45 protein-coding genes and 2 pseudogenes are annotated in these 45003 nt (G+C 70.4%); 25 read left to right on the plus strand and 22 right to left on the minus strand.

All coding sequences use genetic code 11. The annotated features are described in order from the left end of the window. Window positions 1–444: pseudogene (locus tag E2E34_RS03080) on the minus strand (alpha/beta hydrolase); the annotation flags it as partial. A 538-nt stretch (window positions 445–982) separates the two neighbouring features. Between E2E34_RS03080 and E2E34_RS03085 the strand changes: the two are divergent. Continuing rightward, entirely contained in the window at window positions 983–1360 is a 378-nt protein-coding gene (locus E2E34_RS03085) for a DUF1304 domain-containing protein (protein ID WP_138900337.1), read from the plus strand. Here E2E34_RS03085 and E2E34_RS03090 read toward each other — a convergent pair. After that, the gene (locus E2E34_RS03090; protein ID WP_138900338.1) at window positions 1312–2400 is read right to left on the minus strand and encodes a GlxA family transcriptional regulator; all 1089 of its coding nucleotides are present in this window, start codon (window positions 2398–2400) and stop codon (window positions 1312–1314) included. The two genes, E2E34_RS03085 and E2E34_RS03090, sit on opposite strands and share 49 nt — an antisense overlap. Window positions 2401–2538: 138 nt before the next feature. Here E2E34_RS03090 and E2E34_RS03095 point away from each other — a divergent pair, with 138 nt between their 5' ends. Both E2E34_RS03095 and E2E34_RS03100 read left to right on the plus strand, forming a co-directional pair. Further along, window positions 2539–3369, plus strand: coding sequence for a dienelactone hydrolase family protein (locus E2E34_RS03095; RefSeq protein WP_138900339.1), 831 nt, complete (start codon window positions 2539–2541; stop codon window positions 3367–3369). 194 nt (window positions 3370–3563) lie between these two features. Beyond that, window positions 3564–4547 carry a BtrH N-terminal domain-containing protein gene (locus E2E34_RS03100; protein WP_138900340.1) on the plus strand — a complete coding sequence of 328 codons (984 nt, stop codon included), beginning with the start codon at window positions 3564–3566 and terminating at the stop codon, window positions 4545–4547. Between the two features lie 139 nt (window positions 4548–4686). Here E2E34_RS03100 and E2E34_RS03105 read toward each other — a convergent pair whose 3' ends face one another. Next, the gene (locus tag E2E34_RS03105; RefSeq protein ID WP_138900341.1) at window positions 4687–6198 is read right to left on the minus strand and encodes a cryptochrome/photolyase family protein; all 1512 of its coding nucleotides are present in this window, start codon (window positions 6196–6198) and stop codon (window positions 4687–4689) included. 976 nt (window positions 6199–7174) lie between these two features. Between E2E34_RS03105 and E2E34_RS03110 the strand changes: the two genes are divergently transcribed. Together E2E34_RS03110 and E2E34_RS03115 are read left to right on the plus strand one after the other, a co-directional pair. Continuing rightward, window positions 7175–7795: an SMI1/KNR4 family protein gene (locus E2E34_RS03110; protein ID WP_138900342.1), complete on the plus strand. Its 621-nt coding sequence runs from the start codon at window positions 7175–7177 to the stop codon at window positions 7793–7795. 106 nt (window positions 7796–7901) lie between these two features. Next, window positions 7902–8321, plus strand: a complete 420-nt coding sequence (locus E2E34_RS03115; protein WP_138900343.1) for a hypothetical protein — start codon at window positions 7902–7904, stop codon at window positions 8319–8321. Between the two features lie 1121 nt (window positions 8322–9442). On the opposite strand, the gene E2E34_RS03120 is transcribed toward E2E34_RS03115, so the two are convergent. From E2E34_RS03120 to E2E34_RS03135, 4 genes are all read right to left on the minus strand, one after another. Further along, entirely contained in the window at window positions 9443–10222 is a 780-nt protein-coding gene (locus E2E34_RS03120) for a DUF2382 domain-containing protein (RefSeq protein WP_138900344.1), read from the minus strand. A gap of 490 nt (window positions 10223–10712) precedes the next feature. Beyond that, a complete protein-coding gene (locus E2E34_RS03125) occupies window positions 10713–10895 on the minus strand; it encodes a helix-turn-helix domain-containing protein (RefSeq protein WP_244315481.1) in 183 nt (60 codons plus the stop codon). Window positions 10896–11162: 267 nt separating this feature from the next. Further along, window positions 11163–11432, minus strand: coding sequence for a hypothetical protein (locus tag E2E34_RS03130; protein WP_138900346.1), 270 nt, complete (start codon window positions 11430–11432; stop codon window positions 11163–11165). Window positions 11433–11580: 148 nt separating this feature from the next. Then, window positions 11581–12216, minus strand: a complete 636-nt coding sequence (locus tag E2E34_RS03135) for a hypothetical protein (protein ID WP_138900347.1) — start codon at window positions 12214–12216, stop codon at window positions 11581–11583. 257 nt (window positions 12217–12473) lie between these two features. On the opposite strand from E2E34_RS03135, the gene mscL reads away from it, so the two are divergent. Further along, window positions 12474–12935, plus strand: coding sequence for a large conductance mechanosensitive channel protein MscL (gene mscL / locus E2E34_RS03140; RefSeq protein WP_138900377.1), 462 nt, complete (start codon window positions 12474–12476; stop codon window positions 12933–12935). A gap of 215 nt (window positions 12936–13150) precedes the next feature. On the opposite strand, the gene E2E34_RS03145 is transcribed toward mscL, so the two are convergent. Beyond that, window positions 13151–13756, minus strand: a complete 606-nt coding sequence (locus E2E34_RS03145) for a hypothetical protein (RefSeq protein ID WP_138900348.1) — start codon at window positions 13754–13756, stop codon at window positions 13151–13153. Window positions 13757–14314: 558 nt separating this feature from the next. On the opposite strand from E2E34_RS03145, the gene E2E34_RS03150 reads away from it, so the two are divergent. Next, window positions 14315–15406, plus strand: a complete 1092-nt coding sequence (locus E2E34_RS03150; RefSeq protein WP_244315482.1) for a PP2C family protein-serine/threonine phosphatase — start codon at window positions 14315–14317, stop codon at window positions 15404–15406. Between the two features lie 137 nt (window positions 15407–15543). On the opposite strand, the gene E2E34_RS03155 is transcribed toward E2E34_RS03150, so the two are convergent. Next, a complete protein-coding gene (locus tag E2E34_RS03155) occupies window positions 15544–15936 on the minus strand; it encodes a MerR family transcriptional regulator (RefSeq protein ID WP_208765130.1) in 393 nt (130 codons plus the stop codon). Between the two features lie 400 nt (window positions 15937–16336). On the opposite strand from E2E34_RS03155, the gene E2E34_RS03160 reads away from it, so the two are divergent. After that, window positions 16337–17839 (plus strand): SulP family inorganic anion transporter, encoded by a 1503-nt coding sequence (locus tag E2E34_RS03160; protein ID WP_138900349.1) that lies wholly within the window; start codon window positions 16337–16339, stop codon window positions 17837–17839. 188 nt (window positions 17840–18027) lie between these two features. On the opposite strand, the gene E2E34_RS03165 is transcribed toward E2E34_RS03160, so the two are convergent. Beyond that, a complete protein-coding gene (locus tag E2E34_RS03165) occupies window positions 18028–18777 on the minus strand; it encodes an SDR family oxidoreductase (RefSeq protein ID WP_138900350.1) in 750 nt (249 codons plus the stop codon). 688 nt (window positions 18778–19465) lie between these two features. Between E2E34_RS03165 and E2E34_RS03170 the strand changes: the two genes are divergently transcribed. Further along, window positions 19466–20656 carry an NAD(P)/FAD-dependent oxidoreductase gene (locus E2E34_RS03170; RefSeq protein WP_138900351.1) on the plus strand — a complete coding sequence of 397 codons (1191 nt, stop codon included), beginning with the start codon at window positions 19466–19468 and terminating at the stop codon, window positions 20654–20656. Between the two features lie 10 nt (window positions 20657–20666). Next, the gene (locus E2E34_RS03175) at window positions 20667–21605 is read left to right on the plus strand and encodes a sigma-70 family RNA polymerase sigma factor (protein ID WP_138900352.1); all 939 of its coding nucleotides are present in this window, start codon (window positions 20667–20669) and stop codon (window positions 21603–21605) included. A gap of 117 nt (window positions 21606–21722) precedes the next feature. Here E2E34_RS03175 and E2E34_RS03180 read toward each other — a convergent pair whose 3' ends face one another. The 5 genes from E2E34_RS03180 to E2E34_RS03200 form a co-directional block, all read right to left on the minus strand. Continuing rightward, window positions 21723–22145 (minus strand): DUF6924 domain-containing protein, encoded by a 423-nt coding sequence (locus E2E34_RS03180; protein WP_138900353.1) that lies wholly within the window; start codon window positions 22143–22145, stop codon window positions 21723–21725. An 87-nt stretch (window positions 22146–22232) separates the two neighbouring features. Then, a complete protein-coding gene (locus tag E2E34_RS03185) occupies window positions 22233–22586 on the minus strand; it encodes an MmcQ/YjbR family DNA-binding protein (protein ID WP_138900354.1) in 354 nt (117 codons plus the stop codon). Window positions 22587–22740: 154 nt separating this feature from the next. After that, entirely contained in the window at window positions 22741–23118 is a 378-nt protein-coding gene (locus E2E34_RS03190) for a hypothetical protein (protein WP_138900355.1), read from the minus strand. After that, window positions 23115–23702, minus strand: a complete 588-nt coding sequence (locus E2E34_RS03195) for a TetR/AcrR family transcriptional regulator (protein ID WP_138900356.1) — start codon at window positions 23700–23702, stop codon at window positions 23115–23117. The genes E2E34_RS03190 and E2E34_RS03195 overlap by 4 nt, the downstream gene beginning before the upstream one ends. 135 nt (window positions 23703–23837) lie before the next feature. Beyond that, on the minus strand, window positions 23838–24431 hold the full coding sequence (locus tag E2E34_RS03200; protein WP_138900357.1) for a hypothetical protein: 594 nt from the start codon (window positions 24429–24431) through the stop codon (window positions 23838–23840). A gap of 286 nt (window positions 24432–24717) precedes the next feature. On the opposite strand from E2E34_RS03200, the gene E2E34_RS03205 reads away from it, so the two are divergent. Both E2E34_RS03205 and E2E34_RS03210 read left to right on the plus strand, forming a co-directional pair. Then, window positions 24718–25320 carry a hypothetical protein gene (locus E2E34_RS03205; RefSeq protein WP_138900358.1) on the plus strand — a complete coding sequence of 201 codons (603 nt, stop codon included), beginning with the start codon at window positions 24718–24720 and terminating at the stop codon, window positions 25318–25320. Window positions 25321–25637: 317 nt separating this feature from the next. Next, window positions 25638–26081, plus strand: coding sequence for a hypothetical protein (locus E2E34_RS03210; RefSeq protein ID WP_244315483.1), 444 nt, complete (start codon window positions 25638–25640; stop codon window positions 26079–26081). Between the two features lie 130 nt (window positions 26082–26211). On the opposite strand, the gene E2E34_RS03215 is transcribed toward E2E34_RS03210, so the two are convergent. Continuing rightward, complete coding sequence (locus tag E2E34_RS03215; RefSeq protein ID WP_138900360.1) at window positions 26212–26439, minus strand: hypothetical protein; 228 nt, start codon at window positions 26437–26439, stop codon at window positions 26212–26214. Between the two features lie 146 nt (window positions 26440–26585). Here E2E34_RS03215 and E2E34_RS03220 point away from each other — a divergent pair, with 146 nt between their 5' ends. From E2E34_RS03220 to E2E34_RS03235, 4 genes are all read left to right on the plus strand, one after another. Continuing rightward, a complete protein-coding gene (locus E2E34_RS03220; RefSeq protein WP_138900361.1) occupies window positions 26586–29072 on the plus strand; it encodes an XRE family transcriptional regulator in 2487 nt (828 codons plus the stop codon). A 204-nt stretch (window positions 29073–29276) separates the two neighbouring features. Next, window positions 29277–30380, plus strand: coding sequence for an alpha/beta hydrolase (locus E2E34_RS03225; RefSeq protein ID WP_138900362.1), 1104 nt, complete (start codon window positions 29277–29279; stop codon window positions 30378–30380). Between the two features lie 475 nt (window positions 30381–30855). Then, complete coding sequence (locus E2E34_RS03230; protein ID WP_138900363.1) at window positions 30856–31296, plus strand: HEAT repeat domain-containing protein; 441 nt, start codon at window positions 30856–30858, stop codon at window positions 31294–31296. Window positions 31297–31460: 164 nt separating this feature from the next. After that, window positions 31461–32105, plus strand: coding sequence for a dihydrofolate reductase family protein (locus tag E2E34_RS03235; protein WP_138900364.1), 645 nt, complete (start codon window positions 31461–31463; stop codon window positions 32103–32105). A 525-nt stretch (window positions 32106–32630) separates the two neighbouring features. Here the strand turns inward: E2E34_RS03235 and E2E34_RS03245 are convergent. Next, window positions 32631–33617 carry a MerR family transcriptional regulator gene (locus E2E34_RS03245; RefSeq protein WP_138900365.1) on the minus strand — a complete coding sequence of 329 codons (987 nt, stop codon included), beginning with the start codon at window positions 33615–33617 and terminating at the stop codon, window positions 32631–32633. A 163-nt stretch (window positions 33618–33780) separates the two neighbouring features. On the opposite strand from E2E34_RS03245, the gene E2E34_RS03250 reads away from it, so the two are divergent. From E2E34_RS03250 to E2E34_RS03270, 5 genes are all read left to right on the plus strand, one after another. After that, window positions 33781–34389 carry a sigma-70 family RNA polymerase sigma factor gene (locus E2E34_RS03250; RefSeq protein ID WP_138900366.1) on the plus strand — a complete coding sequence of 203 codons (609 nt, stop codon included), beginning with the start codon at window positions 33781–33783 and terminating at the stop codon, window positions 34387–34389. A 92-nt stretch (window positions 34390–34481) separates the two neighbouring features. Next, the gene (locus E2E34_RS03255; RefSeq protein ID WP_138900367.1) at window positions 34482–35321 is read left to right on the plus strand and encodes a DUF4397 domain-containing protein; all 840 of its coding nucleotides are present in this window, start codon (window positions 34482–34484) and stop codon (window positions 35319–35321) included. A 25-nt stretch (window positions 35322–35346) separates the two neighbouring features. Further along, a complete protein-coding gene (locus tag E2E34_RS36190) occupies window positions 35347–35970 on the plus strand; it encodes a class F sortase (protein ID WP_138900380.1) in 624 nt (207 codons plus the stop codon). A 92-nt stretch (window positions 35971–36062) separates the two neighbouring features. Beyond that, window positions 36063–36458, plus strand: a complete 396-nt coding sequence (locus tag E2E34_RS03265; RefSeq protein ID WP_138900368.1) for a hypothetical protein — start codon at window positions 36063–36065, stop codon at window positions 36456–36458. Window positions 36459–36683: 225 nt separating this feature from the next. Next, a complete protein-coding gene (locus E2E34_RS03270; protein ID WP_138900369.1) occupies window positions 36684–37445 on the plus strand; it encodes a GNAT family N-acetyltransferase in 762 nt (253 codons plus the stop codon). Between the two features lie 89 nt (window positions 37446–37534). Here E2E34_RS03270 and E2E34_RS03275 read toward each other — a convergent pair whose 3' ends face one another. From E2E34_RS03275 to E2E34_RS03295, 5 genes and pseudogenes are all read right to left on the minus strand, one after another. Then, window positions 37535–37828, minus strand: coding sequence for a hypothetical protein (locus E2E34_RS03275; protein ID WP_138900370.1), 294 nt, complete (start codon window positions 37826–37828; stop codon window positions 37535–37537). A 361-nt stretch (window positions 37829–38189) separates the two neighbouring features. Then, window positions 38190–38678: a carboxymuconolactone decarboxylase family protein gene (locus E2E34_RS03280; protein WP_138900371.1), complete on the minus strand. Its 489-nt coding sequence runs from the start codon at window positions 38676–38678 to the stop codon at window positions 38190–38192. A 230-nt stretch (window positions 38679–38908) separates the two neighbouring features. Next, entirely contained in the window at window positions 38909–40147 is a 1239-nt protein-coding gene (locus tag E2E34_RS03285; RefSeq protein ID WP_244315485.1) for an outer membrane protein assembly factor BamB family protein, read from the minus strand. 196 nt (window positions 40148–40343) lie between these two features. Further along, a pseudogene (locus E2E34_RS36195) lies at window positions 40344–40637 on the minus strand (NAD(P)-dependent oxidoreductase); the annotation flags it as partial. A 315-nt stretch (window positions 40638–40952) separates the two neighbouring features. Next, on the minus strand, window positions 40953–41483 hold the full coding sequence (locus E2E34_RS03295) for a hypothetical protein (RefSeq protein ID WP_138900373.1): 531 nt from the start codon (window positions 41481–41483) through the stop codon (window positions 40953–40955). Between the two features lie 169 nt (window positions 41484–41652). On the opposite strand from E2E34_RS03295, the gene E2E34_RS03300 reads away from it, so the two are divergent. The 4 genes from E2E34_RS03300 to E2E34_RS03315 form a co-directional block, all read left to right on the plus strand. Then, window positions 41653–42903, plus strand: coding sequence for a hypothetical protein (locus tag E2E34_RS03300; RefSeq protein WP_138900374.1), 1251 nt, complete (start codon window positions 41653–41655; stop codon window positions 42901–42903). Between the two features lie 255 nt (window positions 42904–43158). Beyond that, window positions 43159–43677, plus strand: a complete 519-nt coding sequence (locus tag E2E34_RS03305) for a hypothetical protein (protein WP_138900375.1) — start codon at window positions 43159–43161, stop codon at window positions 43675–43677. 84 nt (window positions 43678–43761) lie between these two features. Continuing rightward, window positions 43762–44610: a DUF4097 family beta strand repeat-containing protein gene (locus tag E2E34_RS03310; RefSeq protein ID WP_138900376.1), complete on the plus strand. Its 849-nt coding sequence runs from the start codon at window positions 43762–43764 to the stop codon at window positions 44608–44610. A gap of 80 nt (window positions 44611–44690) precedes the next feature. Beyond that, on the plus strand, window positions 44691–45003 hold a 313-nt coding region (locus E2E34_RS03315), incomplete at its 3' end, for an ATP-binding cassette domain-containing protein (RefSeq protein ID WP_138900381.1).

The following is a 45003-nucleotide window of genomic DNA, read 5'->3' on the forward strand; positions in this document are numbered from 1 at the left end:
GCCGGGAGACAGCACCACGAGCGGAAACTTCCCGCGTACGGGCGCGGCGGGATTGCGGGCGTGGGTGCGGGTGTCGCTGAGCGTCTTGGCGGACACCGCGTCGGTCAGTTCCCGGTCGTCGATGAAGGCCTGGGCCTCGCCCTTGGTCATGTACGGGGCCGTCCGGCCACCCCCGGGCCGCGCCGGGTAGTACATCGACACCATCAACTCCCGCGCCCCGGCCTGCGGGACCCAGGGGTCGGGGCGGCTCTTGTCGACGAGGTGCAGGGTGTCCCGCCCGACTGCGAACGCACCGGTGGGGGCAGGGAGTTCGAGCCGCACGCGGGTGGTCTCGGCGGCCACGGCCACCGGCGTGGCGGGTGCGGCAGAGGCGACGCTCGTGCCGAGCAGGGCGAGGGACAGCCCGAGTAAGGCGGCGGCAGCGCCGCGAGGCAGATGATTCATACCGGTGAGGCTAGGCGGCGTGACCCGCCCCGGGCGTCACCCCACAGCCTGAACGGGGTCGCCCGCCAGACGTACGACGGCCTCCACCCAACGACCGACCTGCCCCCTAGGGAATCGGCCCCGGTCGCGGGAGGTCGATGTCTGCGACCAGGCACAGTCCACTTCGCGCCGACGTGCCGGCGTTCTGACGGTGCCGCACAGGCACCGGTCCGGCTGGAGCCGAAGCGGCAGCGCGCAAACGACCACCGCACGGGCGAGGGCGACCACGGCGGTCGCCGAAGGGCCCTGGATTGCCTGCCCTCCCAAACGATGTTCCGCCGATCCCCGTCGGATTTCGATCCGGCCCACCACGCCCCAGCCCGCTCCCGACCCCACTCCCACGCACCGCACCGCACAACAAACGGCAGGGTTCGGGCCCCGCCGTGGGCATGCGTCGTCTCGGCGGGGCCGCCCGCCATGCCGGGCGCCCCTCCTCGAACGGATGAAGAGGCCATGTCCGGGCCCGCTGTCGCGGTCCCCGAGGAGGAGCATCTGCCGCATGAATACCGTCAGCCAGGTCTTCGTCCTGATCGCCGCAGCGGTCCACGTCTTCGTATGGCCCCTGGAGAGCTTCCTCTACGGGAGGCCGTCCGTGCGCGTCCTCCTGACCGGCAGCACCGCGGACGCGCCGGAGGTACGGCTGTGGCGGTTCAACGTCGGGTTCTACAACCTGTTCCTGGCGCTCGGGCTGGTCGCCGGCTTCGTCGCGCTGCGTCTGGGGCACGTGACGACCGGGCGCTCCCTGATCGTCTACATCTGCTTCTTCATGATCGGCGGCGGGATCATGCTCTTCGTCTCCGCCCCCAAGCTGTGGCGCGGTTCCCTGGGTCAGGCGGTGCCACCGCTGGTGGTGCTCGTCGCCGACCTGGCGCACTGAAGACTGTCCGGGACGGACACCCGGGCCTCGCGGCGGAAGGCAGTCCGGTAGGCGCTCGGGCGGTGGCCGGTGTGGCGGGTGAAGAGGGCGGCAAAGGTACCGGGGTCCTGGTAACCGACGGCCGCGGCGACGGCGGCGACGGTGCGATCGGTCGTCTCCAGCAGATGGCGGGCGCGGCGGACCCGGGATGCCTGCAAGTGGGCCAGCGGGCTGCGCCCGGTCTCCTCGGCGAAGCGGCGCAGCAGCGTCCGGGTGCTGACCCCGAAGGCATCCGCGAGCGCGGAGAGGTCGTAGCGCTCGGCGAGATTCTGGTCGAGCCGCCGCATGACCCGCTGGGAGAACTCCCGGCCGGGCTGCGGAAGGAGTCGCGGGTCGACGTACGGGGTCTGGGAGGTCCGTACGTCGTCGACGAGCACCAACCGTGCGGTGGTACGGGCCACCCCGGCGCCGTCGTGTCGGCGGATCAGGTCCAGCGCGAAGTCGTACATGGCGCTGAAGGCGGCCGTGGTCGTCACCCCTGCGTCGGTGACGACCAGGTACTCGGGCCGTACGTCGGCGTCCGGGCAGCGCCTGGCCAGTTCGCCGGCGTACAGCCAGGAGGTGGTGGCCCGGCGCCGGTCGAGGAGGCCGGCCTCGGCGAGCAGGAACGCGCCGACGCAGAGCGAGACGACGGCGGTGCCGGCGGCGGCCTGCGCGCGGATCGTCGCGATCTCGGGCGCGAGCCGGGCGAGCCGCGTGTCGAGGTCCGTGTCCGGGCGCAGTTCGAATCCGGGGACCACGAGGACGTCGACCTCGCGCACAGGACGCACGTCCAGGCTCGCGCCGCCAGAGGCAGTGACCCGGCGGCGGGGCGAGATGACCGACACCCGGTAGCCGGGCGCGTCCGGTCCGGCGACATGCCCGGCCATCGTCAACAGATCCGGGACGCCGAACACTTCGGACGCGAAGCAGTCCGGGTACGCCAGGACCCCCACCCGCAGCGCACCCGGCCCGGCGCCCGGACCCGCACGTTCCGCTGCCTGCCGCGTCACCTCAGCCATCGCTCCCGTATCTCTGGTGTCCCGCCCCCGGGTCACCGGCCGCTTTCCGCTCGCGTCCCTCGCGTGTGGCGAGATTACCCCCGGCCTCGGCGATCCCGCCCCTCACCCGGCGGCCGGCTCCGGGACCAGGCTGGCCTCATGAGCGACGACGACGCGATCGCCGACTTCACCCGCCGGAGCGTGGCCGTGGAGGGGGTGGAGAAGACGGTGTACGTAGCCGGGGCCGGGCCCGCGGTCGTGGTGCTGCCGGAGATGCCGGGCATCAGTCCCGACGTCCTGCGGCTCGCGCGCTGGGTGCGGGACGCGGGCTTCACCGTCCATGTGCCCTCCCTGTTCGGGACGGACGGCGCCTTCCCCACGGTCGAGGGCGGCCGGGAGGTCGTCCGCCGCGCCTGTGTCAGCGCCGAGTTCCGCGCCTTCGCCGGGGGCGGCACCAGCCCGGTGACGGTCTGGCTGCGCGGCCTGGCACGCCAGGCCCACACCGCGTGCGGTGGGCCGGGGGCAGGTGCGATCGGCCTGTGCTTCACGGGCAACTTCGCCCTCACCATGGCCCTGGAACCGGCGGTGATCGCCCCGGTGGTCAACCACCCGTCGCTGCCGCTCGACGACCCCGGCGGACTCGAACTCGACGCGGCGGACGCGCGCGCGCTGCGCGACCGGGTCGACCGTGACGGTCTCACCGTCCTCGCCTACCGCTTCGAGGGGGACCGCTGGTGCACGGGGCAGCGCTTCGCCGCATACCGTTCACTCCTCGGTGACGCCTTCGACGGGCGTGTCCTGCCGGACAGCGCCGCCAACCCGGCCCCGCCGCCCTTCTTCGCCGATCTGGTCGGCACCCCGCACAGCGTCGTCACCGCTCATCTCGTCGACGAGGCAGGCCACCCCACGCTCCGCGCCCGCGACGAGATCCTCGCCTTCCTGTCCGACCGCCTGCACCCACAAGGGAGCCGACCGCTGCCCGCGACCTGACGGGGACGTTGGTGCTCGTGCCTCCTGGTGTGGACGTTCACGCACGCTGGTTGGGCATGGCCAGCGGGCGTGGGGGCCGGTCTAGCGATCACCGTTTTGGTGATCAAGGGGCGCTCTACCGGGTGGGGACGTACGTATTGGCGAACCCGGTCGGAGCAGTTCGGACCCGGGGAGAGGGAGGGAGAATGAGCGGCGTGACCAAGGTGAAGGACATCGATGTCCGCGGGATGCAGCATTGTGAGACGACGGCGCTGGGCGTGCTGCTGCGGCATGAAGGACTCGACTTGTCCGAGCCCATGCTGTTCGGACTTGGCTCCGGGCTGTCCTTCATCTACTGGGACAGCAAGAGCATGCGCTTCCCCTTCCTGGGAGGCCGGGTCAAGCCGTTCGAGCTCACCAGGAATCTGACCGCCGCACTCGGGCTGGAGTTGCTGGTCCAGGAGACCACCTCTGCGCGCAAGGCATGGCAGAACGTGGCGGCACCCATCGACGCCGGGCAGCCGGTCGGCCTTCAGCTCGACAGCTACCACCTGGACTACTTCAGCACCAAGGTGCACTTCGGCGGGCACATCGTGGCCATGTACGGCTACGACGAACAGGACGCCCATCTGGTGGACACCGCCCCGCAAGGCGGGGCCGTCTCGACCAGTCTCGCCAACCTGGCCAGGGCCCGTGCCGAGCGCGGCCCCATGACCGCCAAGCACCGGTCCTTCACCATCACCGCGCCCAGCAGCCTGACGTCACCGCAGGACCGGATCATCCCCGCGATCAAAGCCTGTGCCGACGCCTTCCTGAACCCGCCCATCGCGAACCTGGGCCACCGGGGCATCGAGAAGACCGCCAAGCAAGTGCCGAAGTGGCTGCAGCACAGTGCCCATCCGGACGAGGACCTGCCGCGGGCCGCCGTCCTCATGGAGAGGGCCGGCACCGGCGGCGCCTTGTTCCGCAATCTCTACCGGGACTTCCTCGCCGAGTGCGCCCAGTTGATCGACAGCAGCCACCTGCGCACTGGTCACAGCTTGTACGGCGAGGCTGCCACCCTCTGGACACAGGTAGCCGCGCTCATCGCGTCGGCAGGCGAAAGCGGCGACCCGGACCACCTCGTGCAGGCTGGCTCCATCCTCCACGACCTCTCGCGCATCGAACGCGATGCGATGCAGGCACTCAGCAGGCTCTAGCGACTCCGTCGAAGCTGCCCGCCCCGTTCTCGGGCACCGCCGCTCACCCCGGGCCGAACGGCCTGGCATCGTCGCCACAACCGGTTGCGAAGCGCCACGGCTGCCACGAGGGCGCCTGGTCGCCGCAGGCCGGAGGGCCTCAGCTGCGGCGGTCGCGCTCCTGCTCCAGTAGCTCGTCGAGGTCGGGGAGCCGGTCCAGCCCCCGTACCGCCTGCGTCATCCGCGCGTTGCGTTCGAATCGGTCTCGGTGCCGGTGCAGAAGATTCCAGTAGCCGGCGGTGTACGGGCAGGCGTCGTCGCCGACCCGCACGGACGGCTTGTAACGGCAGGGGCCGCAGAAGTCGCTCATGCGGTCGATGTACGCGCCTCCGGACGTGTAGGGCTTGGTGGTCATGCGGCCCCCGTCCGCGTACTGCGACATGCCCACCACGTTCGGGACCATGACCCAGTCGTAGCCGTCGACGAAGCTCCGGTGGAACCAGTCGGTGACAGCCCGGGGCTCCCACCCCTGTTGCAGGGCGAAACTGCCCAGAACCATCAGCCGTGGAATGTGGTGTGTCCAGCCTGTGGTTCTGACCTGCTCCAGCACGTGGCTGAGGCAGTTCGCCTCGGTCGCGTCCGGGGACAGGTCCGTGAACCAGTCGGGCAGTGGCACACGATGGCGCAGGGCATTGCTCGCCCGGTACTGCGGGCCGAAGTACCAGTAGACCTGCCAGACGTACTCGCGCCATCCGGCGATCTGTCGCACGAACCCCTCGACGCTGTTGAGTGGCGCGTCGCCGGATCGCCATCGTGCCTCCGCCTGTTCGACGCACTCCGCGGGGTCCAGCAGGCCGAGGTTCAGTGAGGAGGAGAGCAGGCTGTGGCTCATCGTCTCGTCGCCGGCGAGCATCGCGTCCTCGTGGGCACCGAACGTGGCGAGCCGGTGGTCGACGAAGCGACGAAGCGCTGTCAGTGCCTCCCGGCGTGTGGCGGGGAACCTGCGTGGTGCGTCCTCGCCGACGAACTCGACCTCCCCGGACCGCGACCAACGGTCGAGGTCGGACCGTACCTCGGCGTCGATGCCGCTCTCCTGGGGACGAAAGGGCGCCGGAACGCCCAGCTCCGTGGCACCGCGAGGTGGACGCTGCCGGTTGTCGTGGTCCAGGTTCCACCGGCCGCCGACGGGGCGGTCGCCTTCCATCAGCAGGTCGTGCGTAGTGCGGACCCATCGGTAGAAGTCCTCCTGGCGGAGGTGTTTCGTACCGCGGCCGTCCGCCCATCGCTTGAACTCGTCGTGCCCCACGAGAAAGCCGCGCGCCGACAACACACGTACGAAGGGCAGCCCTTGCACAAAGTCGCGGGCGGCATAGGAGGTGGGATGATGCACGGTCACCGGGTCGTCCCCCATGGTCTCGCGCAGACCCTGGCGATAGGTGTCCGCCTTGACGTACCGCACACGGTCGCCGAGTTCGGCGGCCCGATGGCGCATCGCGGAAAGGATCAGGTGGGCCTTGGCCCGGTGGAACCGTCGCCGTCGGAAGACGCCCTTGGACTCGATCATCAGCAGCGGCGCGTCCCGGCGCGGGCCACCGCGTGCCGGGTCGACGAAGTGAGGACCGAGCTGATCGCCGAACAACCAATGGGGCGTGCGTGGCTCTTCCTCATGCATGACGCGTACTCCGTTGACGATCCGTGCCCGGCCGACGCGCTCCACTACGCGGCGCTGTCCTGCGGCGATCAAAACGCACGACGGCGCCGGCTGTACTCAGCACACGCCGAGCGACTCGCCTCTCGCGATGCCGCCGGCCCCGGGACCCCTCGCTGACACCTTCGCCAGGTATCGGCTCCTCGCCTACGTCGCCGACGTGTGCCATCCGCCCGACCTTGTCGTACGCCTCCTACAGACAGAGGATTCAACGATGAGCCGCACGCTGTTCGTGCTCCGCTATCGAAACGGTGAGCCGGAGCTCCTCGACATGGAGCTGGTTCGGGAAGTCCTGGCGCCGTTCGCCACCGTCGGCGATGACCTTACGGACGGCGTGTTGCTCCGTACCACGGACGGCTACGAGGTGGACGTGGACGTGAATCCAGTGCGCATCGCCGTCAGCCGTTACCCGCCCGGCCAGTTCTTTCACATCCTGGCCGAGCTGGTGGACCGCCTCGGGGCGAGTGTGACCCCCGACGGATCGGCCGGTGATTCTCCGCGAGGAGAAGGACCGGGCGCACCTTCCTGCCGAAGCGGGAAGGGATGCCGCCGTCGTGGCCATGACCAGCTCGGACCTGGAGCGCTACCTCTGCGGCTCCTGACGGTAGGAGCCACGGCGCCCATCACCGGGATGCCCGCCAGCGAACGGCGGCGGCCGGTGAGCTGCCCGGCGAGGGTACGAACGCCATCTGCCAGGCGGTTCAAGGGCTCGGGGATGCCGGTGCGGACGGTCGCGTCGACGAGCAGTCGCAGCAGTTCGTGGCCGAGGGCGGCGATCGCTTCCGTTGGCGTTCAGGCCCCGTATGAGCGACTGGCCAGACCAAGTCCTCCACGGCAGGCTCCAGGGAGGCCCTGCGGGCCGGCTCGGCGTCTCCCCGCCGCCGCGCGGTGATGATCTGGCCAGCTGCCGCGCGCCTAGGCCGTCTCTTTCGGATCTTGCATGATGATCGACATGAACACGGAAACCTGCGACCCGGCCGAGCTGGCCACCCTCCGCGAGATCTTCTCGTCCCGTCCCGAGGCGGCGCCGCCGGCCGGCTGGGAGGCGGTGCGGTCCTTCGAGGAGCAGCACGGCATCGTGCTGCCAGAGCCGTACCGCACTTTCGTGGCGGAGGTCTGCGACGGCCTGCGGGCCGGGCCGCCCTACTACGGTCTGCTGCCCTTCACGCAAACGCCCTCGGACTGGGGCTCCGACCGCCCCGAGCGCCTGCTCGCCGAGCCGTTTCCCCTCACGGCGACGTGGATGTGGGAGAACAGTGAGGAGGACGAGGAGGCACTGTCGGAGCAGGAGCTCGAGGCCCGGATGGACGCCGCGTTCGACCACGGCTCGCTGTTGCTGGGCACCGACGGCTGCGGCATGTACTGGCACCTGGTCGTCACCGGCCCGCAGCGCGGTCACGTCTGGCTGATCGACGAGTACGGCGCGATGCCCTTCGGCAGCTCGTCGAGCACCTCTCCGATGCCGGGCGCCCCTGGTTTCACCGGATGGGTGACCCACTGGGCCCAGGGCCACTCCTGGTTCGCCGATGCACCGGGAGATGATCCGGAAGAAGCGGCCTAGTTCAGAGGAGAGGGCCGGCCAGACACCTCGGGAAAACTCGTCAGGCTGCGGGGCTCAGACAGCTGTGTAGCCTGGCGATCTGTTGGAACATGGTGAGGGGCCGAGGGTGGACGTCGAGCGTGAGCATGCCGCGATCCGCCTACCTGAAGGGTCCTGGTGGGACTGGGACATCGTTGCCTGGGACCAGGGGCAGCTCAGGCTCGCAGCCGGTCACGACCTTGCCTACCACCACAGCTTGGAACTGGTCTTCGGCGACCCGATGTTCGTCAGCTGCCCGTCCGCCTTTCACGATCCGATCTTCCGCGCCCCCTCGCCCGACGAGCTCCTCAGACTCACTCGTCAGTTCGGCGGGGAGCCGCCCGTCGTGGTCGCCTTCGAGGCCGACGCCGGCGGGCAGGAGCTGGTCTCTTGCCTCATCGCAGCGGAGCGGCTCGACATCGTCCGGGGAACCGTCCTGCGTTACTGGCGCGAGGATCCGGCGCCCGACCAGCGCTTCGCCCCGTGGGTCCGGCCTCCCGGCCAGTAGGCGGTCCGGCCACGATCGCGCTCCAGCCAGGGCTCGTACCCGATGTGCCGACGGCGTGCCGGTCCGCGTGGCTGTCGCGGCGGCGCCGGTAGGGGCTTTGGCGCCGGGTGATGCGGTGATAGTTGGGACACCGCGCTGACGGCACCTGCGACTCGTCCCAATGTGAGGGCGCCAAGGGGGCTCCCCACGTGGCCCGCCGCCGGTCGGTTCGGGGCGGCCCCGCCGCCCCGAACCGACCCGCTTTTGCCGACCGCGGTTACATCCTCGACGTGGACCGCTACCGGGCCCGCTCGCAGTGTCGCGCCCCAGCGGATCGGCGCGGCAACGGCCTGGGCGTCTAGACCGTCTCTTTCGGATCTTGCTTAGGCGGCATCCCACTGTGCTTGTAGCCAGCTGAGTTGCGCCTTGCTGAGCGGAGGCTCGAAGCCTTCAGGGAACATGAGCGTCAACGGCTGCGGCCACATGCTTTCGGGCCCGTGCTCTTCACAGTGCAGAGCCACGAGATGCGGACTCCACCGCCCCGCGTCCGTCGCCAAGCAGATCGGAGCGACACGCCGCGGGCGGCATGGCTTATTCGTGATCAGCGCCTCGGCGCCGTTTCGGGGGCAGGACGGCGCGTGCAAAGACGAGGCAGCTCCGCGACCTCCTGGAGCTGACAGTGACCGGTCGCTGATCCTTGCGGGGCCGCAGCGAATGTCCTCTAACCAGGCGTGACGGTCGGGTGCCGTTGCGTCGGGCCCTGCCCGCAGGAGACTCGTGATCCCCCGTGCTCCCCCGCTAGGTCGGGCACAGTCGAGGCACGGCTGCTACGAACCCAGCGTCGGCCACAGGTCCACTGTCAGAGCCTCTTGCTACTTTGCTTGTCGAAGGCCGGTCGGAGAACCCTTGAGGTCCGCGGTTAAGGGGGGTGGGCACAAAGGTCCCCGGGTTCGCCTCGGGACTGTGAGCCTAAGGCCGTGGCATCCACCCCCCTCTTCGACCCGCAGCATGGGCCCACCGATGCCACTCGGTCCCCCGTCGACCGTGCCCCACCACTGTCGTCCGGGCTCCGGCGAACGGGTCCGCCAGAGCCCAGACGAGCAAATCAAGTGGTGTCCTGGACCGCTCCGGTGCGTGGCGAGCTACCGGCCGCGGTCGTCGTCCTCCTCCGTGGCTTCGATGCGCTCCTTGCGGACCGTGCCCTTCACTGTCTCCTCCTCGGTGACCTCCTCAGCCCTCAGCCGCACCCGCTCCACCGGCTCGGCCCTGGTCTCCACCACGGGGCGCTCCGCGTGCAGGGTGACCTCGTGCTCGGCCTCGGTGATCTCCGGACCGGACAACGCCTCACCGCGATTGGCGTCGGTGACCGGCTCACGCTCCACCCGGACCTCTTCGTGGCGCACCGGGATGGTCTGCTGCTGCTCCTCGGTCACCACGTACTTGCGCAGCCTGGCCCGGCCGGCCTGGCGGCGTTCGGTCCCGACGTGCATCTCCTCCTCGGAGCGGGTCATCGCGTCGTCGGTGGAGGAGGTGTCGGCCGCTTCGGTTCGACCTCGCGCCCAGCCGCCCTCGCCGGGCTGGTTGGCCTCATGCCACGCGGCGTCCCATTCGACGCCGTAGTACTCGTAGAGGCGGTGCTCCTCCTGCTCGGAGAGATGACCGCCGGCGTCGACGTCGACATTCGGGGCGTCCTTGACCTTGCCCTTGGCGTAAGGGACCTCAAGGTGGTCCTCGACCACGCTGGCCTCGCGTATCGGCACGAACGACTCACTGGTGCCGAACAGGCCGGTCTTCACACTGACCCATTCCGGCTCGCCCGTCACGTCGTCGAAAAAGACATGCTTGGCCTCCCCGATCTTGTTCCCCTGACCGTCGTGAACGGGGTGGTCCAGCACGCTGGGAATCTGCTCTCGAGTGATCATTGCCGTCCCTCTCTCGGATCGAAGTCACGGTCCGGGTATCCACCCCCCAGGGAGCAAACCTGCAGAAAAAGAGAAAATCGGACCTTCGCGGCAGCTCGCGTCTACCGACGCTCGTGGCAGAAACCGCACGACGCCCACCCGTCCCGCCACGGCGGGGGTCGTAGAGCCCGTCGGCTTGGGTGCCGTCGTCGCCTGCCACCCCACCGTCGCGCAGGTGCAGGTCCTCACCGCGCAGACGTAGGGCTTCGGACGGACCGATGGCGAAGGCTGGGTGTGGGCGCAGGAACAGCGAGGGGACTCCGGCACACAACCGGGCCGCTCAAGCGGGCAGCGCCTCGGCCACAAGCTCCTCGTCGCAGCGAAGGCCCTGCTGACCACGGCGGCAGCGCGAAACTGCACGTCTCGCAGGCCCAGGACAAACACCAGGGCAAGGAGGAATGGGGCAGTAGCACTACGGCAACTGCCGTCGGATCCGTGTCAGGTATCCGTGTCAGGCCGGTGCTGGGACCTGGGCCGCGTGGAGGACTTCGGGCAGTGGCAGCCCGAGGGCTTCAGCGAGTTCGGCCAGTTCTTGCTCGGTGGGGTGGACCGGGCCGCCGGCCCCGTCCTCAACGAACGCCCTGATACGAGGCGTGCGGATACCGGTCCGCTCCGCCAGGGCCTGCGCAGTCACGTTATGGCGGTGCATGGACACTTGCAGCAGCTTCCCAAGGTCGGCCATTCCCCTCGTCTGCCCAGCACGGGCTTCCTCACTCCAGGGTTACCCCTGCCCGTGGTAACGGAATGAAGTCGAAAGCCCCGCGCGCCACGGCGTCCGCAGGGGAGACGCGGGGCAGGATCTGTGGCCGACCCGGTGTGGCGAAACCGGGCCGGCCACGTTCTCCGCAAGGACCCGGCGACCGGCCTGAGCCCCGCGCCAGTACCTCGCGTCCAGCGTCTCTCAGCCGCCGACGGGTGTGACGCCGAACATCAGGGCGCGGCGGCTGACGTCGTAGTGCACGGTTGGCGTCTCGGAGAGCAGGTCCTGAAGAACGTCCGCGTCGTGGGCGTCAACGGTGAGCACTTCCTCCCACGCGCCTTGGTCGAGCACCAGCTGCAGGGTGATGGTGCCGGGGGCCCCTGGGCCGCCCGCGACCCAGGTGAACTGGTAGTGGCTGAGCTGACGCACCTTGATGCTGTCGTCCGTAACAGGCTGCGAGACCTTGGCCATGAATTTCTCCTTCGGGGGCAGGGCTGGGACAGAGGAGTGCAGTACTGCTCGTGATCCTGTGGCACTCCCGACGCGACCCGCACATACCGGCCGCGAGGGCAGGCTCAGGCAGCGGGGCGGGGAGCCCCGGCGGTTCGAAGCCGGCGTTTCACGCTTCGCAGTGCCGTCCCGGCATGCCGTGCTCGCGTGCTCGCCGAACGGCGGCCAGACCGGTTCCCCCGGCCGTCACGAGGGGTGAGGCAGCCCGGCGCATCATCCCCAGACGTTGCTGTTCGGGCCGCTGCTGCTCACCGTGCAGGGCGTTGAGGACCAGTACCCCTGCGGTCAGCACGGGCACGGCCCACTGCAGCAGGGCGAGCTGGCGCTGCGCCTGTTCGAGATTGATCGGGTGTTCCGCGGCCTTCGCGGCGTCGCTCGGGTTCAGGGACGAGGCGAGCTCGACCTTCTTGCCCAGGACGCGGGTGTAGGCGGTCGCGGCCAGGGCCGCTCCCGTGACCACCAGCTTGGCCACGGTGGAGGCACCCACTCCCTGCTGGTAGGCCACCCGGGCGCTGTTCGCACCCAGCAGCCCTGCCCCTCCCACCAGATGAGCCCCGATCGCGGCCGCGTTCACCGGTGTCCAGGCCGCCCAGCCGGCGCTGGCGATACGCGCGGTGGACAGCTCGTCGTCGGCAGATCTGTTCGCCGCCCCGTTGAGACCGACGGCACCCATCAGGGAGCCGCCGAACCAGGCCGCCAGCCCAATGTCGTGCAGGCTGCGCAGGGTCGTGTTGCGTTCTGACATTCGAACCTTCCAAGACTCACGCCCCGTGATCCAGGGCACCGCAACCAGCCTCGGGGTGATCACCGGCCCCGACCACGCAGGGCGCGCATACGGACTACCAGCCCAGGTCCTGCCGCTGACGCCGGGCGAGCCCGTCACGTGCTTCGGCGGTGAGGGTGTGCCGTCGCGGAAACGGGCAAGGCGTGAGGGTGAGCGGGTCGCCGGACCGGCTGCACCGACAGTGCGGGCACGGAGGAAGGATTGAGCTGGTGAAGCAACTGCTGCAAGGATTCCGCAGCTTCGTACTGCGCGGAAACGTCGTGGACCTGGCCGTGGGCATCGTCATCGGCGCCGCGTTCACCACGGTGGTCAACGGCTTCGTGAAGGCCTTCCTGACTCCTCTTGTGGGTCTGGCCACCGGGGCGACGGGCGACTTCAGCCGCAAGACCTTCACGATCGGCCAGACGGTCTTTCCCTACGGCAATTTCATCAACGCCACGATCAGCTTCCTGCTCATCGCCTGTGCCCTCTACTTCCTCGTCGTTCTGCCGGTCAACAAGCTCCACGAGCGCTTCGCCCCGCACCAGGACGTACAGGCAGACAAGCGGGACTGCCCCGCATGCCTCAACCCCGTCCCCGTTCAGGCGTACCGGTGTGGGCACTGCACCAGCCAGTTGAAGTCACCGAACGGAGCCACCGACAGCAGCACCCTCCCGCCAGGTCCGCGCGCCCATGCCTGACAGAGGTTTCTGCCGCAATGCCGAGGTCGTCCGCGTGGAGCTCCGCTGGACCGCCGACCGGCCATCCGCCGGCGCGTCGGCGACGAGGGCCTGGCGCTCCGCGCCACAGCTCGACACAACGAAGCCCGACCACGTGCCTGACCGACGGCTGTCGAGTCGTGGATGAGTGGAGCCGGCCGCTTCGCCTACGCGAGGCGGCCGGCTCCGGGCGAGGCTCAGTAGAGCTTGTTGACAGCCGTCGCAGTGGTCGCCTTGAAGTCCGCCACCTGAGCGTGGGCGAAGGTACCCATCTGGGCCCACCGGACAAACGTCACGGTCCTGCCGTCCCGGCCCACCGAGAACAGGCTGACGTCGGAGGAGCCCCAGTCGGACACGGTGTGCAGACCGTGGACGGTGGCGCCCTCCTCGACATGGATCTTGCCGTAGCTCTTCTGGGTCGCGGTGAGGTCGGGGTTCTCCGCCATGAGCCGCTCGGCACAGTCGGCGATCTTCCGACGCAGCAGGCTCGCGAACGCCTTGGCCCGCTGCTCGTCGCGCTCGACCACGGTGACCTGCGAGCCGTTGGTGTCGTACTCGGTCCAGTACTCGCGGTGGCTGGAGATGGACGGCAGCGCCTCTCCCACGCAGACCGGCGGGTGTTCGGGCTGTCCCGCGGTGACCGGGCCGGTGTACCAGGCCGAGGTCGGGTGGGGCGGCATCTCGGCCGGCTCCAGGAACCGGGGAGAGCCGGCCGCCGTCGCGGGAGCGGCGGCCAGTGTGACCGCGGTCCCGGCGGCCAGCGCGGCCAGCACGAGTCGGGTACCGCGTGTGCGAAGGTTCATCATTCCCCCATGCGTTGCTGTCGAGACGACCGGTTGCGGAGGGCGGGACTCAGTCGAGCGGCCCCGCCGGAACGCTTCTGGTCATTACAGCTTGTACGACCCGCTACGGGGCCCTTTCGTTGCCCTGCGCCCTTGCTACAGCTACGTCAGGAATGTCACCAGAGCGCAACGCCCTGCACCGCTCGACCAATGTGGGGACCGGCGAGCGCTACGGAGGCCCCTGGCTTGGCCGATCTGTGGGGGTTCGAGGCGAAGCCTGCCGCCCTGTTGGAGGTGGGGGCGCGGGTACGGCGTTTCAGCCCCAGACGCTTGCGCGGGGCTGGCCCGTCCGGCCGGATACGCTCGCGACGTCATCGGCGAACGCTGCCCTGAGAGGTGAACGAAGCCACGCTCGGCATCGACGACGACCGCGGCGCCGGCTGCGGCGCGTGGAGCGGACACAGCCGGTGCGGGCGACGCGTCGGCATCCGGGAACGGAATGAGGAGCTCGGGCATCGCGACCTGCTGGACTCTTTCCTCAGAGCGCTTTGCCCTCGTTGCCCGGATAGTCTGTGAAATGTGATCGAGTCTGGACGGCCGCAGCTCCGTAGGCGCTCCGGTACGGGAAGCCTTGTGCGGCTGTCGCCGGTCATCCTGACCGTCGTCATCGCCAGCCTGGCATACGCCACTCCCCCGGAAATGGCCTTCAGCCGCCTCCTGCCGGCGGCGCCGGCCCTCGCCGCCGCCATGTGGCCCGTACTACCCACCGTCCTGCTCGGAACGGTCTGCCTCTTTCTGATGATCGGCCTCAGTCTCGTCTTCCCCGGCCTGGGGACGTGGTGGACGGCCGCGGGAATCATCGCGGTTACCGTGGCCGCCGCGTACGGAAGCCATGTCCGGCTCCAGCGGGAGCGCACGCTCTTCCAGGTACGGCTCGTCGCCGACGCGGCGCAGCAGGTGGTGCTGAGCCCCATGCCTCGCCGCTTCGGCAGCATCGAGATCGAGTCGCTGTATCTCGCAGCCGCGGCGGAGGCCCGCATCGGCGGTGATTTCTACGAGGTGGTCGACACGCCGTACGGGGTCAGGCTGCTCATCGGTGACGTGCGGGGCAAGGGCCTGCCGGCCGTGGGGGCGGCCGCGGCGATCGTCAACGCCTTCCGGGAGGCGGCCTACGGCGAGAGGGACATGGTCAACGTCGCACGCCGGCTGGACGTCAGCAGCACCCGCTACAACGCCGCCTTTCCCCCCGAGGGGCCGATGGAGCGCTTCGCCACCGCCCTTCTCGTCGAGATCCCGCACGAGGGCAGACGTATCGGCATCCTCAACTGCGGACACCCCCCGCCACTGCTCCTGCACCGCGGAGAACTCCGCGCCCTCGAGCCGGCCACGCCCTCCCCGCTGCTCAGCCTCGCGGAGTTGATCGGTGGCCAGTACACCGTGGACACCTTCGACTTCGCCCCCAACGACCTGCTGCTTCTCTACACCGACGGGATCGCCGAGGCCCGCGCCCGCGACGGCGAGTTCTTCCCGCTGGCAGCTTGGCTGCGCCGCCAGCCCCCGACACCGCCCCGCGAACTGCTCGCGGCTCTTCACCGCGATCTCCTCCGCTACAGCAGAGGACGCCTTGACGACGACATCGCCGCCCTGGCCGTACGCCTGTACGAGCCCTGAGGCATGTAGTCCGAGGGTGGTCCCGCTGGGACGGCGGCTGCCATGACGCGGAGGCAGGAGCGTTGCGGGGTAGCCGAAGGCGTGGTGGTCGGTCACCAGAAGCCGGCTTTCCTTCGATGAGCTCCCGCAACGGGTGCTCACCCGCGCAGGCGGGCGCCGAGCGTGGCGGCGAAGTCCTCGGCGCGGGCCAGCTGTACGCGCAACTTGTCGACCTGCTCGGTGGCGGCCTGCTCGTACGCGCGCACGCGGTCCACTAGGGCCTCGCGCTCGCGGACCTCGAGGCCGCTCCCGCTGTCCAGGCGGTCGGTGGCGTCCAGGAGGTCACGCATCTGGTCGAGGGTGAAGCCGAGCGGCTTCATGCGGCGGACGACCATGAGCCGCTGCACGTCGGTCTCGGTGTAGAGGCGGAATCCGCCCTGGGAGCGGGCTGAAGGGACGACCAACCCGGTCTCCTCGTAGTGCCGGATGGTGCGCAGGGACAGCTCCGTCCGCGCTGCGACTTCGCCGATCTGCATGCGTTTGCCGTCCACGCCGGTGTCCTGCCTTCTCGTCCTGCCGGGTCCGCGTCCCGTGCCTCCCGGCCAATCTCTACCCTAACGTTAGGGTAGAGTCACGGGATCACGGGAGCCCTTCGGCCCCCGCCATTACTGTTCCGGGGCCGATGGCGACCTCGGCGAAGACCCGATTCTTGCAGGAGAGAGCGTGCGCGAGCCCATCACGCGGATCGCCGCCGCCTGCCCGCCGTGATCCCTCATCCCCGATGTGAGCCGCTCAGTCGTGTCCGCGCGTAGGTCCCGGCTCTGTCCCTCCTTCGACTTCCGGCCCGCTTCGGCGAGCCGTCCGCGGGGCGCCGGCCCGGCTCCTCCGCGTTCTCCCGCATGCCCCTGCCTGCCCGAGGGGCCTGCCCGAGCACGACAGGTGTCTGCTTCCTTGTCCCCTTCCGTTGCGTCCCCAGCCGCGCGGCTGCGCGGGCTTCGCCCCGACTGGCTGAACAACCCGAAGGTGTGGCGTACCGAGGTGCTGGCCGGCCTGGTCGTCGCCCTCGCCCTGATCCCGGAGGCGATCTCGTTCTCGATCATCGCCGGTGTCGACCCGGCGGTCGGTCTGTTCGCCTCGTTCACCATGGCCGTGGTCGTTTCGATCGTCGGCGGCCGCAGAGCGATGATCTCGGCGGCCACCGGTGCCGTCGCGCTCGTGATCGCCCCGCTCAACCGTGAGCACGGTTTCGGCTACCTGGTCGCCGCCGTCATCCTGGCCGGTGTCATCCAGGTCTCGCTCGGCGCTCTCGGGGTGGCGAAACTGATGCGGTTCGTGCCGCGCTCGGTGATGGTCGGGTTCGTCAACGCCCTCGCCATCCTGGTCTTCATGGCCCAGGTCCCCGAGATGTACGACGTTCCCTGGGCGGTGTATCCGCTGATCGCGGCCGGTCTGGCGCTGATGGTGTTCTTCCCGAAGGTCACCACCGTGATCCCGGCGCCGCTGGTGTCCATCGTGATCCTGACCGTCATCACCGTCGCGGCCGGGATAGCGGTCCCGGCTGTCGGCGACAAGGGCGCTCTGCCCTCCTCGCTGCCGGTGCCGAGCCTTCCGGACGTGCCCTTCACTCCGGACACCCTGACGACGATCGCACCGTACGCGTTCGCGATGGCGCTGGTCGGGCTGATGGAGTCGCTGATGACCGCCAAGCTGGTCGACGACATCACCGACACCCACTCCTCCAAGACCCGCGAGTCCATCGGCCAGGGCATCGCCAACATCGTCACCGGCTTCTTCGGCGGCATGGGCGGCTGCGCCGTGATCGGCCAGACCATGATCAACGTGAAGGTCTCAGGCGCCCGCACACGCCTGTCCACCTTCCTGGCCGGCGCGTTCCTGATGGTCATGTGCATCGCGTTCGGGCCGGTCGTCTCCGACATCCCGATGGCCGCCCTGGTCGCCGTCATGGTCATGGTGTCGTTCGCGACGTTCGACTGGCACTCCATCGCCCCCAAAACTCTGAAGCGGATGCCCGCCGGGGAGATCGCCGTCATGGTCGTCACCGTGATCTGCGTGGTGGCCACCGGCAACCTCGCCGTCGGCGTCGTCGTCGGCTCCATCACCGCGATGACCATCTTCGCCAAGCGCGTCGCCCACCTCGCCAACGTCACCGCCGTCACCGACCCCGACGGCAGCACGGTGGTCTACTCCGTGACCGGCGAACTGTTCTTCGCCTCCTCCAACGACCTCGTCGGCCAGTTCAACTACGCCACCGACCCCGACAAGGTCGTCATCGACCTCTCCGCAGCCCACATCTGGGACGCCTCCTCGGTCGCCGCCCTGGACGCGATTGAGACCAAGTACGCCCAGCGCGGGAAAGCCGTGGACATCATCGGCCTGAACGATTCCAGCGCCGACCTCCACGGCAAGCTCAGCGGCGAACTCAGGAGCCACTGAACTCAGTTGTGAGCCAACTGTGCGCCCTATAAACCCTTGCCGCAGGCCGGCCGTGCATCGATGGTCCCGACCGTCGATGTGGATCAGGCATGGGGAGCCGCTCGGGCAGCCGCGCTCGACGCCAAGGGGGCTCCTCAGCTCAGGGGGGCACGCTCCTGTGCCACCCAGAACGCGCCCCCACCCATACGTCACCGTCGCACAGCAGGAAAGCGCACCGCCAGGAACTGCTCGAACGTGACCTTGCCCAGGGCCCGCTGCGGCGTCAGATGCCCACCCACCCGGAAGCCTTGGTAGGCCTTGCCGGCCAGCCGCACGTTCAGCAAGGGACGGCGCCGTCCGCTCGCGCGCAGGTAGGCCCGGGCCAGGTCGGGAAGCTCACGGACCTCGGGGCCGCCCAGGTCCGGCACCCGCCCTGCGGGCGCCCCGGCTGCGAGCTCGGCCAACCGGGCGGCCACCTCCGCCACCTCGATCGGCTGAACGGCGACACCCGCCGGGAGCGGCATGACCGGCAGCTTCGCCGAGCCCTGCACGAGTCGCAGCACCAGGTCGTGGAACTGCGTCGTGCGCAGTACGGTCCAGCCGAGCCCGGACTCCTCGATCAGCCTCTCGACAGCGAGCTTGCTTCGGTAGTAGCCGAGCGGCACCCGGTCGATGCCGACGATCGAGATGTACACCAGATGCCGCACCCCGGCCCGGCGGGCCGCTTCGATCAGATGGCGTGCCGCCTGCTCGTCGCCGCCGCGCGGGGTGGTCGCGCAGTGCACGACGGTGTCCACCCCCGCGACGGCCTCGGCCAGCCCCTTTCCCTCGCGCAGGTCGACGGCGTACGGCCGCGAGTGTCGGCTCAGCACGCGCACCTCGTGGCCGTCCGTGCGCAGCCGCTCGGTCACGAGCCGGCCGAGCGTTCCCGTGCCGCCGGTCACCAGGATCGTCGTCATCGCAGTACTCCCCTTCGGTGGGCCTGCGCTCCCCGCGAGCGCGCATGTCGTTCGATGAGAACCCATCAGCACCCAAGAATGTGACAGGCCCTCGTGTCGGCACTCACATCGGGGGTCATGCCCTCAGCAACCCCCACGGCAGAACCGTGGGCCGACGAGAGCGAGTTCGTCCTGGTCCCCACAGGTACACCGCAGCGCGTGTCACCTTCGCCGGCATCGACCGTCTGCGTGTCCGCTCCAGGCGGGGTCGCCAACGCGCTGGAGGTCGTCGTGCCGCGCCCCGTCTGGAGAAACGGAGCGGCAGCGCGGCCGCCGTCAGAAGCGGACTGGACACCCCATCGGGCAGCCGCGTGATCCGATGGAGAGGGGCCGCGAACTCCATCCCGCAACGGTCAGTCAGGGAGCGGTGAGTGGGACGGTGATGGCGAGGTGGCCGCCATGGTCGGAGCCGAGGGGTGCCGAGCGCGTTCATACGGGTGGCCAGGTGGGTGATCACGCGGCTGGTGATGAGCTGCCGGGATGTCGGCGCGCTCCTTGAGCCGGACGTGGGTGGAACGCCGTACAGCGAGAGCGCCTGCCGGGCTCAGCCGTACGCCTTGCGCAAGTGACTCACGTCACACTCGGCTCCTGTCAGCAATCGCGGCGCCGTCTCGTTCAAGGGGCACGCGAACGAGACAGGAGCAACGCCATGAAGCACCGCATCGTCGTACTCGGCGCCGGGTACGCCGGGGCTTTCGCCGCCGGAAGCCTGGCCCGCCGGCTCTCCCCCGCCGACACCGAGATCACCGTCGTCAACGCCGTGCCCGACTTCGTTGAGCGGATGCGACTGCACCAGCTCGCGATCGGCCAGGACCTCGCGTTCCGCAAGCTCACCGACATATTCGCCGGCACCGGCGTGCGGCTGCGCCTGGCGCGCGTCACCGGCGTCGACCCCGAGCGCCGGACGGTCGCCGTGACGGGAGAGGACGGCGACGGCGAGCTCGCGTACGACACCCTTCTCTACGCGCTCGGCAGTTCCGTGGCCCACCATGACGTCCCCGGCGTGGCCGAGTACGCCTTCGATGTGACGGGCCGGTCCTCGGCGCTGCGTCTGCGCGAGCGCCTGGCCGACCTGGGCGAGGGCGCCACCGTACTGGTCGTCGGTGAGGGGCTGACCGGCATAGAGACCGCCACCGAGTTCGCCGAGTCCCGGCCCGATCTCTCGGTCGCGCTCGCCGCCCGCGGCGAGCTGGGCGCCTGGCTCTCCCCGAGGGCCCGCCGTCACCTGCGCCGGTCCTTCGACCGGTTCGGCATCACCGCCCACGAGCACACCCGCATCGAGGCCGTCGAGCCGACACGGGCGATAGCCGCCGACGGTACGTCCGTCCCGGCCGACGTGACCGTGTGGTCGGCCGGGTTCGCCGTACACCCCATCGCGGCCGCCAGCGGCCTGGAGGTCGCGGAAACCGGTCAGATCGTCGTCGACCGCACCATGCGCTCCGTCTCGCACCCGGACGTGTACGCCGCCGGTGACTGCGCCTACGCGATCGGCGAGAACGGCCGGCCACTGCCGATGTCCTGCGCCTCGGCCGGCTTCACCAACATGCAGGCGACCGCTGCGATCATCGCGCGGCTGACAGGCGGCGAGGTCCCGAGCGTCGGGCTGAAGTACTACGGGAACCACATCAGCCTCGGGCGGCGAGACGCGATCTTCCAGATGGTGGATGCAGAGGTCCGGTCGAAGTCCTGGTTCCTGGGCGGCCGGACCGCTGCGCGGCTGAAGTCAGGCGTGCTCAAGGGGGCCGGGTGGAGCATCGCCCATCCGACGTTCGGCATGCCGAAGCGCAAGCGCCGCCTGGCGACCGCGCCGAGCCGGGCCGGTCTGCGGGTCGCCGCATAGATTGTTCGGCATGGACAACGCAGCCATCGATCGGTTCGAGGCCAGCCGGGGCCGGCTGGCCTCGCTCGCGTACCGTCTGCTCGGCTCGGCCGTCGACGCCGAGGACGCCGTGCAGGACACGTTCCTGCGCTGGCAGGCCGCAGACCGCGAACGCGTGGAGGTGCCGGAAGCGTGGCTGACCAAGGTCGTCACCAATCTCTGCCTCGACCGGCTCCGCTCGGCGCAGGCGCGCCACGAGCGAGCGGTTGGTGCCTGGCTGCCCGAGCCGCTCCTCGAGGGTGACCCGATGCTCGACCCGGCCGATACGTTCGAGCAACGCGAATCGGTGTCCCTGGCCGTACTGACCCTCTTGGAGCGCCTCTCGCCGGTCGAGCGGGCCGTCTATGTCCTGCGGGAGGCTTTCTCCTACAGCCACGCCGAGATCGCCGGGATCCTCGACATCACCGAGTCGGCGAGCCAGCAGCATGTCCATCGGGCCCGGATCCGGGTCACCGCCGAGCGTCGCCGTGGCGGTGAGGCCGACCCCGCGGCCGCACGCCGGGTCGTCGAGGAGTTCCTCGCCGCCGCCACGTCAGGGCGCACCGAACGGCTGGTGGCGCTGCTCACCGACGACGTGACGGCGGTCTCGGACGGCGCCGGACTGGCCAAGCGGCTGCTGCGGTACAAGACGCGCGAACGGGTCGCCTCCTATGTACGGATCGGCTTCAAGCCCACGCCGGCGAAGCGACGGCTGGCCGGCGGCGACCCCACCTTCCACAGCGCCCTGGTCAACGGCTCCCCGGCCGTCCTCGCCGTGGTCGACGACCGGGTCGTGGGCGTCGTGGTGTTCGAAGTCAGCGACGGCAAGGTCGCGTCCTTGCGCGGCATCGCCGCCGCGGCCCGGCTCGCGCGCCTCAACGAAGCCTGGCGGCAGTACGAACCCGACGCGCCGGTCATCGACGCATGGTGACCAGAGCCGGGCTCAAGGGTCATCCCGCGACGCTGACGCTGGTCGTCGGGCGGACCTTCGGCTGGTCGCCGGCGCGGCAGACAACTCGGGGCCCGGACGGGCCGCGACGAGAAGGCGTCAGGTCTTGTCGAAGCCGCGGAAGGTCCGTGATCCGTCAACAGCGTCGGCGAACTCCGCGAAGTCCATGTTGGCGATGCTGAGGTTGGCTGAGATGTCAGGGAACGACCGAGCGGGAACCCTGAACGTCCGCCCAGGCTCGTCCGAGAGGTCCACGGCCAGGAGTGGGTGCCCAGGTTCCTTCATCGTGGCTGCGTCTGCCAGAAACATGTAGATGATCTGGTCGTCTTCGTCCGCAGCAGCCTCTTCGGCCATCAGTGCCTGGACCCCCACGCCGGCAAAGCGAAGCTCGCTGACATACGTGGCATGGGGGTGCCCGCCAGCCGCGCCGAGTGCGGCTCGAACCGCGTCCCAGGCTCCCTCGTCACCGAAGTCGGTACGCAGGACCAGCGAGGTCAGATCATCGGGCTGAGGCAGAGGCATTTCCTGATCCTCTCACCCGGCCCTGGCACCGACCGTCACCAGACCGGGCGCTCACCGCAGGGGCGGAGATCCTCAAGCGATCCGCGTTTACCCGCCCGGTCGCAGGTCGGGGTTCTGCTCGGTCAGCCGATCCGGCGCTGCTTGCCTCCAGGAGTCAACGAGGATGCCGCGTAGTTCTTCCAGGTCCTCCAGCGCGGCAAGCCGTACCCGGACCCATGCCGAACTCGCCTCGTGCTGCGGCACCCAGAACTTGTCCGGCTCTGAGGCGATCAGTTCCGTACGCTCGTGCCTCGGGCAGCGCACCGCGAACGATGTCTGGTCGTCGGGGATCGTGACGTACATCTTCCCGGCAACACGGAAGGTCGGGATACTCCATGCTTCCTTCTCCACCGTCTCGGGAAAGGACAGGGCGATACGGCGGACGTCATATGCGTCGATCATGGCTACTACGGTAGCCAGCGGCACTGACAGGCCGGTTCCTCACGAGGGCGGGCATCCTGTCTTCCGCACGACGTGCAGCGGCTGACGCCCGGGCCCCCGGCCGACGACGTGCCAGCGCTGAGCCACCGGATCCGAAACGGCCGAGCCGCAGCCATCACGCTGCTCCAGCCGCCGCCAGCACCGCCACCGGCAACAGCAGCATCCATTGCGGCAGACGCAGCAGCGGCTTCGACCAACTGGCCGCCACGGACACAGCGAGAAAGATGCCCGAGTAGGCGACGAAGTGGGCGGCCAGAAGCCAGGCGATGGTGTCGCCGCCGGGGCGGTTGCCCAGGGACAGCCAGATCAGGGCAGCAGCGGCCAGAATCAGGTCGGCGGTGACCATGTGCCAGACCGCGTGCAGGACACGGCGGGGCTCGTCGGAGATGGTGCCGGCAAGCAGCGGCCGAACGACATCCCGACCGCCCGCCACGGCGTGGATGGCGGCGACCGCGCCGGCGGTTGTGCCGGCGGCGAGGAACCAGGCGTTCATCGAGACTCGATTCCGCGGCCGACGAGGGCCGCCAGTTGCGCGGCCAGCCGCGGGTTCGGCTGCTCGCCCACCAGGCCGACATGGAAGAAGATGGCGCCGGCCAGCGTGTCGAGGACCAGGTCGACCGGCAGGCCGGGGTCGGCTTCCCCACGCTGTACGGCTCGCTCGAACAGCCCCACCAGGCCGGCTTTGGCCGGGGCCAGGAACTCGGATCGGATGCGGGCCTGCAACTCCGGGCTGGCGGCGAAGTCGGCCAGCAGGCCCGGCAGGGCGGCCGCGGCGGCCGGAGCCGAGAACTCCTGAACGAGTTCCTCCAGCAGGGCGGTCAGATCGCCGGCCAGACTGCCGGTATCCGGCACTGGAGCGGCTTCGGTCTCGGTGAAGACCGCCTCGTACACGAGCTCGGCCTTGCCCGACCAACGGCGGTAGACGGTGTCCTTGCCGACGCCGGCCCGAGCCGCCACCGCACCGATGGAGGTGGCGGCGTAACCGAGTTCGGCCACCAGCTCGGCCGCGGCGGTCAGGATCGCCTGGTGGGCGCGGCTGTCTCTGGGACGCCCACGAGGGGCGCTGGGAAGCGTCACACGAATTACTATACGGGACGACCCGTTGGGTTAATAGCCGGGTGTGGGTAACCAGGAGGGGATGCACCCCTCGCGACCATTGCAGCCGGACAGCGAGATCCTGCGGCTGCCCGGGCTGCTGTCGGCGGACCAGCCTTACGTGGGGGGCGTGACAACGGAGCGCTGAAGCTCCAGGATGACCGCCGTTCCGGCCAGGGATCGGTCCTCGTGCATGGTGATGACCTGGCCGGGCAGAAGGCGTCGCCACTGGGAAGGGTCGAGAGGAGCGAGTCGTACCGAGGCTCGCCCACCGGGCTCCAGGAAGGGTGTGCGCTCCACCCAGAGCCGTGCGATGTTGAGCGCCGGCTCGCCGGTCGGGGTCCGGTTTCCTATGCTCCACATCGGGCGCAGGACGCCAGGTCCTGCAATGGGCGTCTGTCGCCGGGCATCGGCGGCCGGGCGGAGGGTGAGATCCGCTCGGATGACGCCGTTTCGAGTCTCATAGGAACGCCAATGACACCAAGCCGCACTGACCTCGAACCGCATCTGCTCGGCCGCGGTCGCCAGGGTCTCCCAGAAGCTGAGGGGAAGGGGCTGGACGTCACCGAGTTCCTCCAGCAGGCCGAGAGCCACTTCCCACTCGTCGTGCGTGAGGTACTCCCAGACATCGTTCACCGTGATGTCGTTCTCGGTCGCGATCTCCTCGGGCACCAGCAAGGAAGCGGCTTCCAGGAGCCTGGGGACGTCCATGCCCCTGATTCTGGACCTCCGCTGCCGTAACGCAGTCGCCGGGGGCCCGGTACGAGCAACCCCGTTGGTGCACTTGGCAGCCACGGCGCTGATCCCGCTGCCCGCAGCTCGCGGCCACGAACTCTGTCACGGGCCTCGTGCCTGAGTGGGCGCCGGCCGGGACCTCGCTCAGCGCGGGACTTGACTCCAGTTGGTTCGCTTGAACCAAGCCGCCTCGCGGTCGTGTTGCCGTCGCGGCTGCTCTGTCGCGGTCGCCGGTGCGGGCCGGGCCTGGCAGGGTGCTGTCATGAACTGCGAGCCCGCGCACCCCGAACCAGTCCGCCACCACGACCAGGGCCAATGGCTGGCCCAGTTCACCAGCCGGGTCCTCGTGGTGTGCCCGCGGTGCGGTGGCCGGGCGCTCGTCGTGCCCCTGCCCCGCCTCGCGGCGCGCAGGAACTTCGGTGAACTGCTCTTCCAGCCGCGCCGCCTCACCTGCGCCGGTTGCGGCGCGGTCGCCGAATGGACGGCCGCGGAGCGGGGTGCAGGCCTGGTCGGCGCGGTGCCCGGCGGCACCGAGGACCCCTTCTTCCGGCGGCCGCTGTGGCTTCAGACCCGCTGTGCGGGGCGGATCCTGTGGGCCTACGACGAGGAGCACGTCGACGCCCTCGCTGCCTACGTCGGCGCGCGGCTGCGCGAGCGTCGCGCTTCCCCGACGAGGGGGATGTTCGCCCGGCTGCCGGCCTGGATGAAGTCCGCGGGCCACCGGGACGAGGTACTGGCGGGTCTGGCGGCCCTTCGGACCCTCGCCCGGCGCTCGACCGCGACCGACCGCTCCGACGCGGCCCACGAGCGCGGCGACCGCCCGCGCCACTACGGCACCTTGCTGTTCCGTGGCGGCCCGTTCTAGGGAACTGTCCGACGAGACGGGACGGCGCACCGGTTCGTGCCGCGCCGTTGCCGTTGCCGTTGCCGTTGCCGTTGCCAGGGGGCTGGAGCCGCGTACTCGGCGTGCCGACTGGCCAACAACCAGAAAGGCAGGCGTCATGAGTCGGACTTTGGCACCGCGTTCCTCACCCTTCAGGCGGAGGCGGATCGTCCTCGGCGTTGATCCGGACTCGTTGGCTGCCAAGACACAGTGAGGGCATGACAACTCACACGGCACACATCAACACGACAGCGACAGCGCGGCCCGTCCCCCGGTGGGCTGTCGGCGCAGCCCATGCGATGCCTCTGGTCGCCCTTCCCGTCTGCCTGTGGCGTCTGCCCATCGCCTTCGGCTACGGCATGGGCGGGGAGGTCCTGCCCCCGTCACCGTGGAACATTCCCTATGTCGTCGGACTCAGCGTTCTGTCCGAGGCGTTCGCACTGCTCAGCCTCGGCCTGGTCCGCCGGTGGGGTGAGGTGGTGCCCACCTGGGTCCCCAAGCTCGGTGGCAGACGCATACCGCCCTTCGCGGTGATCCTCCCCGCGACGATCAGTGGCCTCCTGTTCACCGCGCTGATGGTCCACTGGGCGTTCGGGGCCTTGCAGCTCGGCGGTGCTGACGGGTTCCCGTACGCCGAGGGCTGGGACGTGCTCGCGATGACGGTCAGCGGTCTGTTCACGTTGTGGGGCCCCCTGTTGCTGGCCCTGACGTTCGCGTACTACCGCCGGCGTCGGCCTCGCTGAGCCCGAAAACCCTGTGCTGACAAGACTGGAGCAGGCGGCCGCCACGGTTGAACGACTCTCAGGGCGACGACTGTCACCGCGGGCCCGTCGGCATGCTGACAGCGGATCGTCTGACATCGGGAGGCCGTGCTCAGCGGCGGCAGGCGGCCACGATGGTCAGCAGGACGAGTGCGATGGCCGCCAGTTGGAGGCATCCATGGCTGCTGCCCGGTCCCCTCCTGCGGGTCTCGACATGGCCACCCGGGGAAGTGCCGGGATGCTTGCGGGCGTAGTGCTCGACCTGCCGGCGCAGTCCCTCCGGCTCCCCCAGCCAGGGCGTCTTGAAGCTGCACTCGCCGCACCAGTAGCGGTTGGCCACGTCGGCTGCCTTTCGTCGGTGTGCGCACGGGACTCCGACGGTGACCTTTGTCATGTTCGCTGAACAGGCCGGGGAACCGGCCATCCGTGACCGGTGTCCGCCGGTAGGCTCGCCGCCGTGCCACACGGCGAGCAGGGAGACGCTCGGTGACAGAGGAACTCGGCGCGTTACTGCGCCGATTACGCGACGCTGCGAATCTGACCCAGGAACAGGTCGCCGAACGGTCCGGGGTGAGCGTGCGCACCCTTCGCCGGCTGGAGAGCGGCAGCTCCACGAACCACCGCATGGGGACGGTGAACCTGCTGGCGGACGCGCTCGACCTCGGCGAGGAAGACCGCCGACGCCTGGCGGCCACCCTTGCCGGACCGCGCAGCGGGGCCGCCTCCCGGGCGCCCGCGCCCGAAGGTCCTGACGGGTACGCACCCGGGTCGGTCGCCGCCGTAGCCGGTGCTCCTGCGCCCGGCGGGGCGCTGCCCGGGCCCGCCACGTCACCGGTGCTCGGGCGGCTGCCCGTTCACGACACGCTCGCCGCCGCCGCGCGAGAACTCGCGACGGAGGTACGCCGCCGCTGGCGCCGGGAGGAGGCGCAGCGCCGGGTCCACGACCCGTACCCCCTGCCGGTCCGGTGGGAACCGGCGCCTGGCGGTCTGACCGACAGCCCGGAGAACATCCAACGTCTGTGGCCGGGGGAGACAGCGCGCGCGTTGGACCTGGAGGGTGACCTGCGCAGCGTGTCCGACGTCTACCGTAGGATCCCGTCCGGACGACTGGCCGTCCTCGGCCGGGCCGGTTCGGGGAAGTCCGTGCTCACGATCAGGTTCGTCCTGGACCTTCTGGAGTCCCCGGTCACGCACGGCCGGGTGCCGGTCATCTTCAGCATCGGCTCCTGGGACCCAAAATCCACCGCACTGCGGGACTGGATGATCGGCCGGTTGCTGCGCGACCATCCCCACCTCGCGGCGCGTGGCCCCGGTGGGGCGACCCTGGCGGGCGCGCTCGTCGACGCCGACCTGATCCTCCCCGTCCTGGACGGGTTCGACGAGATCGCCGAAGGTCTGCGACGGGAAGCCCTGGACGCGCTCAACGCCACTTCGTCACCGCTCGTCCTCACCAGCCGTCGCGACGAGTACGCCGAAGCGGTCCGGGCCGCCCACACGCCGCTCGTCTGGGCGGCGGGCATCGTGCTCACCGACCTCACCCTGGACGACCTCGCCGGCTACCTGCCCCGTACCGCGCGTACGGTCACACGTGACAGGAGCGGAGACGACGGGGCCGCCGCGACGGTGACGGCATGGGACAAGGTCCTCGAAGAACTGCGGGCGCGGGAGAGCCCGGGGAGCGCCAACCTCGTGACAGCCCTGACCACCCCGCTCATGGTCATCCTCGCCCGTACGCTGTACAGCGACACGCCCGGCCAGGATCCCGCCGAACTCCTCGACGTCACCCGTTTCCCCACGGCGAAGAGCCTGGAGGAGCACCTGCTGGCGGGCTTCGTGCCCGCCGTCTACCGGCGTCGCGCCCCCGAGCGGGACACCGCCGGCCGGCAGCCGGGGGCGCCGGGACAGGACGCCGCGAGCGCCGAGCGCTGGCTCGGCCACCTGGCCCACCACCTCGTACGCTTCGACCGCGACCGGCACGACCTCGCGTGGTGGCAGCTCAGCGACTCGCTGTCGCGCTCGACCCGCGTCTTCGCCGTCTTCCTGGCCACCGCGCTGAGCGTCGCGCTGGCCGACTGGCTGGTCGGACTGCTGCTCACCCCGATCGGGATCGGCGAACTCCTGTTGCAGGGCGGTCTCATGGGCCCTGTGGCCGGCATCGCCTTCGGATCCGTCTACGCGGTCATGGACAGGTCCGGGGGCGGAGCGGTCGTCGAACCGACCCGAGTCCGGGTCACGCTGCGCGCTCGCCACGACGGTCTCGGCCGCCGGCCCCTGCGCACCTTCGTCATCCGGTGCGGCCACGGCCTGTTCGGTGGGGCCGTCATGGGAATCGGATGCGCCTGCGCCCTCGCGCTCGAACGCGCGCTGTACTCCGGGATGCCCCTCACCGATCCGCGCGTCATCGAGGGCACCTTGATCAACATGGTGGTCCTCGGGCTGATCTTCGGCTCGGCCGCCGGCCTCGTCTTCGGGCTCATGGCCGTACTCGAAGCGCCCGTGGACGTCACCACAGCGGCGACCCCGGTCAGCTTGCTGGCCTCGAACCGTACAACCATGGTGCGGCAGTTCCTGGTACTGGCCCCGACGCTCACGCTGGCCATCGCCTTCGGCGGGTACGTGATCGTCCAGCTGCTGCAGGGCTTGATGGGACGGCTCAACTGGGGGTTGCAGGACAGCCTGTTCATCGGGGCGGTCGGCGGGCTCGGAGGCGCGGCCTCCTATGTGCTCGCGTTCACCGCCTGGGGACAATGGTTCGTGTTCTCACGCGTGTGGCTGCCCCTGACCGGCAAGCTGCCCTGGGACCCCGCCACGTTCCTGGACGACGCATACCGGCGCGGAGTCCTGCGACAGACCGGCGCTGTGTACCAGTTCCGCCATGTCCGGCTGCAACACCACCTCGGAAACGCGTTCCGCCGACAGCACGCCGACTTCGCACCGGCCACCTTCCCGCCCCCACCGGCCGACGCCTCCTGACCTCGCGGGGGGTGCTGGACCGGCCGACCGCAGGCAGGAACGGCCCGGCAGCGGCCGTGAACGGACCCACTGGGCCTCGGCTGATGGCCGGTCACAAATGGCCGATCGTGCGTCCTGTCGCCGGACGGTTCGGGAGACCAGCATCGGAGCGTCCGGCACGCGGCGCTCAGTCCGCCGCGCGCACCCCACGACGACGGGTACCCGATGACGTTTCTCCGCTTCACCACGGTCGGCGCGGCCTTCACGCTCGCGGCCTTGACGGGCACCGGCGCGGCGCACGCCGACGTACCGGCCACCACGCCCGCATCCGCGGCCTCCGCTGTCTCCACCTCCGCCGTTCCCGCCTTCACCGACGGTTACGGTCTGACCGTGGTCCCGGGGTCCACCGAGGTGCACAGCCCCACCGACTTCACGATCACGGTCACCACGAAGCAGCTCTCCGGGAAGCACAAGATCCGCATCCTCCTTCCCGCCGGATACGACGCCGACCCCGGCCGGCGCTGGCCGGTCACGTACTTCCTGCACGGCGGTGGCGGCACGGTGAACGATGTCGCGGCGGCGCCGGCACTGCACTCGGACTCGATGATCACCGTGGTGCCGGACGGCGGGCTGAAGGGCTGGTACGCCGACTGGCTGATGCAGAACACCGCCGAGGGGGCCGCGAACTGGGAGACCTTCCACCTCACGCAGGTCGTCCCTTTCATCGACGCCAACCTCCGTACCCGCGCCGACCGGGCCCACCGGGCCGTCGTCGGACTCTCCATGGGCGGCTACGGCGCTCTGCACTACGCCGAGGCCCGGCCCGACCTGTTCGGACACGTCGCCGCCCTGTCGGGAGGCATCGACTTCGGAATGCCGCAGATACGTGCGGCCGTCCTGGCCACTGAGCTGAACCTCACGGGCGCCTGGTGCGCGGTGAGCAGCTCGTCCGGCTCCGGCACGTGCGCGAGTTTCGGCCCCTACGTGGACAGCGACGCGATCTTCGGCTCGCCGTACCCGTTCTTCGACGCCGACCGCGTATGGAAGGCGGTCGATCCGGCCGCGCCGGCCAACCTCGCCAAGCTGTCCGGCACCGGCATCACCCTGTACACCGGCAACAACGACATCATCGACGTCCACACCGAGGCGGCCTCCAAGACCGTCAAGGCCCGCCTGGACCAACTGGGCATCCCCAGCCGCCTCGTCAACTACGGCGACGGCGCATCACTGGCACCGAGCTGCGACGGCGGCCACAACTACGGCTGCTGGGCCCCCGCCTTCGCCGACTACGTCCCGCGCCTCGAAGCCGCCTTCGCCGCGGCACGCTGACCGACCGACGGGGGCCCGGGCACGCCCGGCGCCCGGGCCCCGCCACGGCCACCACGCGTCGGCACCGTTCCGGCCCCCCGCCTCACGGTCGGACCCCACCCGTGCGCGCCGTACGCGGGCTGAAAGTCGTTTCCCGGCGGAGCCTGCCCGGAGAACGTCGCGGGCGTCGCCTCAGGGGCTGTGTGGGCTCTGCTCGTCCTCGAGGCCGGCCTCTGGCTCGCCTCCGCGCTACGCCGGTACCGATCGGAAACCGACAGCTACCTGACGGTGATCGATGCGGGGTTCGGTTCGGCGATGTGTCGGACGAGGAACTCACGCCAGGGCGGCACGAGGCCGACGACAGGGCGCCGTGCCCGTCCTCAGACGCCGGCCCACGGAGCGGGCGTCGGGGCCCAAGCGCCCTCTGAGCGGCACCCGCTCACATGCCGGCCCAGCCCTGCTACTTCGTCGTCAGCCAGTTCGTCCGGGGGCGTCCGTGACGGACAGTTCCTGTGCTGGGCGGGCCGAGTGCGGGGACCGCCAGGACGCCGAGCTGCTGTGGCCGCTGACCGCGCACCCGTCCGCCGCGATCCGGTCCCGTGCCGTGGCCGGCCTGCGCACCCTGGACGTCTTTGACGCCGGGCGCCTGATCCCGCTCCTGGACGACCCGTCACCTGCCGTGGCCCGCGAGACCGTCACCTCCCTCACCCCGTCAGCCCGGCTGATCCCCGTCGACCACCTTGTCGACCGGCTCGCCCCGGACCGGCCCCGGCACCAGCGGCTCGCCGCCACCCGCCTGCTCGCCGCACAGGGCGGGCTCCGGCAGCTGCGGATCCTGCACGCCCTGTCGCTGGACGAGGACGCCCAGGTCCGCCGGCGGGCAGGACAGACGGTCTCTGCGGCCGGCCATCCGTACTCTCCCGTCACACTGTCGTAGATGCCGCTCACCACTGAGCCCGGAGCGAGGCCGCCCACGCGCTGAGCTTGATCGAGAAGCCGCCCGGCCGACCGGGTGACACCGGATTCCGTCGTGGCGATGAGTCTGCGGGCGTCCGCGGGTCTATCTCTTGAGGGACACAACCGACTCGTCAGGAGCAAGCCATGGGCCTCATCCACATCGCAATGTTCGCGACCCTCGACCTCGTCGGGCAGGCGCCCGGCGGCCCCGACGAGGACCCGGCGGAGTTCCCCTTCGGCGGCTGGCAGGCGCCCCTGCTGGACGAGGTCGCCGGGGCGCAGGTCGGGGCCGCGTACGAGGGCACGGACGCCCTCCTGCTCGGCCGGCGGACGTACGACATCTTCGCCGCCTTCTGGCCTCACCAGGAGGGCGGCGAGGACGGCGAGATCGCCGCACTCTTCAACAGCGTCCCGAAGTACGTGGCCTCTCGCGGCAAGCCCGACCTCTCGTGGGCCGGGTCCACCCAGCTCGGCCCGGACCTCGCCGGCGCGGTGCGCGAGATCCGTGACCGGCACGAGCACGTGAAGGTCGTCGGGAGCCTGAACCTGGTGCAGACCCTCCTGCGCGAGAAGCTCTTCGACCGTCTCGACCTCTGGCTGCACCCGATCGTGCTCGGCGTCGGGAAGAAGGTGTTCGACGGCGGCGCGGTGCCCACCAACGTCACGCTCCTGGCGCCCCCGGCGGCCAGCCCGAGGGGCACCGTGTACCTGCGGTACGGGCTCGCCGACGGCACGCCCGCTACGGGCGACATGAGCGCGCCCGATCGCGGTGCCGGAAGCGACGCGTGACGCCACCCCGCGCCGGCTGAGTCGGTCGCTCCGGATCGGCTCGGCGTCACCGAAAGCCCTTGCGGCCGTCGAAGGGAGCGCGGACGGAACCGGTCGTGCGGTGGTCCTGGTCGACGTACCTGCCGACGATGAAGCACGTCATACCGGCCGAACGCTCCTGGCGCCCCCGGCGGCCAGCCCGAGGGGCACCGTGTACCTGCGGTACGGGCTCGCCGACGGCACGCCCGCTACGGGCGACATGAGCGCGCCCGATCGCGGTGCCGGAAGCGACGCGTGACGCCACCCCGCGCCGACTGAGTCGGTCGCTCCGGATCGGCTCGGCGTCACCGAAAGCCCTTGCGGCCGTCGAAGGGAGCGCGGACGGAACCGGTCGTGCGGTGGTCCTGGTCGACGTACCTGCCGACGATGAAGCACGTCGTACGGGCCGACGGCCATGGCGGCCCATCGCGGGCGGTGCCCCGTCGACGGTGTACACGGCGACCTGCCGTCAGCCGCTCGGGCGGTGCCGTACAGCCGCAAACCGCCTCACCCGCGCACAGCCGACTCCACAGCCGTGACGGCCTGCGCCAGCCCGGCGGGATGCGGCAGCCCCGGTACGGTCTGGCCGGCCCAGCCGGGGCCGAGCGTCAGAACGACCGGCTTCCTCCGAGCACCGCGCACACCCCACTCGATCATCGAGACGTGCTGGGCCAGCGGCCGGCTCGCCGTCGTACGGGACTGCGCCCACAGCCCCACCGCGGCCGGACCGGTCCTGCGTACAGCGGCCACGAGCGACTCGACCGGCAGCGCGCCGCCGAACATGCGCACCTGCAGGCCCCGTTCGGCCAGCGCGGCGGCGAGCACCTCCAGCGGCAACGTGTGGTTCTCCGCAGGCGTGCAGGCCAGGACCGTGCCGGCGCCAGGACGGTCGGCGGCCACGGGCGGGGCGTGGCGCCGCAGCGCGCTGGAGACGTGCCACGACAGGAAGTGCTCGACCTCGACGTACCTCTCACCCGAGCTCTCCCACTTACGGCCCACCGCCTGCAGCGTCGGCATGATCACCTCCGTCCAGGCCGCGACCAGGCCGTGCTCCTCAATCGCCGCCTTCAGCAGCTGATCGAGAGCGGCGGCGTCCAGGCGCAGGGCCGCACGAGCGACGCCCCTGCACTCCAGGCGCACGTCCCCCAGCCCGAGACCGGCGCCGCGCCGGGCCGTCGGCCGCGCGGTCCGAGCGGTGTCCACCGGCGGCGGGGACACGTCCGTGCCCGCCTCGTCGCGCGCCAGGCGGGCGGCCTCGGCAGGGGGCAGCCCGGTCGCCGTCAGGGCGCACATCCGCTCCAGCCGCGCCACGTCCGCGGCGGTCCAGCGGCGGTGGCGGCCGCCGGTGTGGACGTCGGGGCCCAGGCCGTAGCGCCGGTCCCACGAGCGGACCGTGGTGGGGGCCACCCCCAGACGCCTCGCCACCTCACCGGTGGTGAGCCCGCCGCCACGCGGTCCGTCCCCGTCGCCGCTGTCGTCTCTGTCGGTGCTCATGCTCCCACCGTACGACGCACAACCGACGCATGTTGTGTGCGTCGTTTCTCCTCACAAGACTGAACCTCGGGCGCTCGGTCACCGCGGCGCAGGCGACGACAGGACCGGCACGGCAGGCGGCCTTCCGCCCCCGAACAGGACACACGGCAGGAGGAACAAGGCCATGAGCACGCACACGCCATTCACCGGTGTCCGCTCTCCGGCCGCTGACGCAACGCTGTACGAGGACGAACTGGCTCGTGGCCTGCGTGCCGCGGACGAGGCGGCGTTCGCGGCCGTCTACCGGCGCTGGGGCGCACTCGTCCACACCATGGCCACCCGCTCGCTCGGCGACGCCCACGAGGCCGAGGACGTGACGCAGCAGGTGTTCATCGGCGCGTGGCGCGGGCGGGACGGCTACCGGCCGGAGCGCGGCCCGCTCGGCGCCTGGCTCGTCGGCATCACACGCCGCAAGATCATCGACGCTCTGGCCGCCAGGACGAGGCGTCTGACGCTGATCGCCTCGGCGGCCCACGACGCCGACGCGAGGCGCTACGACGAAGGGGCGTCGGACGACGTCCTGGACCGGGTGCTTCTGGTCGACGCGTTGTCCCGGCTGCCACGTCACCAGCGCGTGGTGCTCTGCATGGCCTTCTACGAGGACCTGAGCCAAGCCCAGATCGCCGAGCGCACCGGAATGCCCCTGGGCACCGTCAAGAGCCACGCCCGACGCGGTCTGAACCGGCTGCGCCAGGCGATGGAACAGGGCCTCGTCGACGAGACCGCCGCGTAAGTGCCGGCGTCGTGCATCCACGCCGGCGCGCGGGCGCGAAACATGGACGAGCCTCCGCAACCGGTGGAAACCTCACCGAAGGGATGATCCCCATGAACTCCCGGACCCCCCTCACCCTCGCCGCCTCGGCCGGCGCGTGCGCTCTGGCCCTCGGTGTCACCGCACCCGCCATGGCGGCCCCCGCCGCCGAGCAGGCCGACAAGGCCACGGTGTCCGTCTTCCATGGCGTTCCCGGACTTGTCGTCGACGTCTATGCCAACGGAGACGAGCTGCTCGGCGACTTCAAGCCGGGAACCGTGACCGCCCCGCGGTCCCTCGACGCCGGCACCTACGACATCCAGGTCTTCGCAGCCGGCGAAGGCCCCGGCGGCACCCCTGCCATCGAGAAGAAGATCGACGTTCCCGCTGGGGCGAACGCCACCATCGCCGCCCACCTGTCCGCCGAGGGCAAGCCCCAGCTGACGGCTTTCGTCAACGACGCCTCGAAAGTCGACGCGGGCAAGGCGCGGTTGACGGTACGTCATGTCGCCGCCGCACCGGCCGTGGATGTCCGAGCAGGCGGCCAGCCGGTCTTCAAGGACCTCGAGAACCCGAAGGAGGACACCACCGTGGTCGACGCCGGCACCGTGTCGGCCGACGTAGTGCTCGCCGGCACGAACACCGTGGCGATCGGCCCGGCCGACCTGAACCTCAAGGAGGGCACCAGCAACGTCGTCTACGCCTGGGGCAGCGCCCAGGACAAGAACCTCGCGCTGGCCACTCAGACGTTCAGCGGCATGCAGTCCGCGCCGAACGCTGTCAACGCGGGCATCGGCGGCGCCGCGGTCACCGCGAACTCCTCCGACCAGTGGCTGGCCTGGGCGGCCGTGGCCGGGACGGTGACAGTGACCGGCGTCCTGGTCGCACGCCGGACCGCGGCTCGGCGTGGGTGACACGGCACGACGCCTGACCGGCCTCATGGTGGCGACCGCCGCTCTGGTGGCGGTCGCCACCGTGAGTGTCCCGCGGACCGGACAGGTGCCCCCGCCGCCCGACTTCGGACCCACCGCCCCGGCACAGGCGGTGACGCCGGAACGACGTGCCGGCGCCACCGGGCCTCGGCCGTGGCGGGACCCTGACGTCGCACAGCAAGCGTCACTCCCCCAGCGCGTCCTGATACGCGACGTGGGCCTCGACGCCCCGGTTCGGCCGGTGGGCGTCACCGGGCAGGGCGCTATGGCCGTTGCCGCGGATCCCGCCGTCGCCGGCTGGTACCGCTTCGGACCGGCGCCCGGCGGCCCTGCGGGGTCGGCCGTACTCGTCGGGCACGTGGACAGTGACACGGGCGCCCTCGGCGAGTTCGCCGCTCACTACGACGTACGGCCGGGAGCCCGGGTCGAAGTACGGCGCGCCGGCGCCGAACCGGCGGTCCATCGCGTCGTGTCGCGTGCGACGGTCGCGAAGGACGACCTTCCGTCCTCGACGTTCCGCCGCACCGGCCCGCCGGCTCTCACGCTCATCACCTGCGCGCCTCCGTTCGTCCCCGAGGAGGGTGGCTACCTGGCCGACCCGGTCGTCACAGCGGAGCCCTCGCCGGCCTGAGACCCGGCGAGCGCCGGGCGCGTCCGCGCGCGGCATCACCCGGAACCGGTACGGCGAGACAGGCGACGGAGCCCGAGAAACAGGAGGGTACGGTGGCACACGTCGAGCCCGCGCACCTGGTGCGACTGGCACTGGGCAATGACGCTTCCAGCGACGACGCCGGCGCACTGCGGCACATCGCCGTATGCGACCGTTGCAGGGGCGAGCTGAGCCGGATGAGGCGTGTCGTGGTCGCCGCACGCACCGTAGAGGCGTCGGATCTGCCGACCGCGCCCCCGGAACGGGTGTGGCAGCACATCACACACGAGCTGTCCCACACCAGGGAACCGGCTCCGCCACCGACCGCCGGCGCACTCCACCACCACCGGGCCGAGACGGCTGACGAACACCACACCGTCCGCTCCCACCTCGTGCTGGGCCTGCTCGTCGCAGCCGCCGTGTGGTGGACGAGACGCCTCCGCTCGCGACGGTCCGGCCGGAGCGACTGACACCGCGCCGACCGGAGCCACCGGCGCGAACCGCCCGGCCGAGGGCGTGCGTTGCGCTTGTCCGGCCAGACCGTGCCGGGGAGGCCCGACGACCCCCATGGTCCAGCAGAATCGGCGAGCCACCGAAATCCGGCACGGCGCCCGCGGCCACGGTAAGGCCAGCCGTGCGCGCAGCGTCAATCAATACGCAGGCGGCCCTGGTCACGGCTGCTTAGGCTCCCTCCCATGCCAAGCTCCGAACTTCAGCGGATCAACACCTTCCTGTCCGGCTTCGCCCGTCGCCAGGCCCGGCACACCGTCGACTTACCGGGCGGGTTCGCCGTATACGACGATGCCTACGCCCATTCCCGCGCGAACAACCAGGTGGTCATCGATGCGGCCGTAGATGCCGAGGCGCTGCCCGCGCTTGCCGAGGAGGCACTGGGCCATCTGCCGCACCGACTGATCTCGGTCCTTGACCACGCAGTCGGAATGGCGTGCGTAGAGCCGCTTGTCCGGGCTGGATACACCCACTCCACCTATCTGGTCATGCTGCACGCGGGTCCGGCGCCGACCAGCAAACCCGCGGACGAGGTGGACCTCGACGCGATACGTGCCCCCCTTGCCCGGCGCTGGCGGCGCCTCCTCCCGGACGTCGACAACGAGGTCGTACGCCACCTCGTCGATCGACGCGAGGCTCGCCGGGGCGGGGCCGACATCGTTCGCTTCATCGGTGCCCGCACCGAGGAGGGAGAGGTCGCCTCATGGGCCGACCTCTACATGGACCCGGGATCCGGCTTGGCACAGATCGAGGATCTGATCACCTCGGAGGACCACCTCAGGCGTGGTTTCGCCGATGCCGTCCTGGCCACCGCTCTGCGCTTGGCTGTCGATGAGAACTGCGGCACCCGGTTCCTGACCGCGGATGCGGCGGACTGGCCGCGCCACTGGTATGAGCGTCGTGGCTTCTCCGTCATCGGACACTCGCACTGCTTCGAACGCGGCTGATCACGAGACAACCGATGGGCAGGACAAGTCCTAGGACCGCCAGGGCGGGGACCCGTATGAAAATGGCGCCAGCAGCACGGCTTCGCGTGTCACACCTGACACAGTTCGTTGCACAGGCCGTCGTCGGTGCGGGGCCACTCGCAGCAGCCGGTGGACAGACGCTCGGCCTTGTCGCGATCGAGGAACTCCGTGACGATGCGGCCGTCCTCAACTCGCCTGACCCCTACTTGCTTGCTGAAGTCGATCTTCAGTACGTCGACCTCCAGCCTCCTGCACTTCACCGCATACCTGTCGGCGGCCTCAGGATACTTGGCGAACAACTGGTCGATCTCGGCGAAGAAGTCAGGGTCGCGCTCCGGACCACAGGCGGGTTTGGTGTTCATGATTACGCTCCCGGCTTCGAGTGCTTGGAGCCCCTGAACCATGGTCCCGCAGCCCCGAACCCGGTGCCACCGAGACTCCGGCAAGTCCCCCGTTCAACCATGCCGAGGTGGGTGAGTGCGTGTTCGCGGCTCGGCCTTGAAAGCCGGGTTGCGTGGTTCAGGCGGTCAGGCGCAGCAGGGTCTCCTGGAAGGTGCGCGCGTTCCTGTGGGGTTGCCGTCGAGAACGTCCAGCAGCTGACGGCCATAGGCCGGCAGTTCGGGAGCGTCCATCGTCCCTGTGGGGGTGAGGCCCGCCCGTCAGGTGCGCCGGCGTGGGGGCGGCCAGAGGCCGACCTTCCGCTCGGGCAGGGCCGCGGGTCAGTCAGTCCCACTGTTCGTCCGCCAGGGAGCTGACGGGCTGCGGCTTGCCGATGACGGCCAGGGCGATGAAGAAACTGATCTGGCCGATCGCGATGGTGAGGGTGGCCAGCGCCTTCTCGTCGTAGTGCCTGGCAACCTCCGCGTACAGCTCGTCGCTGACCCGCTCCTTGCCGGGCGCGGCGGGCTGGAGGGTCGCTTCCACCATGGACAGGGCCGCGCGTTCGGCATCGGTGAAGTACGGGGCGTCCTGCCAGGAGGAGACAGCGGTGATGCGCTCCTCGGACTCCCCGGCCTTGCGCAGGAAACCGGTGTTCAGAACCGTCAGGTAGGTGTTGCCGACGATCTGCCCGGCACGCAGGTGCACCAGGCTCATCGTGCCGCGCGGCACCGAACGGTTGCCCGTCGCCCTGAACAGGGCGGCGCTGATGTCGTTCAGCTCGGGCACGAACTCGGCCGGGTTCGGCATCCGGGAAATCTTGGTGTCCGTCATCACTGCACTCCTTCACATCGGCCTGATCGGCGACTTCAGAACACTGACGGAACGGCACACACACATGTGACAAGACTCGGAGATGTTCTTACGCAGCTGCGGCGGTGGCTGCGCCGCCACGAGGTCGGCACGCGGCCGGTGCCCGGAAGCAGGGCGACCTGCGGAAGGAACCGCTGGATGGTTCATCCCGTAACCCCGCCCTCGTGATCGCCAGGACAATCCCTGATCCGTCACTCGCGCGCGTACACCGAGAAAGGGCGCACCCCCGCATTCTGCCGCACGGCGACGACCAGCTCCTCGTACGCGAACAGGTCCGCCAGCTCGCCCTGCGCCCCGTCCACGTTGAGACCGGTCTCGATGCTCTCCTTCTCGTCGCCGGTGGCGGCGTCGAGCACCCGCAGTTCGTCGAGGCCGTCGTGCCGGGTGCCGCGGTCGGCGAGGACGGTCACCCGGCCGCCGGTCACGTCGAGGGCACGCAGACCGCCCGCGACGGCTACGTCCTCGAGCCAGACCTGGCTGCCGCTCGTGAGGTCGAAGGCGACCACGCGATCCCGGTACGCCTCGCGCTCTCTGCTCTCGGCACCGAGATAGAGTCGCCCGTCCGCGACGGCCACGAGGGCTGGCGTGTGCGCCTGGACCGTTCCGTATCTGCCGGTGGTCTCGATCCGGCCGGTGGCCTTTCCGCCCGCGCCGAAGGTGAGGAAGGCGCCTGACTGGCCCTCCGTCGTCCCGCCGGTCTGTACGACCGCCGGCTCGGCGGACCGCAGGGTCACCTGCCCATCCGGTACGGGCGTCGTCCGGCCGCCGAGGGGCGTGATCCACCGCTGCCGGCCATCAGCCGGATCGAACGCGGCGAGCCGCAGTTCGGTGCGGGCACAAGCGAGTACGGCGACAACCTGCCGCTCCCCCGCGGCGACCTGCTCGGGCACGCAGCCCTCAGGGATGGCCGCTGTCCAGCGCGGGGCGCCGGTCCGCACATCGAAGGCGCGCAGGGCTTTCGTTCCGGAGACGGCGGGCCGAGTGTTGAGGGCCCACATGTCGTCGGCGTCTCGAAGTACGGCGATCCCGCCGCCGACGGCGACCATGTCGGTGAACGTCTCGGTCAGGTCCCCCGGAGTGCGGGGCGTGTGCCATCGCTCGCGGCCGGTTGTGAGGTCGAGCGCGGCGACGATCGAGCAGCCCGCGTCCGTCATGCTCCCTCGGGCGATCAGAACGACGGAGCCGGCCGTCTGGCGGCTGACGGCGCAGATGCGTTCCTGTCCGGGTGGGGCGTACTCCCAGCGGCCCTTCCCGGTCCCTGCGTCGAAGGCAGTGACCGCGTCATACCGGCTGCGGACGAGTGTGTCGCCGACCAGCCAGGCGCCGTTGCCGTAGTCCCTGGCGTTGCTGTCGACCGGGGCCTCCCAGACGACGCGCAACGAGCCCCCCAGGACGGAGCAGCCCGTGGCGAGGCCGGCGACGAGGAGCACGGTGAGGGCCCGCGAGGAGGGGGCGGAGCAGCCCCGTTCCCTGACGGCCCGACAGCCGCCGCTCCCGTCCCGGCCCCGTGTCGTCGGTCGTGCGCGTTGCCATGCGGATCCCCACCCCTGGCTCGAACAGGTACTTCGCGGCACCCAGGGCCTTCAAGGTCTCCTCGTGCGCGTCGAAGTGCCGCCGTTGGCCGCTGAAAAGGACGAATGCCTGCGAGGTCGCGACCGTCGAGGGAACCGCCATGATGCCGCCGTCCAGGTAGGACGCTCCCTGGCCGATCGCCCAGGTTTCCGCCTCCCGGGCCTGCGCAGGTGTTCCATTGGTGAGGTTGACCAGCGTACGGCCGCGCAGCGCGCCCGCCGCGGGCCGCAGTACCGCGTCCGACGCACCGTAGTCCAGCAGGCAGACAAGTGTCAGCGGGCTGGCGAGGACCGCCTCCTCTACCGTATCGGCGCGCCGGGCACCACGTGCCACCAACTCATCGGCCTTGGCCGGGCTGCGGTTCCATACGGTCGTGGGATGTCCCGCGGCGACAGGGCGCCGGCCAGCGCCCGCCCCATCTCGCCCAGACCGATGACGGTGACTGCAGTGGTGCCCACAGGTGACTCCTCTTCAGGTGCTGTGCGCTCGGATGCGCTCCCCTCACCTTCGGGTCGGTCCCGAGGTTCCAACAAGTACGCACTGCAAAGTGGGTGGTTACCTACGGGTGCGTACGGGAGGGGGCGTCGCGAGGCCCCTCGCCTCGAACTCGACTGGTCCGGGCCGCGAAGGCAACACCACAGGCAGTTCCTGCTGACCTGCGCGTCAGAGCTTTCCGCTGACCTTGCGGACGCGATGGCCGAGGACCCGGCCGAGTTCGGCGACGAACTCGGGCCGTAGACGCGCCGCGTTCCAGACCTCGAAGCCGAGGTGACCGCAGGCGAAGCGGTCGTCCTGCCACGTCCACTCGGGCAGCAGCTCCGAACGCCCGCACGCCGGGCACCACAGCTCGGCGGAGCCGGTCTCGTTCCATGCGGCCAGAGCATCCAGCCCGGACGTCTCGGCGGTCGGCGCGGAGCAGTGGGGGCAGACAGGAGCGCCCTCGGAGCCCAGGCTGCCCCAGAAGACAGTCCGACGTCGTACGACGGCCAGCCCGTCGGCGCCCTGGCCCGGCCACTCCATGACGTCGTCCCACCTCCGTCCCGGTGAGTGGACGGGTCTGCCGAGCATCTCGAAGGTCTGCTCCGGAAGCACGACCTGCTCGTCGACCAGCCAGTCCACCACCCTTGACGCGAGTACCTCCACATCCTCGGGCGCCGCGTCGATGTCGACGACCGTCTGGAAGTAGTCCCCCATCAACCCTCATCCCGGCGATCACTACGGCGCGTGTCCTCGGAAGCATGCTGTCAGACGCGTCCGGCCAGTACCGCGGCAGGCCGCTCGGCACTCGGCACCGGGCGGAGCAGGGGATACGCTGCCGCTCGCCGAGAACCGCTCCCAGGAGGAGCGACAAGGGAGAGCAACCATGCGCGCAGCCGCAGGAATCAGGCACAGGGGGATGGTGGCCGCCGCCGTACTGGCCTCTGTGCTCACGGCCGCGTCGTGCGGCACCGGTTCCGGTGCCAGCGGCTCCCGGCCCTCGGGCTCTGCCGACGCGGCGGACTCCGGCGGCGGGAACGCCGCGCAAAGAGCCTCCAAAAGCTCCCTCACGTGGGAGTTCGAGCACATCGCGGGCGTCGACGGCGAGCTCACCGACATCGCCGTCCTGGCCAACGATGACATCTGGGCGGTCGGGACCCGGTTCGACAGTGACCGCAACGCCGCCCACCTGCTGCACTACGACGGTACGCGGTGGAAGCGCGAGCCCCTTCCCGCGGCTCTCGGCGCCGGCCACAACCCGCCCTCGCTCGAAGAGGTGGGCGAGGAAGCGCTGTGGCTGCGGCCGCGGACCGCTGAAGACGCCACCGCCGCGAACCGCTGGGCCCAGTGGGACGGCACCCGCTGGTCCGCCGTACCGAACCCCCCGCCGGGCATCCCCGGGGACTTCGAGGCGGCGGGCCCGAACGACATCTGGGCCCAGAGCGGCGAGAGAACCGCCGAGCACTGGGACGGCAACCGCTGGACCTCGACCCGGCTGCCGTACGACACTTCCGACCTCGCGGTGGCGGGACCGGGCGACGTCTGGGCGGTGGGCCGCCGCTCGACCGGGCCGGGCACCGAGCTGGGCAAGGATGAGGGGTACAGCCAGCCCGCCTCGATGCACTGGGACGGTACGTCCTGGAAATCGGTGAAGACTCCACAGGCACGCTTCGAGGAGCCGCTCCCGCCCGAGCCCAGCGCCGGCCTGCTCCAGGTCATCACCCTCGGCAGTGGTGAGGTGCGCGCGTACGGCGTCCACACCTTCAACCACGGAGAGGTGGAGGACGAACCTGCCGACCAGTCCATCCGGCTGCGCTGGGACGGCTCGCAGTGGGTGGAGCAGGAGCCGGCTCCAGGCGGGTGCGCGTGGCGGACCCCGGTGGGCTCGGAGGACAAGGGACTGTTCCTGAACGGCAATTGGTACCTGACCGAGGGCGGCCGGTGCGTGAAGATCAAGCGTCACCGATTGCCCCTGGAGACCGGTGCCCGCAAGGGCTCGCACCAGTCGCTGTGGCTGAAGGAGATCCATCGGGTGCCCGGCACCGACGACTGGCTGGGCGCCGGACACGTCCAGGTCAACCAGTCCGGCGATCCCTTCAGCGCCCCCGTCGTCGTTCGCCTCAAGCGCGGCGGATGACTGCTCGGCAACCACCGCACGGCTCAGCGGCGCATCACTGAAGGGGCCTACCGCCTTGGTGGCATCACGTGACGCCACCCGGCACCACCCGGCGCCATACCGTGCCCCCGTACACACGCGGATACCCATGGCACCAACCGTACCCAGGTAAGCGCCAGTACGTTTCCGCAGGTCAGCGCAGCCCAGTCGACCGTCGGCGCAGACACGCGGCTCTAAAGCTTGCGCATGGAGCCATTGTGGTGCCATGATGACACCATGGACCTCACCCCCTATGTCGACAACCTCCGCCGCGAACTCGCGGTGGCCGCCGAAGCAGGCGGCGACGAAGCCCGCGAGCTGGCCGAGAGGCTCACCGCCCCACTGGAGTCCGCGACCCGTCTGACCCTGCTCAACGTGCTCTCCGCCGCGATGGACGAGATCACCCGCGAACTCGCCCCCGGTTCGGTCGACGTACGGCTGCGCGGGCTCGACCCCGACTTCGTGGTGACGCCGCCGCCCAGCGACAGGGGTGCCCCCGCGGAGCCGACCGCATCCGTCGAACCGTTCAGGGGGCAGGTGCCCGCCGACGGCGACGAGGGGGGCACCGCCCGCGTCAACCTGCGCCTGCCGGCCCACCTCAAGGCACGCGCCGAAGAGGCCGCGGGTCGCGAGGGCCTGTCGGTCAACGCGTGGCTGGTACGGGCCGTTTCGGCCGCGGTCGACGGCGGCACCCGGCCGCGCACCACGGAGAAGTCGCAGACCGTCGGACAGAGCTTCACGGGCTGGGTGCGCTAGCCGCGCCCCAGCCCTCCACCACTTCACCCACACCACGTCCCGCCAGCGGGGACACTTCCGAAGACCCAAAAGGACGGGACAGCCATGCCTTCTTTCGACACTCCCGAACCGATCTCGGTCACCGCGCACGTGGAGGCCGGTTCCATCCAGTTCACCGCGGGCGACCGCCTCGACACCGTCGTCGAGCTGCGGCCCCGCGACCCGAAGAAGGACCACGACGTACGGGCGGCCGACCAGACCGAGGTCACCTGCACGGGCGGCGTACTCAACGTCAGGACACCCAAGGGCAACCTGTTCGGCCTCGGCCGCACCGGCACCGTCGACGTGACGGTCGAACTGCCCACGGGCTCGCGCATCGACGTGACCGGCGCGTGGGCCCAGGTGCTCGGGGAGGGCCGGCTCGGGGAGGTCCGTGTGAAGACCTCGTCCGGCGACGTCCGCCTCGATACGACCGGCCCGTTGAAGCTCACCGCGTCGCACGGCTCGATCACCGTGGACCGGGTCGAGGGCATGGCCGAGATCACCACCAGCTCCGGCAGCCTGCGCGTCGGCGTCGTCAACGGCCCCGCCGTTCTGAAGAACTCCCACGGCACCACCACCGTCGGCGCCGCCACCGGCGAGCTGCGGGTGAGCGGCGCGAACGGTGACATCGAGATCCGGCGCGCCGAGGACTCGGTCACCGCCACCACCGCCCACGGAACCCTGCGCGTGAGCGAGGTGGCCCGCGGCACGGCCCAGCTGGAGACCTCCTACGGGGCCATCGAGGTCGGCGTCCGCGAGGGCACAGCCGCCTGGCTCGACGTCAGCTCCGGCTCCGGCCAGGTGCGCAACGCACTCACCGCGTCCGAGAGCCCGGAGAAGACCGAGGACACCGTCAAGGTCCGCGCCCGCACCCGGTACGGCAACATCGACATCCGCCGCGCCAGGGCCTGACTCCGGAAGCACCGGCCGCACATCGGCCACACCCCATCCACCTCAGCCTTCGAACAGGAGGGCCCATGCCTTCATCTGTCATGCCCACCTCAACAAAGGGTGGCGGTCACCCGTCGCCGCCCGCCGTCTCCACCCTCGGTCTGCGCAAGTCGTACGGCGACAAGACCGTCCTCGACGGCATCGACCTGCACATCCCGGCCGGGTCCGTGTTCGCGCTGCTCGGGCCGAACGGTGCCGGCAAGACCACCGTCGTGAAGATCCTGTCAACGCTCATCGGTGCGGACGGCGGGCAGGCCCAGGTCGCGGGCCAGGACCTGGCCGCCGACCCGCAGGCGGTACGGGCGGCGATCGGCGTGACCGGGCAGTTCTCCGCCGTGGACGGGTTGATCACCG

It is taken from the genome of Streptomyces albidochromogenes (assembly GCF_005981925.1).
GTDB classification, from domain to species: domain Bacteria; phylum Actinomycetota; class Actinomycetes; order Streptomycetales; family Streptomycetaceae; genus Streptomyces; species Streptomyces albidochromogenes.

Bases quoted from the DNA above. Each gene is read 5' to 3' on its own strand.
- E2E34_RS03090 (WP_138900338.1), bottom strand. From the start codon at position 2,400: ATGGCTGAGGTGACGCGGCAGGCAGCGGAACGTGCGGGTCCGGGCGCC.
- E2E34_RS03085 (WP_138900337.1), top strand. From the start codon at position 983: ATGAATACCGTCAGCCAGGTCTTCGTCCTGATCGCCGCAGCGGTCCAC.
- E2E34_RS03275 (WP_138900370.1), bottom strand. From the start codon at position 37,828: ATGAACACCAAACCCGCCTGTGGTCCGGAGCGCGACCCTGACTTCTTC.
- E2E34_RS03210 (WP_244315483.1), top strand. From the start codon at position 25,638: ATGCCTCTGGTCGCCCTTCCCGTCTGCCTGTGGCGTCTGCCCATCGCC.
- E2E34_RS03120 (WP_138900344.1), bottom strand. From the start codon at position 10,222: ATGATCACTCGAGAGCAGATTCCCAGCGTGCTGGACCACCCCGTTCAC.
- E2E34_RS03235 (WP_138900364.1), top strand. From the start codon at position 31,461: ATGGGCCTCATCCACATCGCAATGTTCGCGACCCTCGACCTCGTCGGG.
- E2E34_RS03255 (WP_138900367.1), top strand. From the start codon at position 34,482: ATGAACTCCCGGACCCCCCTCACCCTCGCCGCCTCGGCCGGCGCGTGC.
- E2E34_RS03175 (WP_138900352.1), top strand. From the start codon at position 20,667: ATGGACAACGCAGCCATCGATCGGTTCGAGGCCAGCCGGGGCCGGCTG.
- E2E34_RS03270 (WP_138900369.1), top strand. From the start codon at position 36,684: ATGCCAAGCTCCGAACTTCAGCGGATCAACACCTTCCTGTCCGGCTTC.
- E2E34_RS03200 (WP_138900357.1), bottom strand. From the start codon at position 24,431: ATGGACGTCCCCAGGCTCCTGGAAGCCGCTTCCTTGCTGGTGCCCGAG.
- E2E34_RS03295 (WP_138900373.1), bottom strand. From the start codon at position 41,483: ATGGGGGACTACTTCCAGACGGTCGTCGACATCGACGCGGCGCCCGAG.
- E2E34_RS36190 (WP_138900380.1), top strand. From the start codon at position 35,347: ATGGTGGCGACCGCCGCTCTGGTGGCGGTCGCCACCGTGAGTGTCCCG.
- E2E34_RS03245 (WP_138900365.1), bottom strand. From the start codon at position 33,617: ATGAGCACCGACAGAGACGACAGCGGCGACGGGGACGGACCGCGTGGC.
- E2E34_RS03310 (WP_138900376.1), top strand. From the start codon at position 43,762: ATGCCTTCTTTCGACACTCCCGAACCGATCTCGGTCACCGCGCACGTG.
- E2E34_RS03305 (WP_138900375.1), top strand. From the start codon at position 43,159: ATGGACCTCACCCCCTATGTCGACAACCTCCGCCGCGAACTCGCGGTG.
- E2E34_RS03180 (WP_138900353.1), bottom strand. From the start codon at position 22,145: ATGCCTCTGCCTCAGCCCGATGATCTGACCTCGCTGGTCCTGCGTACC.
- E2E34_RS03190 (WP_138900355.1), bottom strand. From the start codon at position 23,118: ATGAACGCCTGGTTCCTCGCCGCCGGCACAACCGCCGGCGCGGTCGCC.
- E2E34_RS03145 (WP_138900348.1), bottom strand. From the start codon at position 13,756: ATGAACCTTCGCACACGCGGTACCCGACTCGTGCTGGCCGCGCTGGCC.
- E2E34_RS03110 (WP_138900342.1), top strand. From the start codon at position 7,175: ATGATGATCGACATGAACACGGAAACCTGCGACCCGGCCGAGCTGGCC.
- E2E34_RS03225 (WP_138900362.1), top strand. From the start codon at position 29,277: ATGACGTTTCTCCGCTTCACCACGGTCGGCGCGGCCTTCACGCTCGCG.
- E2E34_RS03135 (WP_138900347.1), bottom strand. From the start codon at position 12,216: ATGTCAGAACGCAACACGACCCTGCGCAGCCTGCACGACATTGGGCTG.
- E2E34_RS03205 (WP_138900358.1), top strand. From the start codon at position 24,718: ATGAACTGCGAGCCCGCGCACCCCGAACCAGTCCGCCACCACGACCAG.
- E2E34_RS03105 (WP_138900341.1), bottom strand. From the start codon at position 6,198: ATGCATGAGGAAGAGCCACGCACGCCCCATTGGTTGTTCGGCGATCAG.
- E2E34_RS03130 (WP_138900346.1), bottom strand. From the start codon at position 11,432: ATGGCCAAGGTCTCGCAGCCTGTTACGGACGACAGCATCAAGGTGCGT.
- E2E34_RS03185 (WP_138900354.1), bottom strand. From the start codon at position 22,586: ATGATCGACGCATATGACGTCCGCCGTATCGCCCTGTCCTTTCCCGAG.
- E2E34_RS03165 (WP_138900350.1), bottom strand. From the start codon at position 18,777: ATGACGACGATCCTGGTGACCGGCGGCACGGGAACGCTCGGCCGGCTC.
- E2E34_RS03280 (WP_138900371.1), bottom strand. From the start codon at position 38,678: ATGACGGACACCAAGATTTCCCGGATGCCGAACCCGGCCGAGTTCGTG.
- E2E34_RS03250 (WP_138900366.1), top strand. From the start codon at position 33,781: ATGAGCACGCACACGCCATTCACCGGTGTCCGCTCTCCGGCCGCTGAC.
- E2E34_RS03300 (WP_138900374.1), top strand. From the start codon at position 41,653: ATGCGCGCAGCCGCAGGAATCAGGCACAGGGGGATGGTGGCCGCCGCC.
- E2E34_RS03170 (WP_138900351.1), top strand. From the start codon at position 19,466: ATGAAGCACCGCATCGTCGTACTCGGCGCCGGGTACGCCGGGGCTTTC.
- E2E34_RS03095 (WP_138900339.1), top strand. From the start codon at position 2,539: ATGAGCGACGACGACGCGATCGCCGACTTCACCCGCCGGAGCGTGGCC.